Here is a 55,765-nt window from a genome sequence, read left to right on the forward strand (position 1 = left end):
TTCCCCCACCGATACTGCCGTCTCATTCCACTCCAAACCAGTTTCTCTATATCAGAACGGAGTTCCGCGGGTGGCTCCAGTAGAGATTACACTCGTAGATGTGTAATTTCTAGTCGCAGTCACACGCAGAGAGCTATGTTAACACGGCTCTACATCGAGAATTCGAGGGGTTCGCGCCCTGTTCCGAGATAGCGAACGGAGAGCGTCAGTAGTTGATGTTGAGTTCGACGACGTTCGCCGCGCTCAGGACGCGTTCGGGGAGCGCCCCGTGGAGGTCTTCGTCGCTGACCCGGCTGGCGGGAGCGGAGACGCTGATGGCACCGAGCACCTCACCGGAGGACGACTTGATGGGTGCCGCGAGACAGCGCAGGCCTTCGAGACGCTCGCCGTCGTCGATGGCGTAGCCGCGCTCCCGGACCGCTTCGAGCACCTGGAACAGTTCCTGTCGCGTGCCGATGCTCTTCGGCGTCTTCTGTTCGAGGCCGTGACGCTCGATTATCTCGTCCACCCGAGACTCCGGGAGGTTCGCGAGAATCGCTTTCCCGAGCGCCGTCGTGTGCAGGTGCGTCCGCAGACCCGCGTAGGTGTCGAGGTCCACGGCGTCGTCGCCTTTCGCCCGCATCAGGTAGACCCCCATCCCCTGTTCTTCGACGAGGAGGTTGGCGAGTTCGCCCGTGTCGGCGGCGAGCGATTTGACCTCGGGTTCGGCGATTTGATACACCTCCATCGACTTCCGACTGTGGCCGCCGACTTCGAGGAACTTCAAACCGACGCGATAGTCGTCGCCGTCCTTGAGGACGTACCCGTGTTTCTGGAGCGTCGTCAGGTGGTTATGCACCGCGCTCTTTCCCATCTGGAGGTCGCTGGCTAACTCCGTGACTCCACAGGGGCCTTTCTCCATCAACTCCTCGACGAGTGCTAGTGTCTTCTCGGTGGTTCGAACCGGGTGTTTGGCGTCCATGATTATTCGTTATTAAGTATCTGAATAAGTGTTCTGGTCCCGAGAACGGTGATGCCGCGTGGCAGAACCGCTCCCTCGGCTCGAAAAATCGCTTTCGGTGGTTGATGCTGAGCGTGACGCGGGAACCGGAGCAGGCGTTCATGAGTTGGACTTGTCACGGCGTCCCCCACCGGCTCGCGCGAACTGGTATGACTGACACGTCACACGGTCGGATTGCTCACGCCGACCAAACGTGGTATCGTGCCGGGCTATGATAGTTCTTGCCATGGGTGTAGAGCTTGCCCGCGAGAAGTTCCTCTGGTCCGGTCGAGTCCTCGGACATGACTCGTTCTGTTTTCTCTGCTACCACCGCCGGAACTAATACAAACATATCGTAATTGATGTACTAAATATACGAATTCATACATGTATATTTGGTCTATATTTTCTATTTCTTTGGCTTGACTAATAAACTTTCAATAAGCCTTAAAATGTGTAATACGACATTTTCTATATACGATCTACCTCTCACTTACTCAGCTCACTCTTGCACAAATTATCATATAGTTGTTGTTAGAAATAACCTATTAGTGTTATTTTGTCGTCGCCTAACGAATCGTCTCTTGGCGACATCGAAGCACCGGTTTCCGCTGGCCGTGCTCACTCACGCCGATTCGAGCGCACCGCTCGGGTGGTACGACGAAACGGGGAAAAGCGGGGCCGGGTCGCTCGGGTCGAACTACAGGTTGCCGTTGACGATGTCGCTGACGCGCTGGGCGTCGAACAGGCGCTCGTCGGCGTCGTACAGGGTCTGTGCGAGGCGGTCCGTCACGACGAGGTTCGTGATGGGGCCCTGGTAGAGCGCGCCGGCGCGGTAGACGTCGCCGTTCTGGACGGCGGTGAGTTCGCTCGCCACTTCGTGGTTCTCCATGAACGAGATAACCGTGTTCTGGAACTCCTCGCGGTTTTTAGCTTCCTGTCCGCGCAGGAGGAGCACTTCGGGGTCGACCTCAAGGAGCGTCTCGAAGTCGACCGCGCCGCGGTTGCTGTAGAAGTCCTTCACCTCGGTCGTCGCGAGCGCGTCGTTGACCTTCAGGTCGTTGAGGTGCTTGAAGCTCGTCCCCTCGTCGATGATGTAGGGGTAGAACTCCTCGGGCTCGTCGCCGCCGCCCCAGACGACGGCGGCCGAGGGCCGCTCGCCCTGTGCGGGAACGACCGGCGCGAGGTTCGCCTGGAACTCCTCGTGGACCTGCTCGAACGCCTCGAAGCGGTCCTCGCGCTGGAACACCTGCGCGAGCTTTTCGAACGCCTCGTAGAGGCTGTAGTAGCGGTAGTCCTCGTGCCACGCGTAGCCGCGCGAGAAGATGCTGTTACCGAAGAACGGGCCGACCTGCGTGCTAATCTCCTCGACGTCGTCCTCGCTCCACTGGCCGCGGTTCAGGAGGAAGTTCGGGTCGGCGACGTGCACGTCCGCGTTCAGCTCGTAGAACTGTTCCTTGCCGACGCCGCTGTCGCCCCACAGCTGGCGGATGGACGACTTGTCGACGCTCACGTCCGGAATCTCGTCGTAGTACTGCGTGTGGTACCGACCGGGGAGCCAGACGCCCATCGGCGCGTCGAGGCCGAGCGCGACGCCCATGTCGGCCCAACTGCCGTTGTTCGCGACCCACGTCTCCGGGACCGAGTCGAACGTGACCTCGCCGACCGGCTCTATCGACACCGAGTAGGACTCCGACGCCTCGGTCGTCGTCTCGGTCTCGGTCTCCGTCGCTGTCTCGGTCGTCGCCGTGGTCGTCTCGGCCTCGGACTCCGTCGTCGTCTCCGACCCGCCACCGCCGGTACAGCCGGCGAGCAGGCCGCCCGCGATAACTGCACCGCCGTACTGCAGGTACTCACGCCGCGTCGATTCTCGACCGCTGTGTCCGTCGTTTGCCATGTCTTTTAGGCTTACCTAAACGGTTAAAACGTCTTCGAAATTTAGGCGAGCCTAACTACCGCCGTGCGAGGCGACTCAGTCGGTCACCTCGACGGGCGCTCTGACGGCGAGGACCGAGAGGTCCGAGTACGGCGTCGAGTCGGGGCCGCTCCCGCCGGCCGAGTCGCGCAGGTCGCCGAGCGTCGTTCGAGTGATTCGCTCGTCGGCGTGGGTCAGGCGTTCGAGCACGAGCGCGTCTAGTGACGCGTCCGCGCCCGAGTCAAGGAGGAACTCGGCGATGTCGCCGGGCATCCAGTCGAACGGTCGCGGCAGGACGAGCAGGTGGCGCTCGCCGACCGCCTCGGCCAGTCGGTCGAGGTCGGCGTCGAGCGACCCGCTCTTGTGGAGCGTGACGAACCGCGTGTCCTCTATCGGCGTCCGGGCGCGACTCGCGGCTATCTGGAGCGACGAGATGCCCGGAATCACTCGCACCGGTCGCTCGACGGCCCGCTGAACCTTCCCGAGGAACTGGTAGCCCGAGTGGTTCGGGTCGCCCATGAGGACCGCGGCTCCCCGGTCGCCGGCCGCGACGCGCCGCCCGAACTCGGTCAGCGCGTCGGCCTCGTCGGCGTAGCCGCAGGTGAGCAGGTCGGCGTCGGTCTCGTCGGCCACGAAGTCGACGACCGTCTCGAAGCCGACGACTACGTCGGTCTCCCGAATCGCCCGCCGTCCGCGGGGCGTGAGGTACTCCGGGTTACCGGGGCCGACGCCGACCGCGTAGACCGGTGTGTCGGCGGCCTTGCCGTTCCCGTCGATTTTATCGATGCTCGGTTCGGGCGCGGCCGCGGCGAACGTCGCCGGGTCCGGCCCCGAATCGAGGTCGTACGGGTCGTCACTCATGGCCTGAAAGGTCTACGTCGCCGTTGCGAACGTCGCTCGCGACGTGAATCAACTCGTTCGTGAGCGCGGCCGCGAGGCCGCTCCCGCCCCGCTTTCCGACGTTCGTCACCGCGGGCACGTCGTACTTGTCGGCGATGTCGCGGACGCGTTTTCGGCTCTCTTCTGCCTTCACGAAGCCGACGGGCGTCGCCAGGACGGCCGCCGGTCGGGTGCCGTTCTCGATGCAGTCGCAGAGCGCTAACGCGGCGGTCGGCGCGTTGCCGACGACCGCGATTGCGCCGTCGTAGACGCCCTCCTTGTCGAGTTCGAGCACCGCGGCCGCGGTCCGGGTCATGCCCGTTTCGGCGGCGAGTTCGGCTCCGTTGCCGATTGCTTTCCGCACCGGGCAGTCGTGGCCGCGGCCCGTGATGCCGGCTTTCGCCATCGTGATGTCTGTCACGATGGGTCGCTCGTCGAGGACCGCCCTCGCGCCCGCGACGACCGGGTCGTTCTGGCACCGGACGAGGTGCTGGAACTCGATATCGCCGGTCGAGTGGACCGCCTTCTGTCGGAGTCTGTCGGTCAGCGTCTCGTCGGGGACGAACGTCCGGACGATGTCCATGCTCGTCTCCGCGATGTCCATCGCTTCCTGCGTCGTCGCGCCGAGGTCGGCGTAGGCGTCTCGTTCAGTCATCGGATTGGGTCTGCGTCATCGCGTTCGTCGTGTTCGCTTCGAGGTCGCCCTCCACGGAGAGGTTGATGTCCTGCAGTCGCTCTCTCTCGTCGTCGTCGGCGTCCCACAGGTCGCGGTCGATGGCTTCGAGGAACGTCGCGGTGATGCTTTCGAGCGCCCACGGGTTCACGTCGCGCAGCCACTCCTGTCGGTCCTCGTCGAAGGCGTAGGCGTCGGCGAGACTCTCCCAGAGGGTGTCGCTGACGACGCCCGTCGTCGCGTCCCAGCCGAGCGCGACGTCGACCGTGGTCGAGAGGTCGCCCGCGCCCTTGTAGCCGTGTTCCTCCATGCTGTCGAGCCAGTCGGGGTTGAGGACGCGCGCCCGCATCGCCTTGCGGACCTTCTCCTCGTTCGTGTAGACGCTGACGTTGTCGGGGTCGCTGGAGTCGCCGACGTACGAGGCCGGGTCGCTCCCCGAAATCTCGCCGACTGCGGAGACGAACCCGCCGTGGAAGGCGTACCAGTCGGAGGAGTCGAACTCGTCCTGTTCGGCGGTGTCTTCGATTTTCACCGTGGCTTCGACCCCGCTCAAACGGCGCTCGAAGGCGTCGCGGGCCTCGGTCACCTTGCCGCGACTCCCGAGGGCGTAGCCGCCCCACTGGACGAACACGTCCGCGAGGTCGCTCCGGTCGTCCCATTCGCCCTCGTCGACGGCCTTGTTCGTCCCCGCGCCGTAGCCGCCGGGCGTCGTCGTGAACACGCGGTGTTTGGCCAGTCTCTCGGCCTCGTCGGCGTCGACGCCCCCCGATTCGAACTCGGCGGCGTCCTCCTCGACGTGCTTTTTCACGTAGTTCAGCTCGTGGGGTTCGTCGAGTTCGACCACCGCGTCGACGGCGTCGTTGACGACGCTCGCGGCCTGCGGGAACGCGTCGCGGAACAGCCCCGAGACGCGGGTCGTCACGTCGATTCGCGGGCGGTCGAGTTCCTCCAGCGGAATCGGCTCCACGTCGTCGACGCGGCCCGCGTCGGTCCACACCGGTTCGACGCCCATAAACGCGAGCACTTGCGCGATGGTCTCGCCGCGGGTCCGAACCGTCGGCGTCCCCCACGCGACGACCCCGAACTCCTCGGGGTACTCGCCGTGGTCGTCGTAGTGGCGGTCGAGGACGCCCTCGGCGACGCGCTCGCCGACGCTCCACGCCGGCTTGGCCGGGACTTTCCGCGGGTCGAGCGTGTAGAAGTTCCGCCCGGTCGGAAGCAGGTCCACTCCGCCGCGGGTCGGCGCGCCGGAGCCGCCGGGCCGGACGTACTCGCCGTCGAGGGCGTCGGCGGTCTGCGGAATCTCGGCTTCCGCGGCCGCGACCCGCGGGGCCGCCTCGTCGCAGATGAACGCGAGCACCTCGCGGAGGTCGTCGTGCGCGCCGCGTTTCGCCCGTGCATCGCCGAGTTGGTCGATATCGACCACGAGCAGGTTCATGTTCACTTCGTCGTCGGGGCCGGCGTCGACTTCCGACTCGGGCACGTCGAAGTCGCGTTCGGCGAGTGCCAACACCAGTTCGACGCATTGGTCGTAGACGCGGTCTGCGGCCTCCGAGAGGTACATCCCGAGGTCGTCGTCGTACGTCCCCGGCTCGTCTCGCATCCGGTCGTAGTCGACGCCCATGACGCCCGCGACGCTCTCGCGGAGGCTCGGCGTGTCGGCGTTCGGGAGGCGGGTGAGCGCGACGAGGTACTCCACGAGTCGGTCGCGCTCGGGCGGTTCGCCCATCGTGTGGAGGCCCATCCGAATCTGCGTCGTCTTCACGTCGGTCAGGTACTCGTGGACGCGCTCGACCAACTCGTCGAAATCGACCTGTTCGGTATCGACACCGGAGCCGGAACCGTCGTCGCCGATGGCGTCGGCGTCTTCGAACCCGAGTTCGACCGCGAGGTCGAGGTCGTCGATTGCGTCAACGAGGAGTTCGCGGAGCTGGTCGCCGCGTTCGGGACGGGCCTCGTCCATGCCCGCCTCGCGGTACTCGCGGGCGAGTTCTTCGAGGTCCGCGAGGTCGTCGTACGTCCCCGCGGTGCGCATGACCGGCGTGAGGTAGTCCACGATGGCCGCGTACGACCGGCGCTTTGCCTGCGTCCCCTCGCCGGGGTTGTTGATGATGTACGGGTAGACGTTCGGGAGGTCGGAGACCAGTTGGTCCGGCGCGCTCTCGCCGTTCAGGCCGACGGTCTTGCCGGGGAGCCATTCGAGGCTTCCGTGGGTGCCGAGGTGGACCACGGCGTCGGCCTCGAACGCCTCGCGGAGCCACGCGTAGAACGCCACGTAGTCGTGCGGCGGCTGGAGGTCCGAATCGTGGTACACCTTCGAGGGGTCCATCCCGAACCCGCGCGGGGGCTGGACGGTCACGAGGACGTTCTCGAACTCGACGCCCGGAATCGCAAACGGGCGCTCGGGCGGTTCGCCCCACTCCTCGACGACGTTGTCGCGGAAGCGGTCGTCGGCGTCGGCGAACCAGTCGGCGTACTGGTCGGGAGACACCACGTCGACGCTCAGGTCCCGCACGTCCTCGGGTGCGACCCAGCGGTCGTCCAGCGTCAACTGCGAGGTGAGGTCGTCGATGAGCGCCTGTCCGTCCGCGGGGAGGTCGCCGACGGCGTAGCCCCGACGCCGGAGTTCGGACAGGAGGTTGACCGTGCTCTCGGGGCTGTCCATCCCGAAGGCCGTCCCGATGCCGTCGTCGCTCGGCGGGTAGTTGTGGAGGACGACCGCGACGTTCTTCTCGTCGTTCGGCAGGTGGCGGAGTCGCGCCCAGTTGACCGCGAGGCGGGCGACGTGGTCCACGCGGTCATCGATGGGGAAGTGCTGCTTCGGCGCGCTCCCGACGCCGGCTTCGTCTTCCATCCGCTCTTTCCCGCTTATCGGGTGAGTGATGACGTTGCCGTCGAACTCCGGGAGCGCGACCGACAGCGCGAGTTCGAAGCCCATCACGCCCGTGTCGCTCGACTCGTACCGGCTTCGAGAGCGCATGGTCGTAATCGCCTGCAACACGGGGACGCCGAGTTCGGTGAGGAACACGTCCTCGGCGTCAGCGCCCTCGTCGTCGGCGTCGCGGCCGCGCTCGCTCATCGACAGCGAGAACATGAAGGAGCTGACGACGGCGTCGACGACGGGGCCGTCGTCGTCCGAAAACCAGTTGCGGGCGACCCACTCGGCGTTCTCTTGGCCCTCTTCGTCGGTCGCGGGATTGCAGAACGCGGGTAAGACGTTCGCGCCGAGCGATTCCAGTCGCTCCACGAGCGCGTCCACGTACCGGGTGTTCGCGTGCGTCCAGTGAGACTCGTAGAACCAGACGCCGATGGTCGGCTTGTCGGAGTCGTGCGTATCGAGCAGTTCGTCGTACTCGACGCCGGGGTAGTCGGGATGGTAGACGCCCTCGGTCGGAAGTTCGACAGGGTCGTCAACCGCCGTCTCGACGCCGGCGTACTCGGCCGCGAGGAACCGGCAGAGGTTCTCGACGTTCACCGCGCCGCCGCGGTCGAGATACTCGCAGACGCGCTCACGGTCCGCGTCGGCGACGGTCGTGTCCCGGCGCGCGAAGGCGTCGCCGGTGGCCTTGACGACGAGCGGCACCCCCGCCGATTCGAGTCGTTCGACGGCGTGGTCGTAGCCGGGCATGCTGTCTTCGGCCCCGTGGAGCCAGAAGACGGCCGCCGTCGCCGACTCCAACTCGTCGACGAAGGCGTCCGCGTCGGTCACGTCGTCCAAATCGCTCGCGGAGCGGACGACGAGGTCGATTCCGTCGAGTCGGCGCGCGGCCCGCTGGACCGCGCCCAATTCGTTTTCGGTCGCTGTGTACAGTCCGATTGTCGGTGTCATTGATAAAGTGTTATTGTCTTACTGCAAGTACGATTTCTCATTCGATGACGACTCAGACGCTGCCGTTCTCGGCTATCGTCGGGCAAGACGAACTGAAACGGGCGTTGTTGGCCGTCGGAGCCAACGACGACCTCGACGGACTCCTCGTTCGCGGCGAGAAGGGAACCGCGAAGTCGACCGCGGTCCGCGCCCTCGCCGACCTCCTGCCCGAACAGGAAGTCGTCGCTGGCTGTCCGTACGGCTGTCCGCCGGACCCGGACGCCCCGGCCCGCCAGTGCGACTCGTGTCGCGCCCGCGACGACCCCGCGGTCGAGCGCCGGTCGGTCCCGCTCGTGACGCTCCCGCTCGGCGCGACCCGCGACCGGGTCGCGGGCACGCTCTCGGTCGCCGACGCGCTCGACGGCGAGGCGTCGTTCGACCCCGGGCTCTTGGCCCGCGCGAACCGCGGCATCCTCTACGTGGACGAGGTGAACCTCCTCGACGACCACCTCGTCGACCTGCTTTTGGACGCGGCCGCGAGCGGCGTCAACCGCGTCGAGCGCGACGGAGTGAGCGTCGAACACCCCGCCGAGTTCACCCTCGTCGGGACGATGAACCCCGAGGAGGGCGACCTCCGCCCCCAACTCCGCGACCGCTTCGCCCTCCAGGCGACCGTCGTCGGCAGCCGCGACATCGACGACCGCGTGGAGATTATCGACCGGGCGCTGGCGGGCGACGACGACCCGGAAACGGTCGCCGACGCCCACCGCGAGGAGACCGCGGCACTCGAAGTCACGCTTCGCGAGGCGACGGACCGCCTCGACTCGGTTGCCCTCCCGGTCGAGTTCAAGCGCGATATCGCCGAACTCTGCGTCGACGCCGGCGTCGAGGGCCACCGCGCCGACATCGCCATCGCCCGCACGGCCCGCACCCTCGCTGCGCTCGACGGCCGGACGAAGGTGCTCGAAGGCGATGTGCGCGAGGCGGCCGCGCTCGCGCTCCCCCACCGACTGCAGAGTCGCCCGTTCGACGACGACCCGGACGTCGATGACGTGCTCGACGACCACTTCGACGGGGAAGACGACCGGGACGACGCCGGCGACGGCGAAGAGGGTGAGAGCGGAAACGGTGGAGATGGCGGAAACGGTGAAGACGGCGAAGAACGCGGCGAGGGAGCCGGTTCCGACGCCGACGAGGACGGCGATGCCGCGGGAGAGGCTCCTGGCCCCGATACCGGAGATGATGACGGCGGGGATGACGATACTGACGGCGACGACCGAGGTGGAGAAGTTGGCGGAGCCGACGAGAGTGCCCCCGAAGACGGCGACTCGGAAGACGGAGCGTCCGAAGACGGCGATACCGATGACTCCGGAGACGCCGACCCCGCCGACCCCGACGAAGCAACGCCGCTCCTCCCCGGACAGAGCCGGGCCGCCATCGGCGACGCCGAGCGACCGCCGGTCGAGGACGCGACCCTCGACGCGGAGACGCCCGGTGACGGGAGCCGTGCCGCAGTTCGGGAGTCGCGGCAGGGGCGAGGCTCGCGGGTGCGGACCGAATCGGCGACCGAGACCGACGACATCGACGTTCCCGCCTCGGTCCGGGCCGCGGCCTCGGCTGGCCGGTCCCGCGTCACCCGGTCGGACCTTAAAACCGCGGTCGCCCGCGGGTCGGCCGCGACGCTCGTCGTGTTCGTCGTGGACGCGAGCGCGTCGATGCGCGCCGCCATGCGACGGGCGAAAGGCACCGTGCTGTCGCTTCTCGAAGACGCCTACGAACAGCGCGACGAGGTCGCCTTCGTCGCGGTCGCGGGCGACGACGCCGAGGTGTTGCTCCCGCCGACCGACAGCGTGACGCTGGCGGCGCGGCACCTGAAGGAACTCCCGACGGGCGACAGGACGCCGCTTCCGTCCGGGTTGGACGCCGCTCGCCGGGTTATCGACCGTTCGGACGCCGACGCCGCGCTCGTCGTCGTCGTGACCGACGGCCGGACCAACGTCGCGGACGGCAGCCCCACCGGGCAGACCCGCTCGGCGGCGCGGAACCTCGCCACCACAGACGCCTCGGTCGTCGTCGTCGACGCCGGCGACGACGGTATCGGCGTGACCGACATCCTCGTCTCCGAGACGGGCGCGCGGCGCATCCCGCTGTCCGACCTGTCGGCCGAGCGGGTCGCCGAGGCCGCGCGCTCGGCGGACGGGCAGTAGCCGGGGGTCGGTCGTCTCTTTTAGCATGGTGTGTTCCTATCGAATCGGTCGCGTGCGGAGTCGGTACGCCCCGCGCGTGACGCTCTCGTCGTGGTACTCGACCGGTTCTTCGACCACCGCGAGGACGCTCCCGCCCGCGGCGATGGCGGTCGGGATGCCGGGGAGTCCCATCGTTTCGACGTGCCCCGCGTCGGGGGCGAAAACGTGGACGCCGTGGCGCTCGGCCTCCCGCTCCCGGAAGTGCTGGGCGGACGGCACGAATACCCGCGACTCGGCCGCGACGGTAGCGCGTGCGAATCCACCGGTGTCGCGGGTCCACAGACGGTCACCCCCGTCGACCGAGACGCCGACCGCGGTGTGTTCGTCGGGGTGTCGCGCGTCCGGGTCGCGGGTCGATTCGGCGAACGTGTTCCCCGTGACGAAGACGGCGGTTTCGTCGGCGACGCAGACGTGGTTCGGGTAGGCGTAGACTGTCTCGTCGCCGACGCGGCGCTTGGTCGCGAGGTCGAGTTGCCACTGCGGCTCCCCGGCGAAATCGAGGAGGTAGCCGCGTTTGTCGCCGTGGCTGGCGACGGCCAACGCATCGCCCGCGAAGGCCACGTCGCCGACGCGTCGGTCCCCGTCGGTGCCGGGGTCCCACGACGCGACTCGACCCCCGGTGTGGGCGTCGAGGAGAACGAGGCCGTCCTGTTCGGGGTTCGGGCAGCGGTTGTACGCGACGGCGACGCGGTCCCCTTCGGCGGCGACCGCGATGGGCGACGCGTAGACGTGTCTGCGCCACGCGAGCCGACCTCCCCGGTCGAACCCGAGGACGACGCTCCGCCAGACTCGCGCTTCGCCGTCCCGTTCGTAGCGCCGGGCGACGACGACGACCCTGTCGCCCGTCACCGCGAGGTCGACGACGTACGGTCGGAAGAACAGCGAGTCCTTCGTCGCCGTGCCCACGTCGTCGGCCGTCGCGTACGTCCAGCGGGCGACGCCCGTCTCGGCGTCGAGGACGCGAACCAGCCCGTCGCCGCCGCGCTCGCCGACGACGAGGAACTCGTCGGTGGCGGATATCGACACCACGGAGTGCTCGCCGCGCGCCTGCCAGCGTTCGCTGGCGTCGGGCGTGGAATCGGTAGCAGTCTCCAGCGCGACGACGCGACCGTCCGCGGTCCCGACGAAGACGGCGTCGTCGGTCGCTTCGACCGCGGAGCGAGCCCAGTTGTGGCGGCTGCTCGCGGCCTCGACTTCCCCGAGGTCGCGGCGGGCCGTGAGTGGGGACGGTGCCATCGGGAGTCAGTCCTCGACGGGGAAGGCGTCGTGGAGCGTGTGGTGCGCCTCTCCGAGGTCGTCGAGGAACCCATCGGCTCCCTCGCGGATGCGGCGAAGCGACCGCTCTGCGTCGCGGACGGCGACGAGCCGTCCCCGAAGGTAGCCCGATTGCGGGTCGTCGTCGTCGATTCGCGTCGCCTCCGCTTCGAGGTCGACGAGCGCGGCGTCGAGGTGCCGCTGGGCCTCGTCGAGGCTGGTCGCGTTCGCGAGCGCCTGAATCGGGCCGGGGTCGGCGTCGCCGAGGTAGTCTTCGAGTTCGGCTTCGGCGTGTCGCTTCGCGTGTTCGTCGGTCGTTCCGGTGATGTTCAGGAGCGCCAGTCGGAGCGCTTCGAGTTCTGCACAGGCCATGATTAGAGTGATTGGTGGACGAGGTTCGAGACGATGCGGTCCCGCTCGAGATGGGACGAGACGATGCGGTCGGTGTCGTCGGGCGTCACGCCGCCGTACCAGACGCTGTCGGGGTAGACGGCGACGATTGGGCCGTCGCCGCACTGGCCGAGACACGAGCTTCGAGAGACGTGGACATCGCAGTCGTCGGCGTCGCGCACGCCCTGTCTGAGTCGTTCGAGGACGGTCGCCGCGCCGCTCGCGGCGCAGGTCTGGTTCGTGCAGACCGCGACGTGTTTCTCGGGGGCGTCGTGGATGTGCGGGTCGTCGTCCACGTCGCTCCGGTCGGCGTGTTCGGCCTGATGGACGAGCGAGCGGAGCATCGCGCGAGCGCCGCCCTCGTCGTCCTCGTAACCGGCGAGTTCGACCTTGTACTTGCAGGTGTCGCAGGACATCTCGACGCTCCCGGAGCGCGCTTCTCGGTAGCGGTCAGCGAGGGTCTCGACCACCCGATCGTCCACGCCGAGCGGTCCGGACGCGCCGGCGTCGACGTATGGGTACTCCTCGTCGAACGTCTCGGCTTTGTCCACGATTCGCCCCGTCAGCACGCCGTCGCCGAGCATGTACGGGAGGACGACGACCGCGTCCGGGCGGTCCTTGGCGACGGTGTGGAGCGTCTCCTCCAACCGCGGCGTCGTGACGCCGATGAACGCCGATTCGACGCGGGTGAACCCGCGGCCCTCGTACAGCAGGCGGGCCAGTTTGTGCACGTCCCCGTTCGAGTCGGGGTCGCTCGACCCGCGAGCGCAGAGCACGACCGCCACGTCGTCGTCCTCGCGGTCGGCGCCGAGGTCGGACTCCACCGCCCGCGCCCGCTCGTCTAACAGGTCCACGAGCGAGGGGTGGATGCCGAGGTGCGAGCCGAACCGGAACTCGGTGTCGTCGTGGGTCGCGCGGGCCCGCTGGACCGCCAGCGGCACGTCGTTTTTGACGTGGCTCGCGGCGAAAAGCGAGAGGGGGACGACGGTCATCGTCCGGCAGGTCGGTGCCATCGACTCGATTGCGTCGTCTATCGAGGGCTCGGCGAGTTCGATGTACGCCGCGTCAACTGGGACCGACAGCCGGGACTCCAACTTCGCGGCGAGCGTCCGAACCTGCTCGTTGGACTCCTCGCGGCGCGAACCGTGGCCGACGAGGAGCACCGCGTCGTCGTCGAGCGTCGGGTCGGGCCGTTCGAGACTCATGCGTTCTCCGCCTCTTCGAGGCTGCGGACGAGCTTTCGACGCCGCGTCGGCGCGAACAGGTTCGTCTCGTCGCTCCCCTCGTAGACCCACTCGCCGAAGCCGGCGGCCGCGTCGTCGTCGATGCCGAACCAGTAGCCGCCCGACGAGGTCTCGCCAATCTCGCCGGTCGGTGCGTCCACCGGGCAGGCGTCGAGCAGTCGGTCCACGGTTTCGAGGAGCGCCCGGTCGTCGTGGACGAACGAGATGCCGACCGTCCCCGACGAGGACTTGAAACAGACCGTCCCGCAGGATTCGAGGAGTCCCCGAAGGAGCTGTTTTCGCCGGGCGTCGAACACGTCGAAGCGGTAGCCACCGGCGTCGTCGCCGACCGGGAGGCCGAACGCGGCGCTCGCGCTTCTGACCACGTCGCCTTCGACCATGACGTGGTACTCGTCTTTGACGCGGGTGACGGCGGTGTTGTGGGCGTACTCTCGCTCCGTCTCCCGGCGGTCGATTTCGCCGCCGCCGGCGATGACCGCGAGGCGGTTCGCACAGGTCTCGTCGTTCGTCAGCGCCGTGAACTGTCCCGGCTCGACCGCTCCGCCGCCGGCGACGTGACCCCAGAGATAGGCCGTCTCGGGCGTGCTTTTCAGGAGGTCGTCCGCGGAGGCGACGCGGGTGTCGCTCACGCGTCCACCTCCCGGACCGAAATCGCGCCCGGCGGACAGGCTCGCGCCGCGAGCGTCGCGTCGTCGCCGTCTGCTTCGGCATCTCCTTCGAGGAGGGCGACGACGCGCTCGCCCGTCTGCTCGACGCTCACGACGCCGGCCGCGTCGGGGTCGATTGTGGCGAGTCCGTCGTCGTCCTCGACGAACCGGCCGTCGCGGGCGAGGCAGGCGAAGATGCCGTCGCAGGCGTCTCGGTCGATTTCGATTTCGAACATCTCAGTACTCGTACTTCTGCTCGTAGCCCCGGGGCGTCACCATCCGGTCGTCCCAGACGTACGTCTCCTCGTTGCCGACCAGCAGCGTCGTCGTCATGTCCACGAGGTCGGTCTCGCCGAGGTCGGGCAGGTCGCCGAGTTCGACGATTTCGACTTCCTCGTCGTCGCGGCCCGCGCCGTGGACGACGCCGACCGGCGTGTCGGGCGCGCGGTGTTCGAGGAGAATCTCGCAGCACTTCTCGTAGTTCGACCGGCGCTTGCGGCTCCACGGGTTGTAGATTGCGATGGTGAAGCCCTCCTTGGCGGCCGCGTGAAGCCGCGACTCGATGGTCGGCATCGAGGTCAGGTGGTCCGAGAGGCTGATGGTCACGGTGTCGTTGACGAGCGGCGCGCCCAGCCGGGCCGCACAGGACTGCGCCGCCGGGACGCCCGCGACCACGTCGAAATCGACCATGCTCGCGGTCGAGCCCTTCGATTCGAGGATTTCGAGCGCGAGGCCGGCCAGCGCGTACACGTTGGGGTCGCCGCTCCCGACGATGGCCACGTCGTTGCCGGCGAGCGTTCGGTCGACTGCCTCCTCGGTCCGAGAGACCTCGCCGCACATCGGCGTCGAGTAGATGTCCTCGGCGTCCTCGACGATGTCGTCGGGGAGGAGTTCGATGTAGGTCGTGTAACCGACGATGTGGTCGGCCTCGCGGAGCGTGTCTTTCGCCAGCGTGGTCATCTCGCTCGCACGACCGGGACCGAGGCCGACGGCGACGAGTTGCCCCGGTTCGCCGTCGAAGTCCTCGATAGTCGCTTCGACCTTCTCGGCGGTCTGTTCTTTCTTCGACCCGCCCGAACTGCCGCCGCACTTCGAAGCCGAGTCGTCGCCGGGCTTCGAGGACGACGCGCCGCACTCCGATTCTGCGTCGGCCGAGTCGGTCGATTCCGCCGTCGCTCCGCCGCACTTCGATTCGGTTGTCGTGTCTGATTCGCTCATGGGTTAGAAGTCGTCGACGTCGCGCCCGCCGCGGGGCGTGACGAGGTACGTTTCGTAGTCGTTGCTCCAGGGTTCGGTCTCGTGGGTGCCGATGAGAATCGACGTGCCCATCCCGCCGACGTCTTCATCGTGGGCCGTCGCGTCACCGAGGGTCGTAATCGAGAACGTCTCGTCGTCCAGATTTCGGCCCGCTTCGCCCCGGCCGGCGTCGTTGAAGATGCCGACCGGCACGTCGTCGGCCCGCTCCTCGCGGACCACGTCGATGGCGCGTTCGTAGTTCCGCCAGCAGTTGTACAGGACGACGACGAAGCCGCTGATGGCCGCCGCGCGCAGTTTCTCCTCGATTTCGTCCCAGCCGCGCCACTTGTCGGACAGCGAGACCGTACAGAAGTCGTTCGACAGCGGCGCGCCCATCATGGCCGCGCCGCCGAGCGCCGCGGTGACGCCGGGGACGATTTCGACCGGCACGTCGGTCGCTTCGTCCGTCTCCGCCATCGTGAACACGAGGTCGGACTTCCCGTAGACGTTCGGGTCGCCGCCGGAGACGTGGACTACGTCCTCGCCGTCGCGGACGCGCTCGAACGCCTCGCGGGTCAGTTCGACCTGTTTTCCCATCGACGAGCGGACGACCTCCGGCCCCTCGTCGCTTCCTTCCGGGGGGAGCGTTCCGTCGTCTCGGAGGAACTCCTGATAGAGGTTCGAGGCGACCACGCAGTCCGAAGTCGAGACGAGTTCCGTCGCTCGCTTCGTCATGTGGTCGGGGAGACCGGGACCGATGCCGACGACGTAGAGGGTTCCGTAGTCGTCCGGGACCTCGTCACGGTCGCGGTTGCGGTCGCTGGAGCCGGACGCCGGTTCGGTCTGCTCGCCGCCGTCGCTCATCGTCCCACCGCCACAGTCACGGCGTCGTCGTAGCGTCGCTTTTCGACGACCAGTTCGTGGTCGCGGCCGCCGGCGATGGCGCTCGCCTCGGCGATGCCGGGCCAGCCGATGAGTTCCTTCGACCGCGAGGGCGTCGGCCCCTCGAACTCGGTGAGGGTCTCCTTTTCGAAGTAGACGACGCCCGCGTCGATTTCCTCGGCGGCGTCGAGCATGCCGGGTTCGTCCGCCTTTCGCGTGCCGGTCGCGACGAACTCCACGTCGTCCCAGTCCCAGTCGGCGTCGTCGAGCGCGCGCTCCCACGCCGTCAGGAACTGCGCTTTCTTCGCGCCGGAGACGCTCCCGGTTCCGAGGACGACGCCGTCGTCGCCGTTGCGCTTCAGGACCGTCACGTCGTCGCCGACGAGAACCGCCTTCGGGCCGTCGAGTCGGGCGACGGGACCGAGTTCGTCGTTGAGGACGGCGAGGTTCGTCGCCACGGTCGAATCGCCGTTGACGACGTGGGAGTCGAGCGCCTTCGCCTTGCTCTCGACGCCCTGCTTGCCCGCGGCCTCCGAAGCGGTCGTCATCGCCGGGACGGCCCCGAGTTTCGAGAGGTCGTGGGCGACCTGATTCGCGCCGTGGTGGCCGCCGGTGAGTGGAATCGCCCACGTCAGTTCCTCGTCGACGACGACGACCGCCGGGTCCTCCCACTTGTCGTCGAGGAGGCCGGCGGTCTTCCGCATGGCGATGCCGCTGGCCATGAGGCCGACGAAGCAGTCGTACTCGCCCCAGTGGTCGGCGAACACGTCGCCGTGGTAGGTGAGTACGTCTATCCGGTCGTAGTCGTCCGCGAGGTCGCGTTTGATTTCCTCCGCCGTGTCGAGCTTTCGTTCGAAGGTGACGATGGCGATTTCGTCCGCCACCTCGCCATCGCTGTCGGGAGTGCTACAGTGGCCGCTTCCGGAGTCGGTTTCGGAGTTAGCGTCTGCGTCGCTCATTTCGCATCACGCTCCTGCGGGTCGGAATCGGAATCAGAATCGGGTTCGTCGTTCGGCGCGTCGCCGCCGCGGGCCCAATCGCCGTAGAGGAACGACCGCTCGTAGTCCGAGCCGTTCACCGCCTCGCCGATGATGACGAGCGCCGAGGCGCGGTAGCCGGCGTCTTCGACCCGCTCACCCATGGTTTCGATGGTGCCCTCGATGACGTCTTCGTCCGGCCACGAGGCGTGGTAGACGACTGCGACGGGCGTGTCGGGGTCGTGGCCCTCGTCCAGCAGTCGGTCCATCGTCTCGGCGACGGCGTGGGTCCCGAGGTAGATGCAGACCGTGGTGTCGCCGAAGCCGACGAAGTCGCTGATGTGGTCCTCCTCGGCCGAGAGTGTCCGGCCCTGCGGCCGGGTGAAGACGACGTGGTTCGAGACCTCGTTCAGCGTCAACTGAGTTCGGAGCGTCGCGCTCGCGGCGAACGCCGAGGTGACGCCGGGGACGAGGTAGCTCGGAACGCCCGCCTCGGCCAGCGCGTCCATCTGCTCTAAGGCGGCCCCGTAAATCGCCGGGTCGCCGCTGTGGAGTCGGACGACGGTCCGACCCGACTCGTAGGCGTCCGCCATCAGCGGAATCAGCTCTTCGAGGTCCTTGCCGACGCTGTTGACCTGCTCGGCGTCGGCGCAGAACTCGTCTAGGAGTTCGCTGTTGACGAGCGACCCCGCGTGAACCACGAGGTCGGCGTCCTCGACGAGTTTTCTCCCGGCGACGGTGAGCAGGTCCGGGTCGCCCGGTCCCGCGCCGACGAAGGGGATTCCCTCGTCGTCGGTGAAGCCGGTGTCGGCCTCGCCGTCTGCGCTCACGCCGACCCCCCCGATTCGACGCCGTCGAACGCGGCGGTCGCCACGTCGCGCTCGACGCCCTCGCGCTCCGCGTAGGCCAGCGTGTAGTAGTCGCGCTCCGCGAGTTCGTCGGGGTCGTCGGTGACGACTGTCTCGCCTTGCTCCATGAACAGGCGGCGGCCGAACCGAACGTCGTAGCCCGCCTCGGTCAGTTTCTCGTGGGTCGCGGGCGCGTCGGTGACCTTGAACAGCACCATTCGGTCGGGACCGGTCGGCGCGGAGCCGTTCGCGGCCTCGCGGAGCGCGAGTCCGGTTCCAGACTCGATTTCGACGCCGAGCGCGGTCGTGAAGGCCGTCATCGCGCTCACGCCGGGGACGACTTCGAGGTCGACCTCGGGGTGGAACGCGTCGAGGGTGCGGCGGAGATGTCCGAACGTCGAGTAGACGTTGGGGTCGCCGAGGGTCACGAACGCCACGTCCTCGGACTCGGCGCGGGCGGCCACCTCGGCGGCGGCCTCCTTCCACGCGCGGCGGAGTTCGTCGGGGTCGCGCGTCATCGGGAAGTCGAGGTCGCCGATGCGCTCCTCGGGGACGTGGTTCAGCGCGACCGTCCGCGAGAGCCGACCGGGCGAGTAGACTACCGCCGCAGATTCGAGCAGGCGTTTCCCTTTGACGGTCACGAGGTCGGCGTCGCCGGGGCCGAGGCCGATGCCGTAGACGGTCATAGCCCCTCCGCGTCGCGTCGACCGACGACGACGAACACCGGGTTGTTCGACCGGAAACTCGTCGCGCCGGCGAGTTCGTAGCCGTGGCTCACCTGTAACTGAACGACCTCCGAGAGCAGGTCGCGCTCGCGGAACGCCTCGATTGCGTCGCCGGCGGGTTCGACCCGCGAGACGTTCATGACGACTCGGTCCACGCCGGTCTCGACGGCGTGGTCGAGGACGGCCTCGAAGTTCCGACTCCCGCCGACGAACATCGCGTCGGCGTCGGTCGGAAGGCCGTCGGGAGCCTCCGCCTCGCGGAGCGTCACGTCAGCGTCGTACTCGTTCGCCGCGAGGTTCTTTCGCGTCACGTCCAGCCGCTTCGGTTTGCGCTCGACGGCGGTCACGCGCTCGACCCGCCGGGCCGCCTCGATGGTGACGGAGCCGGTACAGGAGCCGACGTCGACGAAGTGGTCCGTCGGCCGCAAGCCGAGTTTGTCGAGCGTGACCGCTCTCACCTCCGGTTTCGTTGGTCCCGCCTTGGCGTCGTGCGGGAGCGTTACCTGTGACATTCGACTCGACAATCCCGGCGCGGTTTGAAAACAATTGTGCTTGTAGTACAACAATCTAACTTTCATAAAATACGCCCGCCGAGTTATTAAATCGAAATTGGTAAAACACAATCTCACTTGTCTTCGAAAGTTTTACAAACAGACTTGGTTTTCATCAATTTGAATTTACCATGGCTACGGCGAACACCGTCAACGGTCGTATCGAACGCGCTCGCACCGAGTTGTCTCCCACGCAGATGGCCGCGGGAGCCCTCTTTATCGCCGCACTGGGATTTACGCTCCTGTTCGTGCAGGACCCGCTCGTCCACGACTCACTCCATAACTTCCGCCACGCGGCCGGCATCGCCTGCCACTGACGATGTTCGCCGAGTACCTGACGCGGGGGGTGAAGGCGGGGTTGGTCGCCGGACTGGTGTTCGGTCTGTTCATGGCCGTCGTCGCCAACCCCCTCGTCGCCTACGCGGACGAACTGAACCACGCCGCCGTCGAGGAAAGCGGTCACAGTCACGAGGCGGAGAGCGCCCACAGCCACGACTCCGAGGGGACTCACAGCCACGACTCCGAGGAGACTCACAGCCACGACTCCGAGGAGACTCACAGCCACGACTCCGAGGAGACTCACAGCCACGACTCCGGTGACTCCCACGCCGGCGAAGGCGGCGGTCATCACGACTCCGCGGTATCGATGGCGGTTACGAAGGCCGTGAGCGTCGCGGCCGGCGGACTCTGGGGCGTCGTGCTCGGCGGCGCGTTCTTCGGGGTCGCGTTCTTCTTCCTCGAACCGGCGATTCCGGCCCCCGACGCCGCGAAGAGCTACCTGATGGGACTCGCGGGATTCGTCACCGTCTCGGGCGCGCCGTGGCTGGTCCTCCCGCCTGTCGCGCCGGGCGCGGAACAGTCGCTTTCGGCGGCGACGCGCCTCCCGCTCTACGCCGGGATGATGCTCGCCGGCGCACTCGCTTGCCTCTCGGCGGGGTACGCCTACACCCGCTTGCGCGAATCGAGCGGCCCCGTCCCGGCCGTCATCGGCGCGGCCGTTCCGTTCGCTCTGCTCGCGGTGCTCGCCGTCTTCGCTCCCGAAAACGCGGTTCACGGTGCGCTGTCGCCGACGCTCGAAACCGGACTCACCGGACTGTTCGCGTTCGGGCAGGTCCTCCTGTGGCTGGTCCTCGCGGCGGCGCACGCGCGGTTCCGGCCGTCGAGTGAGTCCGAGTCCGAATCGGCGATTCCGACCGCAGGCCGGGACTCGGCCCCCATGGCCGACTGATGCGCGACCGAACCGACGAGGTCCGCGAGCACGGCTTTACGGACCACGTGTTGGTCTGTACGAACGGCCGAGAGTCCGAGTACGCCGACTGCGCCGAGGCCGACGGCCCGGCGGTGTACGACGCGGTGACCTCGTGGTTGCGCGACCGTGGCGTCTTCTGGTCGCGGGTTCAGGTCGCCGAAACGAGCTGTCTCGGGCTCTGTAGCGCCGACGGGGCCGCGGTCGCCATCCACCCGCGAAACCGGTGGTACTCGGACGTTCGCCCCGAGGACGTGCCGGCGCTGTTGGCCGACGAGTTCGGTCCCGACGCGTCGAACCTCGGCGTTCGACCCACTCGCTGACCCCCGACTCACCGACGCCGGCGTCTGCGCCGCGCCCGTCTCACCACCGTTTTGCCGGTTTCTCCCCGACGCAGACGGGGTTGGACACAGAACAATAATATCGTTGCACTTCTGATTACGGTTCATGGACGAGAAGGACCTTCGAATCCTCAAAGCCATCGGGACGCTCGAATCGGGGAGCCCCGACCGGATAACCGAGGAGACCGGCATCCCGAAGTCGACCGTTCACTACCGCCTCGAACGGCTCCAAGAACAGGGCATCATCAAAAACGACATCTTCGACATCGACTTCGAGAAGGCCGGGCTGAACCTCACGCTCATCACCGAAGTCTGGGCGGAGTACGGTTCAGAGTACCACAAAGAGGTCGGCGACAAACTCGGCGAGGTGCCCGGCGTCAATCAGGTGTACTTCACGCTCGGCGACACCGACTTCGTCCTGATTTCGCACCTCGCCTCGCGCGCGATGGTCGAGGACCTCATCTCCGAGTTCGAGGAGATTGACGAGATTTCGCGGACGAGTTCGACGTTCGTCATCACGACCATCAAAGACGAGCCGAACCCGCTGAACGACTACGAACTCGAAGAACTGAAAGACGCCCTCCTCCCCGACGTGTCGTAACGCGGCCCGCGCCGCATCCGAACGCTATCGCACCCGCACCGCGCTTCGACCGCCGGAAGCGGCTCAGTCTTCGAGTTGCTGGGCGCTCAGGTGCGCTTTGGCCTCCGTCCGAGTCGGAAGCCCGCCGGCGACGGCCAGCAGGACGACGCCGAGCAGGCACCAGCCGCCGACCATCGCCCACTCGTAGGGCCACGCCAGCGCCGAGGGCGAGCCGGGGAGGTAGAGGCCGACGAAGAACACGGTCAACAGCAGGCCGAGCGCGCCGACCGCGTAGCCCGCGGGGAGCTTGAACGGCCGGTCGAAGTCGGGGTCGCGGTAGCGGAGCACGAGGAACGAGACGACGACGAGGAGCCACGCCGTCACCATCCCGAGGCCGCCGGCGTTGACGACCCACACGAGCATCTGCTCGCCGAACAGGGGCGCGAGCGCGGCGAGTCCGCCGACGAGCACGATTGCGGTCGAGGGCGTGTCGTGGTCGTCGTGAATCGTCGCGAGCCTCTCGGGGAGCATGTTCGAGTCGGCCATCGCGTAGATGGCGCGGCTGGCACCGAGGACGAAACCGTTCCAACTCGTGAGGATGCCCGCGAGGCCGGCCAGCGCCATGATGCGGCCGATGGTCACGCTGTCGAACGCGATTTCCATCGCCGTCGCGGCGGGGAGCGAACTCTCGACGAGCGTCGCGCCCGTGGCGACCTGTCCGGCCGCCCAGATGACGGCGATGTAGAACGCGGCGGCGCAGGCGACAGAGAGCCCGATGAGTCCGCCGAGGAGCTTCGGCGACACGTCGGCCTCGCCCGCGGCCTGCGGAATCACGTCGAAGCCGACGAACATGAACGGCGTCATGATGGCGACCGTGAACACGCCGCCGATGCCGGCCCCCGCGAGCGGCGGCGAGGACGGCGACGTGCCGTTGAACAGCGCGCCGAGGAGGAGCGTCAAGCCGGCCAGCGTGATGACGAGCGCGAGAATCGCCTGGAACTGCGCGGCCGGGCGGACCCCCCGGTAATTGAGGTACGTGATAACCACGGAGCCGATGACGCCCGTCGCGACCCACGTGCCGTAGACCGGTTGGCCGGCGACCGTCCAGAGTTCGAACACGTTGAAGCCGGGGACGATGTACGCGAGGGCGCTCGGGAGCGCAACCGCCTCGAACGCGACGACGCTGATGTAGCCGAAGATTATCGCCCACGTGCAGACGAACGAGCCGGCCGGCCCCAACGCCCGCATGCTGTAGACGTGCTCGCCGCCGACGAAGGGCATCGCCGAGGCGAGTTCGCCGTAGATGAGCGAGACGACGCTCACCATGAACCCGCCGAGGACGAACGCCGAGATAGCGCCGGTGACGCCGCTTTGGTCGATGAAGTACCCCGTCTGTACGATCCAACCCCATCCGATCATCGCCCCGAGCGCGAGCACGAACACGTCGCGCTTCGAGAGGACGCGTGAGAGTTCTCCTGTCATGGTTGTGATTGACATCATCACATTCTAACTTACCCACTATATATCTTACTGTGTTCAATTTTTGGTGGCTAATAGGAACACAGTCCAATAGAGAATGATGGTATGGAACGACAAACTGGCCGACGATTCACCGGAAAATCGCCAAACGGGCGGCGGTTCGAATGGTAGTCAACTCGTCGAAAAGAAAGAAAGGACGTGAACGTTCGATTCACCTTCCGGGCGTCGCTCCGGGAGTCGGAGCGCTTACTCGTCGGCGGGCGCGTCCTCGACCCAGACCGTCTTCGTGTTGACGAACTCCCGAATCCCGTGCCGGGAGAGTTCGGTCCCGTAGCCCGAGTCTTTCGTCCCGCTGAAGGGGACTCGCGGGTCCGACGCGACGATGTGGTTGACGGCGACGTTGCCCGCGGTGAGTTTCGTCGTGAGCGCCTCGCCGCGCTCGGCGTCGGCCGTCCAGACGCTCGCGCCGAGGCCGTAGGGCGTGTCGTTCGCCACGCGGACCGCCTCCGTCTCGTCTTCGACCTCGATGACGGTGGCGACGGGGCCGAACAGTTCCTCGGTCCTCGCGGGCGCGTCTTCGGGCACGTCGGTCAGCACCGTCGGCGGGTAGTAGTGGCCCGGTCGGTCCAGCGGTTCGCCGCCGAGGCGGAGCGTCGCGCCGGCCTCGACGGACGCCGTGACCTGCTCGTGGAGCGTCTCCATGAGGTCCGCCCGCGCCTGCGGCCCCACGTCAGTCTCGGGGTCGGTGGGGTCGCCGACGGTCAGCGACCGCATCTCCTCGGTGAAGCGCTCGACGAACTCGTCGTAGACGGCCTCGTGGACGAGGAAGCGCTTCGCGGCGATACACGACTGGCCGTTGTTCTGCGTTCGCGCCCGCGCGGCCTGCTTCGCGGTCGCTTCGAGCGGCGCGTCGTCGAGGACGACAAAGGGGTCGCTCCCGCCGAGTTCGAGCACCGTCGGCTTGAGTTCGCGGCCGCTCGTCTCCGCGACGGCCCGCCCGGCGCGGGTGCTTCCGGTCAGGCTGACGCCGCGGACCCGGTCGTCTTCGATGACGCCGGCGACGCGCTCGGCTGGAATCTGCAGCGAGGTGAACACGTCGTCCGGATAGCCCGCCCGCTCGAAGACGGAGGCGATGGCGTCGGCGCACCCGAAGACGTTCGGCGCGTGCTTGAGCACCGCGACGTTCCCGGCGGTGATGTGCGGGGCCGCGAACCGGAACACCTGCCAGAACGGGAAGTTCCACGGCATCACCGCGAGCACCGGGCCGATGGGTTCGTAGGAGACGTACGTTTTCGACCCCGGCACGGTGCCGATGTGCTCGTCTTGCAGGAACTCGGAGGCGTGTTCGGCGTAGTAGTCACAGACCCACGCGCACTTTTCGACCTCGGAGACCGCCTGTTCGACGGGTTTGCCCATCTCCTCGGTCATCAGCGTCGCGTACTCCTCGCTGTTCTCGCGCAGCACGTCGGCCGCGGCCGCGAGCAACTTCTCGCGCCGCGAAATCGGCGTCTCGCGCCACGATTCGAACCGGTCCCACGCGGCGTCCAAGCGCGCGTCGACCGTCGCTTCGTCGTGTTCCTCGTGCGTCTCGATGACCTCCTCGGTCGCGGGGTTGATGGATTTCATGGTCGGCTCTCGGGAGCGCGGCGGTCGCTCGTGGCTCCCGCTTGGCTCCACCGTCGCCCCATATGTTGATAAATGTTCCAGTAGACGACGATTATTCGGACTGTGTTCAAAAAACGCCGGTGGCGAACGCAGCCGAGTACGGGGTCACTAGCTACGTTCGAGTCTGAAGCGACCGTTTATGTCTCGACACACCCGGTTAATTCTGGACTTTGTCCCACACAGAACAATTTATTAGGATTCAGTTTAGAACTTGTGTCTATGAGAGAACGGAAGACGAATTCGTCGGTCGAGGCGGCGTACGACGACTACCTCATGCCGATTTGGAAATCGCTGAACGTCCCGGTCGAGCGGGCGTCGGGATGCACGCTCGAAGACTTCGACGGCAACGAGTACCTCGACGTGTTCTCGGGTATCTCGGTGACCAACGTCGGACACAACAACGAGGCCGTCGTCGAGGCCGCGACCGAGCAGTTAGAGGAGTTCGTCCACGGCTGTTCGTACGTCCATCCGAACCGGCCGGTGGCCGACCTCGCAGAAACCATCGCCGAGGTGACGCCCGGCGACCTCCAGAAGACGTTCTTCTGTAACTCCGGCACCGAAGCCGTCGAGGGCGCTATCAAACTCGCCCGGAAGTACACCGGCTCGAAGGAGGTCATCTCGCTGGAGATGGGCTTCCACGGCCGCACGCTCGGCAGCCTCGCGCTCACCGGCAACAGGGCCTACAAGCAGGACATGGCCCCGACGATTAACGACGTGGCTCACACCGCGCCGCCGTACGCCTACCGGTGTCCCCGCTGTGACGGCGACACCTGCGGCGCGGACTGCGCCGACGCGCTCGAACGAGTCATCGGCTCGCACACCAGCGGCGACCTCGCGGCGGTCGTCGTCGAACCCGTCATGGGAGAGGCCGGCATCGTCGTCCCCTCGGAGGCGTGGCTCAAGCGCGTTCGGGACATCGCCCACGACCACGGCGCGCTCCTCATCGCCGACGAGGTCCAGACCGGCTACGGCCGCACCGGCGAACTGTTCGCCAGCGAGCACTTCGGGGTCGAACCCGACATCCTGACGCAGGCGAAGGGCATCGCCAACGGCCTGCCCCTCGGCGCGTTCACGGCCCCCGCGGAAATCGCGGACGCGTTCGGCTCCGGCGACCACCTCTCGACGTTCGGCGGCAACCCCGTCGCCTGCGCTGCCGCGCTGGCGACCATCGAGGAACTGCAGAACGGTATCATCGACAACGCCCGCGAGAACGGCGAATGGCTCTCCGACGAACTCGCCACGCTCGAATCCGACTACGACGCGGTCGGCGAGGCCCGCGGCCTCGGACTGATGCAGGGCATCGAACTCGTCGACCCGGAAAAGCCGGGCCCGCAACACGTCGCGCCCGCCCCGGACAAGGAACTCGCGGCCGCGGTCGGCGAGCACCTCCGCGAGGAGTCCAACGTCGTCATGGGCGTCGGCGGCTACTACAAGAACGTCATGCGCTTCCAGCCCCCGCTGACGATTTCGCAGGCGCAACTCGGCGAGGCCGTCGACGCGCTCAGGGTCGCGCTGGACGACCTGGCCTGATTCGCCTGCTTCGACCGCGGCACCCGCTCACGCCCCCGTTTCGGTTTCCCTCAGTCTCCCGGCTTACTCGTGGCCCGCGCCCGGGAGCGGTTCGTTGGGTCCTTCGAAAGAGTCGGATTCCGACTCGGAGCGGTCGATAGCTCGCTCGATGATTTCGCGGCTGTCGCCCTCGTCGAGAATCCAGTCGTGCATCTCGTTTTCGACGCCGAAACTCGTACAGCCGAGGCAGATGCGGCTGACCTCCATTCCGGTCGAACCGAGTGTCGTGTATTCCACGGTCGTACTCGGTCAGAAAGACGACGGTCACTCCCTTGGGTGTGACACTACTTGGAGAGCGTATTTATGTACCCGCGCGAGTCGAGCGTGGCCGTCAGCAGTTGGCGTTCGCCCCGTCGAAGGAGGTCCGACATCGAGGGCTGTGAGATATCCAACTCCTCGGCGAGTTCGGCCGCGGTGACCCGTCGCGGTCGCTCGTAGTAGCCGCGCGAGAGCGCGAGCGTCAGCGCCTCGTGCTGGCGCTTGGTCAGCCCGTACGGGGAATCGTCTTCGAACGACGTCCGGTCGTGGTTGAGCGAGATAATCTCGACGTCGATATCGCCTCCCTGGCACGCCGTCTGGAACTCGCTGAGCGCGGCGTAGTCCTTGAACAGCTTCTCTTCGTACCACCCCGCGGGCGTGACGAGTATCGAGTCCATCAACGCCGCGTCCGTACTCCCGTCGAAGGCGTCGGACACCGCCTCGTCGAGTTCGACGGTGAGCTTGAAAATCGTCTTCCCGCTCGACCGACCGAGCGCCGTCGCCTCCACCACTTCGTCGAACGCCGAGAGGCGCGCTTCGGACACGTCCTCGTCGGCGTCGATGCCGACGATGAACAGTTGGAGCCCCGGCTGTAGGCTGAGCCCGTGTATGCACTCTATCTCGCCCGCTCGGGTCGATTCGGCAATGCTAACGAGGGGGAGCGACGGGGATCTGAGGTGCAGGTTCGTGATGATGGTCATGGTGGTGGCGTGTCTCTCGGCGGGTGCGGCGGTGCGGTTAGCTGTCGTACTCGATCTCGCTCGGTTGTCTCACCATCTCCGGGCCGCGGTGACTGAAGAACTGGCTCTCGTCTCCGTCGAGGTCGTCTGTCTGGCACGTGCCGAATCCGAGACTCGGCATCTCCACGCCGTTGTTGAGGTCGGTTGTTTTCATCGTTCGAGAGTCGGGTGTCGCGTTCGGTGCCGTGTTGCGTCCGTCTTGGGTCGTCGTTTGGGTCTTGCCTCGTTTGGTCGTGATGCTGTTCACAAAGCCCATTTAAGCCGGACCCGGCGGCGGGCCCCTGCTGTACGACGACAGCGGTGTCCGTCACTCCCCGGCGACTGCGCGTCGAACGTCCGAACAGTACCTCCGAAAAGGGGAGCGAGACCCAGTTGGCGTGCCTCTGACAGCGTGGTGGTGATGGTGGTGGATTGGATTTGGGGAGGTGGGGGATAGGCCCCGCTGGAACGGACGCCTATCCGGGCGCGTCCCGGATTCGGTGTGGAGTGTGGCTTACTCGCCGACTTTCACCATGACCTTGATGGCCTCTCGGTCGTCCATCGCCTGATAGCCTTCCGGGACGCCGTCGAGGTCGACGGTCTTCGTCAGGATGGGCGACGGGTCGAGGGTCCCCTGCAGCACGTCGTCCATGAGTTCCTCGATGTAGTTCCGGACGGGAGCGCCGCCGGCGGAGAACGAGAGGTTCTTGAAGAATATCGGCTGGAGGAAGTCGGCGGACTCGACGTGCGGGACGCCGACCGCGCCGATGGAGCCGCCGGGGCGGGCGACCTGTGCGGCGGTTTCGAGCGCCGACGCCGCGCCGACGCATTCGAGGACGTGGTTCGCGCCGCCGTTGGTGAGTTCGAGGACTTCCTCGACGGCCTCCTGCCCGCGGGACGAGACGGTGTCGGTCGCGCCGAGTTCCCGGGCGACTTCCAGGCGGTCTTCGTGGTGGCCGACCGCGATGATGCGCTCTGCGCCGATGCGCTTCGCCGCGAGGACGCCGCACAGTCCGACCGCGCCGTCGCCGATGACGACCGCGGTGTCACCGGCTTCGAGGTCCGCCAAGACGGCGGCGTGGTGGCCGGTCGACATCACGTCCGTGAGCGGGAGGAGCGATTTGAGCGTTTCTTCGTCGTCGGCGTATCGCTCGGGAACCCGAACGGCCGTCCCGTCGGCGTGGGGGACGCGGACCTTCTCGGCCTGCGCGCCGTTGTCGTCGCCGCCGTGCGGACCGAAGAACCCGCCGTCTACACACGCGGTGTGGATGCCTTTGCGACAGAACTCGCACTCCCCGCAACTGTACGCGAAGGGGACGAGTACGCGGTCGCCCGGCTGGACGCTCGTGACGTCCTCGCCGACTTCCTCGACGATTCCCATCGGCTCGTGCCCGACGGCGGAGCCCTCCTCGTGTTCCTCGTGGCCGCGGTAGAACCAGAGGTCGGACCCGCAGATGGCGGTGTGGGTGACGCGGATGACCGCGTCGGTCGGTTCTTGAATCTCGGGTTCGGGTTTCTCCTCGATTCGAATGTCGCCCGGACCTCGATAGACTGCTGTTTTCATGAGTGAGCTACGATGTACACTGCGGGCGCTACCACCATGGGCTCGATGCTATCTTGATAGTGCACTTAAGTACCTCCGCGGCGAGCGAAGCGAGTTGTCACCTTCCTCAGCGGTGCAAGTCGCCTTCGAATCTCGTCGGGTCAGCCTGACCGGCTGAGCCACAGCGTCGCCGAGAGGGCGAGCAGCGGTACGACGTACACGGTGCTCATCGCGACGCCCAACTGGAGGGGGTGTTCCGGCGGGAGCGCCATTCGCGCGACACCGATGAGCGTCAGTATCAGGACGGCTTCTGCCGTCATCCGTCTCCACGGGGTGGTTCGCGTTGCTCCCGGTCGTTCGCCCGCTCGCCCGTCGAGGCACGTTGACCGCGATTCGATTCTGCCGACCAGTTCGCACGGCCCGTCTCCTGAATCTGCTGCCACTAGTCTGAACGACGGGACCGAACGGGTTCGCTTCGACGCTATACCCAAAGCGCAGTTAAGTACTCGAACCAGTCAGGCCCGTGTCTGTGTCCGGGTGGCGAGTGAGGTCCGCGCCGCTCTGTGGCTACCGAGTGGGGGTTTGGGCCCGCGCTTGCGTGTCGAGCGTGGACGTAATCAGTTGCCGCTCGCCGCGCCGGAGCAGGCTCGACAGCGACGGTTGCGAGATGCCGAGTTCGGCCGCCAGCTCCTCGGCCGTGACCTGCCGCGGACTCTCGTAGTAGCCGCGCTCGGCGGCGAGCGTGAGGGCCTCCCGCTGGCGGTCGGTGAGGCTGTCCGACGACCCGCCGGACGGGGACCCCTCCGAGGTGATGGACACGAGGTCGAGCGAGATACCGTGGTTCTCACAGCTCTGTCGGAACTCGTTGAACCCCTCGTACTGCTTGAACACCTTCGTCTCGTACCAGCCGTCGGCGGTGACGACCGTCGGTTCGAGCTGTGCGCCCTCGAAGTCGGGCTCGAACGCCTTCGAGACTGACTCCGCCAGTTCGACGGTGAGCTTGTAGACGTCCTTGTCGGCGGTCTCTCCGATTGCGTCGGCCGCGGCAATCTCGTCGAGCGACAGGAGGTCCGCCTTAGTGACGCCGTCTTCTCTCTCGAACTGCACGGTGAATATCTGCACGTCCGGCTGTAGACAGAGGGCGTGAACGCACTCGACCTCGTCCGGCTGTAGCGCGGTCGGAATACTGACCAGCGGAAGCGAGGTCGACCGAAGGACGAATTCCGTGGTGATAGCCATTGTGAGGTATCACGCCGTCCGGCGAGTTAACGTTCTGGGTCTCTCCGGAGCGGGGGCGACTCGACCCCTCGAATCAGGGGCGGTCCAGCTCTTTGTCCCACGCTTTCCACGTCTTCAGAAGCGGGATGATGGTGTAGTCATCGACGATTTCCTCGCCGTCGAAGAGGTCCCAGACGTACTCCTTCAGCGCGTTCAGGTCGGTGTGCCACGCGCTGAAGATGAGGTCGTACTCGCCGAGACAGGAACTCGTGTTGTAGACGAGCCCCTCGTCGATGAGCATCGTGATGAACTCGGTCCGCACCTCGGAGGAGACGTGCTGGTTGAACGAGACGAGTATCTGCGCGTCGGCGAGGTCGGCCTCTTGGAGGACGATGACCGCGAGGATTTCGAGCACGTCGCTCTCTTGGAGTTTCTCGCGTCGGCGACGGACCGCGGTCCGGGAGAGGCCGACGCGCTCGGCGAGTTCGGTGTCGGAGATGCGGCCGTTCTCGTTGAGCGCGCGGAATATCTCGTAGTCGTGCTCGTCGAGGTAGTTTTCGAGGACCGCCTCCGGCGTGTTCGGGTCGGACGGGGTGTCGGCGGACGTGAGTTCGGGGTTTTCCATGGTCGGTTATATTTGCGGGGTTCGATTTGAAACTGCTGGTGGCGCAAACGAATCAAAACGACACATGAGTTGTGTCGAATCGGCTAGTTCACGCGTCGGGGACTGGGTGGTGGTACGAGTTGGTTCTGGTTCGGTCGCGGGACGCCGCGCGAAACGCGGCTTCGAGGGCGATTCAGCGGTTAGGACGGCGGTGGGACTGCGGCGACCGCGGCGTCACCACCCGGTCTCGTCCCGCGGAAGCGGGTCGTAGGGGACGTCGTACCCGAACGCCTCGGGACCGATGACGTCGAGCGCTTCGGGCGTCGTGAGCAGTTCGGGCGCGGGCACGCCGAGGACGCGGACGCGCTGGCCGTACCGCAGGGCGTCGGTCATGACCGGCGCGCCGGTGTCGGTGTCGACGAGGCAGATGAGGTCGGGGACGGTCGTGAGAAGGTCGCCGTCGTCGTCCCGCGCGACGAGGAACTCGTTTTGGAACTCGATTTCGAGGGTCGCGTCCTCGTCTAACCCGGTGAGGGTGACGCTCCCGAGCGCGAAGCCGTCGCGGTTGCGGCGGTGCACGTCAACGATTTTCCCGGCGAATAACTCCTCGCCGCCGAGGAGTTCGCGGCCGGCGTCGACGGGGTCGGTGCCGGCGTCGCGGGCGCGTTCGACCGCCCGACCGAGTTCGGTGGCGAGCGAGACGGTGTGGGGAACCGCGTACTCCGAGACGAACTCACCGGTCATGAGCGGGAAGGCGTAGCCCGAGCGGCCGCCCATCTGGACGGTGATGGCCCGCGCGAGGTCTTCGAGGCGCTTGGCCGAGTCGATGTCCCGGTAGACGACCTGATTGCCGCGCTCGTCGGTCGTCGCCGCGTAGTTCACGGGCGTCCCGTAGATGAAGAACGTGTCCATCTGGAGTTCGGGGAACGCCCGGCCCATGCCGTCGGCGTCGACCACGGGGAGGTCGGTCATCGCCGCCACGCACAGCGGGGCCATGCTGTTCGCGCCGCCGATTTCGCCGGGGATGAGCGCGTCGACCGTCTCGCCGGAGAGGTCCTCGATGGCCCGAAGCGACTGCACCTCCTCGTCGCCGCCGGCGAACTTCTCGACGCTGATGGTGGGCGCGCCCATGCCGCCGACGCTCGCCACGGTGGCGTCGGCCGGCAGGTCCCGCGGGTCGACCAGTTCGACCGAGTCGGGGTAGGCGTCGTCTTCGAGGAGCGTCTGCAGGCGCAGTCGGCCGAGGCGGGGGTTGCCCCCGCCGCCGGTGCCGAGGATGCCCGCGCCGATGCCGAGCGCTTCGAGGTCGTCGAGCGTTACCTCCGTCAGGTGTGGGATGTCGAAACTCATGGGTGGTCCGCGAGTGGTTCGTAGGTCGCGTCGAGGCCGAACGACCCCGGCCCCCACACGTCGAGCGCGGCGGGCGTCCGCATTATCTCGGGCGTTCGGATACCGAGCACGCGGACTCGCGCCCCGTACCGGAGGCTCTCGGTCGGAATCGGGCCGCCCGTCTCGCGGTCGAGGACGGTGATGAGGTCGGGGACGGTCGCCACGTAGCTTCCGTCGACGGCCGCGCCGAGGTTCTCGTTTTGGAACTCGATGCGCATCGCCGCCCCCTCGTCGGCGTCGAGGCCGTCGATATCGACGTGGCCGAAGACGAACCCGCGCTCGGTGCGGCGCTGGACGTCAACGATTTTCCCCTCGAACAGCGACCGCGCCTCGCCGTAAATCGACTCGCGGGTCACTTCGCGAATGGCGTCCATCGCGTCGTCCTCGGCGAGTCGGAGCGCGCGGCCGAGGTCTCGGGCGAGCGACATCGTGCCGGGGATGGCCGTCTCTTTGACCTGCGCCCCGGTCATCGGGTAGTCGGAGACGTAGGCGACGCCGCCCATCCTGACCGTGACGCCGCGGGCCAGCCACTCCAACTGGTCGTTGTCGTCCGTCTCGATGAGACAGGAGTTCCCCCGCTCGTCGCTGACGGCGGCGGGCGTCCCGCTGACGCCGTAGATGTTGAACGTCTCGTGTTGGAGTTCGGGGAACGCCCGACCCATGCCGTCGGCGTCGACCACGGGGAGCCCGCGGCGGGCCGCGACGGCGAAGGGGAACGTCGAGTTGATGCCGCCGCACTCGATTGGCATCGTCGCGTCGGCGGTCTTCCCGAGTTCGCGCTCGATGCGCTCCATCGAGGCGACGGCCTCCTGCCCGCCCGGAAGCTTCTCGACCGAGACGGTCGGTGCGCCCATCTGGGCGGTCGGGATGACGAAGTCGTCCGCGTCCAGGTCGTCCGGGGGAAGGAGTTCGACGGGCCCGAACTCCTCGATGGCCTGCTTCGCGACGAGTTTGCCGACGTGGGGGTCGCCCCCGCCGCCCGTGCCGAGGACGGTCGCCCCGAGCGCGATGTCTTCTATCTCCTCGACGCCGATTTCGACCGTCATTAGTGGTCGAGCGCCCCGGCGGCTTTCACCTTGATTCGCACCGCGTTGCCGGGCAGGTACGAAAGCGGGACCTCCTCGACGTCGACGATGTCCACGCTGTCGGCGTCCGCCCCGGCGGCGAGCGCGTTGTCCGTGGCCTCGTCTTTCGCGTGTTGGATGGCTTCCTCGCGGTCCATCTCGTCGAGGCTGTAGATGCGGTCGACCTCGCCGGAGACCTGCGCGATGGCGACGCCGACGGCGTTTGCGACCTCGTAGTGGTCGGGCTTGTGGACCTCGCTCGCGCCCGCGATGTCGTCGGGGACGAGGATGCTCCCGCCGCCGACGATGACCACGGGGACGGGTTCGGCGCTGGTCTTCATGCGGTCGACCTCGCGCTCGACGCGCTCTCTGACGTACTCGCGGGCGGCCTCGACGATTTCCGCGTCCACGTCCGGCGTCTCGGAGCCGATGTCGATGGTGCCCGCGGCGACTTCGAGGTCGGTCGCGGTCAGCGTCTCGCCGCCGAAACACCTCGCCTCCTCGGTCAGTTTGTAGCCGACGCTCTGGGGGCCGACGGTGACGCCGTCGTCGGTCGAGACGATGGAGCCGCCGCCGATGCCGATGGCGATGATGTCGGGCATGCGGAAGTTGGTCTTCACCTCGCCGATTTCGACGGCGACACTGCTCTCGCGGGGGAATCCCTCGGTGACCGCGCCCACGTCGGTCGTCGTGCCGCCGACGTCGACGATGATGCCGTTTTCGACCGCAGAGAGGTACGCCGCGCCCCGGACCGAGTTCGAGGGGCCGCTGGCGACGGTGAAGATGGGGTAGCGGATGGCGTAGTCGACGCTCATCAGCGTCCCGTCGTTCTGGCCGAAGTAGAGGTTCGCGTCGATACCGCGTTCGTCCATCGCCTCGACGAAGGCGTTCGCGGCCTCCGAGGCGACGCTGGTGAGCGCGGCGTTGAGCGCCGTCGCGTTCTCGCGTTCGAGCAGGCCGACGCTCCCGATTTCGTTCGAGACGGAGATGGGTACGTCGTCGCCGACCTCCTCGCGGATGAGTTCGGCGACCCGCGTCTCGTGGTCGTCGCGGACGGGCGAGAAGACGCTCGTCACGGCGAAGGCGTCCACGTCAGCGAACTCGCGAATCTGCGCTCTGACCTGCTCCTCGTTGAGGTCGTTGAGGAGGCGGCCGTCGAACTCGTGGCCGCCGTCGAGGATGGCGACGTTGTTGCCGATTGCCTCGGCGAGGTCGTCGGGCCATTCGAGAAGCGGGCGGATGCTCTGGGTCGCGGGCGCGCCGATGCGGATGACGCCGACCTCGTTGAGGCCGCGCCGCTCCGTGATGGCGTTCGTCGCGTGGGTCGTGCCGAGCATCACGTAGTCCAGTTCGTCCTCGGAGACGCCGCTGTCGTCGAGGACCACGTCGAGGGCGCTGAGGATGCCCGAGGTGATGTCTTCGGTCGTGGGGGTCTTCGTCTTCGCGAGGAGGTTGTCGTCGCCGTCCATGACGACGGCGTCCGTGTTGGTGCCGCCGACGTCGATTCCGATTCGGTAGTCAGTCATTCGTGGGTTGCTGGAGAGTTTCGATTGGTTCGTAGTCGATGCTGTAGTCGAAGTACGCCGGGCCGACGAGGTCGAGTCCCTCGTCCGTCCGCCACTTCGGCGAACACGGCATCCCGATGACCCGCACCCGGTGGCCGTAGGCGAGTCGCTCGGTGGTGACGGGGTCGCCCGTCTCGGCGTCCACGACCGTAATCAGGTCGGGGGTGCTCGCCACGACGCCGCGCTCGGAGTCGCGGGCGACGAGGTTCTCGTTCTGGAAGTCGAGGGTGAACGTCCGTCCCTCGCAGTCGTCGATGCCGTCGAGGGTCGCCTCGCCGACCGCGAAGCCGCCTTCGGTCCGGCGCTCCACGTCGGTTATCTTCCCCGCGAACAGCTCGTAGCCGTCCGTGAGTTCGAGGACCGACTCGACAGGGTCCCGCGAGTGGTGCTTCGCGGTGCGAATCGCCTCGCCGATGTCGTGGGCGAGGGACATCGAGTCGAGAATCGCGTGCTCGCGGACCTCCGCGCCGGAGAGCGCGTAGGTACCGATCATGCACGCGCCGCCCATCTCGATGCTCGTCACGCGGGCGAACGCCTCGGCGTACTCGTTGCTGACGGTGTTCACGAGAAGCGAGTTGCCCTTCTCGTCGGCGATGCTCATCGGGGTGGCGCTGACGCCGCCCATCGTGAGCGTCACCATCTGCACCTCGGGGAACGCCCGGCCCATGCCGTCGGCGTCCACGAGGGGAAGTCCGAGCGCGGCGGCGACGGCGATGGGGACGGTGCTGTTCAGCCCGCCCGCCTCGATACTCATCGTCGCGTAGGCCTCCTGTCCGAGGTGCGTTTCGAGCGCCTCGAACGCGGAGAGCGCCTCGGTTCCCTTCGGCATCTTTTCGACCATCACGGTCGGCGCGCCGAGCATCGCGCTCGGGATGACGAGCGCGTCGTCGGGCACGTCTCGCGGGTCGATGAGGTCGACGGGACCGTGCTCTTCGATTGCCTGCTGTGCCATCAGCTTCCCGATGTAGGGGTCGCCCCCGCCGCCCGTCCCGAGGACGGTCGCGCCGGTTGCGAAGTCGTCGATGTTGTCTGTGGTTATCTTCATGGCTCGTTGGTGTTCGATGCGACCCTCTCGTCGGCTACCGCCGCGACGGCCACCTCGGGCACGTCGTCGAACGTGTCGGCGTACGCCTCGTCGTAGATGTGACACCGGACGCTGGGGCCGGCGTCGACCGCGACGAACTGCGGTTCGTCGGCCGAACACGCGTCGGTCGCGTAGGGACACCGCGTGTGGAACCGACAGCCCGTGGGCACGTCCCGCGGGCTGGGGATTTCGCCCCGGAGCGGTTCGTGCCGCGGCTTGTACGCCTCTTCCTCGTCGGTGGTGACCGGAATCGCGGAGAGGAGCGCCCGGGAGTAGGGGTGTCGCGGCCGCTGGAAGACCTCCTCCGTGGGGCCGCGTTCCTGAATCTCGCCGAGGTACATCACGGCCGTCTCGTCGGCGAAGTTGCGGACCAAAGAGAGGTCGTGGGTGATGAACAGGTAGGTGAGTCCGAACTCCTCCTGTAAGTCCTCGAGGAGCGCGATAATCTTCGCCTGCACGCTCACGTCGAGGGCGCTCGTCGGCTCGTCGAGCAAGAGCAGTTCCGGCTCGACCGCGAGCGCGCGGGCGATGTTCACCCGCTGTTTCTGCCCGCCCGAGAGCTCGTGGGGGTACTTGTTCCAGTACTCGTCGTTCAACTCGACGCGTTCGAGCAGTTCGACCACGCGCTCCCGGAGGTCGGACGTCGGCACGCCGCGGGCCTTCAGCGGGACCGCGAGCGACTTGCCGATGGTCCGCCGGGGATTCAGACTCGACGTGGGGTCCTGAAACACCATCTGGACGCGCGACCGGAGGCGAGCCAGTTGCTCGTCGGTCGCGTTCGTGATATCTTCGCCGTCGAATCTGACGGTCCCGCCGGTCGCGCCGGTCAGGCCGATAATCGTCCGGGCGACCGTACTCTTTCCGGACCCGGACTCGCCGATGAGCGCGAGGGTCTCCCCGCGGTCGATGTCGAACGAGACGCCGTCGACCGCTTTCACGTAGTCGGACGTGCGCTTGATGATGCCGCTTTTGACGGGGAAGTACTTCTCGAGGTCGTCGACGTCGAGCAGGGGTTCGGACACGTCAGTCACCCCCCGTTTGCTTGCCCGGTCGCCGGGTCATGTGACTCCGGGTCTCCTCGACGGTCGGCCGCTCGGACGCCGGGACGGCCTCGTCGTAGAGGACGCACTCGACGCCGGTCTGGGGGCCGCGCTCGTACATCTCCGGGCGGGCCTCCTCGCACTCGGCGGTGGCGTAGGGACACCGCGGCGCGAACCGACAGCCCGGCGGCGGGTCGAGGTACTCGGGAATCGAGCCGTCGATACCGGTCGCCATCTCGTCGCCCGTCAGGCGCGGAATCGACGCGATGAGCCCCTGCGTGTAGGGGTGTTTCGGGTTCTCGAACAGCTCTTCTGTCGGTGCGGTCTCGACGATGCGGCCGCCGTACATGACGTACACGCGGTCGCTCACCTGTCGGGCGACGCCGAGGTTGTGGGTGATCATCAGGACGCTCAGGTCGTGGTTCTCGATGAGGTCCTTCAGCAGGTCGAGAATCTGGTCGTGAATCGTCACGTCCAGCGCGGTGCCGATTTCGTCGGCGATGAGCAGGTCCGGCTCGTTCAGCAGGGCCTGCGCGATGAGCGCGCGCTGGCGCATCCCGCCGGACAGCTGGGTGGGATACGAGTCCATGATGTTCTCGGGGTCCGGCATCTGGACCTCGCGGAGCATCTCCAAGACGCGCTCGCGCGCCTCGTCGCGCTCGCCGCTGAAGCGGCGGCGGAAGAACTCCACGACGCCCGTGTCGCTGTCGCCGCCGAACTGCGCGGTGTCGGTGAGCTGTTCCCCGATGGTGAACGTCGGGTTCAGACTCGACATCGGGTCCTGGAAGACGAGGCTCATCCGCTGGCCCTTGACGCGCTCGAACTCGCGGTCCGAAAGCGACAGCAGTTCCGTCCCGTCGAACGTGATTTCGCCGTTCACGCGGGCCGGTGGCTGATTCAGCAGGCGGAGGATGGACTTCATCGTCACCGACTTGCCGCAGCCGGTCTCGCCGGCGATGGTGACGACCTCGCCTTTCCCGATAGAGAGGTTGACGCCGTCGATGACCTCCGCGAGGCCGTCGAACGACTCGAACCCGACTTCGAGGTCTTCGACGGTCAAAAGCGGGTTCTCGGCGACCGGCTCGTCGAGTTTCATCGGTTCACCTCCACGTCGAAGAGGTCACGCAGGCCGTCGCCGAGCATGTTGAACCCCATCACGAGGACGAAGATGGCGAGCCCGGAGAAGACGCTCACCCACCACGAATCGGGCAGGTAGGAGGTCCCCTGACTGACCATCGTCCCGAGGCCGGGCTGGGGCGGTTGGACGCCGACGCCGATGAACGACAGGCCCGCGCCGATGAGGATGACGAAGCCCGCGTCGAGGGTCACCTTGACCAGAATCGGCGACAGCGTGTTCGGGAGAATCTCCCGAAAGAGGATGTGCGGCGTGCTCGCGCCGGCGAGCTTGGCGGCCTGCACGTACTCCTCGCTGCGCTCGCTGGCGACGATGCTCTGGACGAGGCGGGCGTGCCACGTCCACCACAGCGCCGCGATGGCTATCATCGCGTTCGTCAGCGTCGGCTCCAAGGCCGACGTGATTGCCAACGCCATCACGAGCGGCGGTAAGGCGAGCGCCGTGTCGGTCGCCCGCATGATAATCGTCTCAGTCCAGCCGCCGTAGTAGCCGGCGACGAGGCCGAGGAGCACGCCCACGGGGACGCCGAAGCCGAGGACGACGGCCACGAGCATGAGCGACAGCCGGTAGCCGAAGAGGATGCGCGAGAGCACGTCGCGGCCGACGTGGTCGGTCCCCAGCGGGTGGTCGAGGCTCGGCGGCTGGAGCGTGTTCGAGAAGTCGGTGAACTTCCCGGCGTGTTCGGGGTACGGCGCGACGACGGGCGCGAAGACGGCGAGCAGGACGATGGCGACGATGATGCCGAGACCGACGACGCTCATCGGCCTGCTGGTAAAGCGCTTCCACGACCGCTGCCAGAGTTCGCGGCGCTCGGCCGAGACGACCCGGTCGAGGACGCTCGCTGACTCGGCGCTCATGTCGCCTCCTCCATCGCCAGTCTGATGCGGGGGTCAACGCGACCCAGCAGCACGTCGACGAGGAAGTTGATGCTCACGAACGCGACGCCGATGGTCATCGTGACGCCGACGACGGCGTTGAAGTCGTTGTTCAGCACCGCGGTGACGCCGTAGGACGCCAGTCCGGGCCACGAGTAGACGAGTTCGATGAGGAACGCGTTCCCCAGAAGCGAGGCGTACAGGAGTCCCAGAATCGTGAGCGTCGGGATGAACGCGTTCTTGAGCGTGTACTTGTACGTGACGAGCCACGAGGGGAGGCCGAAGCCGCGTTCGGCCTCGACGTAGTCCTGGTCTTTCACGTCTATCATGCTCGACCGAGTGATGCGCATCACCTGTCCGATGCCGGCGAGCGAGAGCGCGAGCGCCGGGAGGATGATGTGCGCCCACGCGTCGACGTGGGCCGCGAGGTTCCCCGACAGCAGGGTGTCCACGAGCAGGAAGCCCGTGAACCGCGACACGCCCGAGCCGAACTCCGAGCCGAGCCGCCCCGTGATGGGGAGCCATTCGAGGAGGTAGCCGAATATCAGCTGGAACATGATCGCGATGAAGAAGCCGGGCACGCTCACGCTGAAGAACGCGACGAGCCGCGTCGCGTTGTCCGCGAACCCGTCTTTGTTCTGCGCGGCGATGACGCCGAGCGGAATCCCGATGACGATGGTGAGGAACATCGACACCGTGATGAGTTCGAGCGTCGCCGGCAGGTAGTAGACGATGTCGGTGCTGACCGCGCGCTTCGTCTCGAGGCTCGTCCCGAGGTCGCCGACGAGCAGGCCCCGCATGTAGTCGAGGTACTGGATGGGAATCGGCTCGTTCAGCCCCATCTCGGCGGCGAGTGCCTGCACCTGTTCTTCCGACGCGAGCGCGCCGAGGGCCATTCGCGCGGGGTTCCCGGGGAGCACTCGTGACGTGGTGAAGATGATTATCGACAGGCCGATGAGACTCACGAGGATGCCCGCGAGCCGGCGCACGAGATACTGCCAGTACTTCATTCTTGGTAGAAGTCGGGGAACCAGTAGTCGAAGCTCATCGACGGCCGGAAGGTGTAGCCCCGCACGTCGTCGGCGAAGGCGTGCTTCTTCGACTGGACGAAGATGAACAGGTCGGGGTACTGGTTCGCGATGCGCGCTTGCACCTCGGCGTACAGTTCGGCGCGGGTGTCGGCGTCGACCGTCGAGCGCGCCTCGTCGATGAGGGCGTCGACGTTCTCGTCTTCGAGGTGTTCCATGCTCATCCACGTCGAGGCCGCCTCGGAGTGGTACTGGTTGTAGAACACCGTGTCGGGCGAGGGATACACCGGCCCGTAGAACACCTGGTTGATGTGGGGCGTCCCCTCGACGCTCGTCGCGAGTTCGGTCATCGTCCCCCACGTCTGCGGGTTCAACTCGACGTTGATGCCGATTTCGTCCATGTTCTGCTGGAACAGCAGGCCCATCTTCTCTTCGAGGCCGTAGTCCTTCACGTAGGTGTTCTGGACGGTGATGTCACCTTCCTCGTACCCGGCGTCGGCGAGAATCTGCCGCGCGCGCTCCGGGTCGTAGGTCGGCTGGACGATGTCGTCGTTGTGGACGCCGAACGACGTCGGGAGCGGCCCCTGCGCGGGGAGCGACCCCGGCGCGATTTCGTTGCGCGCCGTCTCGTAGTCGAAGCCGTAGGCCATCGCCTCGCGGACGGCGGGGTCGTCGGTCGGGGCTTTCTGGGTGTTGATTTTGAAGTAGAACGTCGTCACCGTCGGCACCGACTCGACGCGGATGTCGTCTTCGGCCGCGAGCGCCTCGTAGGTCTCCTCGCTTTGGTACTGGCTCGACATGTCGAGTTCGCCCGTTTTCATCAGCGAGCGAACCGTCGGGTCGTTGGTGATGATTTGGACGACGACGTTGTCGTACGCGCCGTCTTTGAACGACCCCCAGTAGTCGGCGTAGCGGCTGAACGAAATCTGCGCCTGCCGCTCGAAGCCCGCGAGTTCGTACGGGCCGGAGCCGGCGTCGTTGTCGTTGAGGAACGACTGGCCGTAGTCGCCGCGGTCGCCGAAGTCGCCGTCCTCGGCGTTGTCGAGGACCAACTGCTTGTCGACGACGAACAGGAGCACGAGCGTCGCGAGGAACGGCGAGTGGACGCGGTCGAGCGTGAACGACACCGTCCGCTCGTCTTCGACGGTCACGTTCTCCTTCGAGAGCACGTTCCCGAGCAGCGACGAGTAGCCCTGGTTGATATCGAGGAAGCGCTCGGCCGAGAACTGCACGTCCTCCGCCGTGACGGGGTTGCCGCTGTGGAACGTCGCGCCCTCGCGGAGCGTGAACGTGTAGGTCTGGTTGTCGTCCGAGACGGTCCAGTCCTCGGCGAGGTGTCCCTGTAGGTTCCCCTCCGTGTCGGGGAACACGAGCGGGTCGTAGAGGTTGACCAACGCGAGCACCTGCGTGTAGTCGGTCCCCTTCGCGGGGTCGACGGTCCCGAAGCGCTGGGTCGCGCTCATGCGGAGCGTCGAACTGCCCGAGTCGCCGCCGGACGACGTCTCCGTCTCCGTGCTCTCGTCGTCCCCACCCGAGGCCGTGGTCTGTTCTTGGCCGTCATAGCTCTCGCCGCCGCCGGAACAACCGGCGAGACCTGCGATTCCGGCCGTCCCGAGGGCCTTGAGGAAGTTCCGCCGACTCGCCGCGTCTCCGAACCGTGCGCGGACAGATTCCGACCCCACCTGCGACCGCATCTGTGTGATGTCTTTTCTCGACATACGTTACTCATTCTCACAGAGGTGCAATGGAACATAAAGGTACCGTATAGTAACCTAAAACAATATTCTCGGTTCAAATCGGAATACTCTGTGAACAATATGGAACAATGTGGTTGTCTGTCGTCTGCCACACGACCGGTCGCGGCTCCGCAATCGATAGACTGCACGACCTTCCGCAGCACTTCGCCGGCTGTCGTAGACGACTGGCGGATTAGTTTCCCGCCCGCTGGCGCTCGTTCGCCGCTCTCGACCGCACTTCCCCCGTTACTGCGACGAGAGCCCGTTCCCGGCTATACAGTTGTCGGTCGCTCAAACACGAACTACTCTCAGAAAACAACTGTATATTGAGATTTGATGAGTTTTAATCACGGCATCTCGATACACTCTATTTGTGTTCACAAAAAAGAATTTAAACTCCGACAGCGGGCAATTATTTGAAAATCACTCTATACGAGAGCTATTTGTTGGGTATTGTAGTTTAGCAATCGGTCACTCAAAAATACTTGATAGTTTATATTTTTCTAAAGCTATCTTTCAATTGATATTCTGATTTCCCACTGTTCCGACCCGTGTCTCCGGCGTAGCTTCGACCGAGCTGTTCGCCCCGTTCCATCTCACAGAAGTGATTCTAAAATCGGAAATTCAGTTGACAATTTGGCACGTGAACTGAGTCGGACGACGTTTAAGCCCCCGTGGGAAGAACGACCAGTCGATGGCATGGGAGTTCGAGCGAGTCGCGGGTCCGTTCCGGGCGACCGAGGGTCCGATTTGGACCGGCGACGCGGTTCGATTCACGGAAATCAAGGAGCATCAGGTTCTCGAATACGACCCCGAGACGGGAGAGACGAGCGTCTACATCGACTCGACCGCCGGCGCGGTCGGCCTCCACGAGGGACTCGACGGCGAACTGTACGCCTGCGAGGCCGAGGGCCACCGAATCGCCGTGCTGGCCCCGGACGAACCCGCGTCGGTCGTCGTCGACGAGTTCGAGGGGACGCCGCTCAACGGGCCGAACGACCTCGAAATCGACCGCGCCGGCGACGTCTGGTTCACCGACCCCGACGACAAGGACCGTGGACTGCTCGGCCACACCTCCGTCTTCCGCGCCGAGCGGGTGGATGCGGACGCGGGCGACGACTGGCGACTCGTCCACCTCACCGACGAGATGGACCGCCCGAACGGCATCCTCCTCTCGCCGGACGAATCGCGACTGTACGTCGCAGAATGCACCTACGGCCCGGACCAAGAGACCGACCTGCGGGCCTACCCGATTCGGGACGACGGGTCGCTCGGCCCCCGCGAGATACTGCACGACTTCGGCGACCACCGCGGCATCGACGGCATGACGCTCGCGGAGTCGGGCGATATCGTCGCCTGCGCCGGCTGGGAAAAAAGCGGTCCGGGGCCATCGATTTACGTGTTCTCCCCGTCGGGCGAGGTGCTCGAACGTCACCCGTTCCCCGAGAACCGCCCGACGAACTGCACGCTCGGCGGGCCGGACGGCTCGACGCTCTACGTCGCGGACATGACGGGGTGCCTCTACGCGGCCGAGACCGACCGCTCGGCGTACGTTCGGTTCTGACCGAAAAGGGACCGTGAGGACAGATACGCTGGATTGGATGTCGTCGGAACCGAAACCGAAACCGAACTCGGCGACTCCGACGCGGTCGTCTCAGCGGAGCGGTTCGAACGCGTCGAGCCCCGCTTGGGACGCTTCCATGTCTTCGGACACCGCGCCGCCGCTCGCGCCGACCGCGCCGACGACGACGCCGTCGTGTTCGACCGGGAACCCGCCGCCGAAGACGACGACGCGACCGTTGTCGGTCGTGTGGAGGCCGTACACGTCGCCGCCGGGTTCGGCTCCTTCCTTCAGTTCGTGGGTCGGCTTCTTGACCGCGGCCGCGGTGTAGGCCTTGTTCTGTGCGATGTTGCTCGCGACGAGCTTCGCGCCGTCCATCCGGCGGAAGCCGAGGAGGTTGCCCTCGCTGTTCGTCACCGCGAGGTTCAGCGGGACGCCGAGTTCCTCGGCTTTCTCCTCCATCGCGTCGAGAATCGTCTTGGCTTCGGCTAGCGTCAGCTCTTGTACCATCGACTCGACCGTCGGCGGCTCGGAGCAAAAACCCACCGTTCACGGGGAGAAACGCCGCTGGAACGGCCACAGACGGCGATACGGCTATTCGAACCGAATCGAACGCCGCGGGCTCGACTGCGCGTTTTCGCGTTCGTCCGTCGTGGTCGCGTCGGCTTGAACGTACGGGTTATCGCGGGAGGGCGTTCCCCGACCGCTCGAACGACTCCACGTCGCCTGCGGCGTCCGCGTCGATGAGGTCGTTGTTCACGAACAGGCGTTCGCCGTCCGTGTTCGAAAGCGAGAGGAACGTCCCCGTTCCCTCGGTCGCCCGCGAGTTCCGAACCGTGATGTCCGTCGTGTCGGCGAGCGAAATCGCCGCCGCGTCGTCGCCGCGGTGGGCCTGTCGGCCGACGAAGCCGTCGACGAGCAGGCCGTCTACGTCTTCGCAGGCCAGCCCGCTCCGGTAGTAGTCGGGCAGGTCGTCGCCTTCGTTCCACTCGACGGTCACGTCGCGCATCGTCACGTCGCGGGCGTTCTCGACGTGGACGCCGGCGATGTCGTTGGCGAAGATTGGCGTGACGACCGAACTCGGCTGGAGGTCGAAGTTGCCGCCTACCTCGTCGGCGTGCTCGCTCCCGGTGAGTTCGATGCGGACGTTGTCGAACTCGATGGTCTCGATATCGGACTCCTCGGAACCGTAGACGAGCGCCCCGTTTTCGCTGCGCGCGACGATGTTCGAGAAGCGAACGTTCCGAATCCCGCCGAGGTCGGTGTCGTCGTCCCGCGGGACCGACGTGACGTAGATGGGCTCGCCCTTGCCCCACCACGGGCCGGGGAGCATGTTGGAGTTGACGACGATGTCGGTGAAAAGCACGTTCTCGACGACGCCCGAGTCGCGGTGCTGGATGCCGAGGCCGCGGTTCGACTCCTGCACGACGATGTTCTGGAACAGGCAGTCGCGAATCGTGTCGTCGGTGCCCGACCCGAACTTGATTGCGCAGGCGCTCGACCGGAGCGTGCAGTTCGTCACGACGATGCCCTCGCAGGTCACCGGCTCGTCGGGCCGCGCGCCGAAGGTGATGCTGTCGTCGCACGACTGGATGGTGCAGTCGGAGATGTGGACGTTCTTCGTGTCGCCGAGCGCGATGCCGTCGCAGTTCGGGATGAGCAGGTGGTTGAGGATGTCGACGCCGCGGATATCGACCTCCTCGGTCCCGTGGAACGACAGCGTCCACGCGGGCATGTCGCGGATGGTCACGTCGCGGATGCGGACGTTCGTGCAGTTGTTGAACCGGAACATCGGGCCGGGGCGGAAGTCGGGCTTGGCGACCGGCCAGCCGTCCGTTCCCTTCGTCCGCGAGAGGTAGGCGTCGCCCTGTCTCGCCTCGTGGGGGCCGTTCGAGATGAGCGGGTGGGACGCGCTCTCGTTGGAGTGGCCCTGAATAGGCGTGTCCATCCGCATGAACTCGGTCCCGAGGCCGTCGAACTCGCCCTCGCCGGCGATGGTGACGTTCTCAACGTCCTCGGCGAGGAAGAAGATGCGCTCGTTGTCGGGGCCGATGAACTTGTCCGTGTACTCGGCCTCGTCTTTCGCGGGGCTGACGACTGCGCCGGCTTCCAGATAGAGCGTCACGTCGCTTCGGAGGTGAACGGTTCCGACGGTGTACGTTCCGCTGGGGACGGTGACGGTTCCGCCGCCGGACTCCGAGCAGTCGTCGATGGCGGTCTGGAACGCCTCGGTCTGGAGGTCGTCCGTCTCGTCGGCGTAGGCTGTCACGTCGAAGGCACTCGCTGCGGGTGGCATGTACCCGTACCGTCGCGGTGGCCTATCTTTATACTACTGGTGGTCGGAGTTCGGCCGTGAGTGATGCTCGCCCAAACGTCCTGTTCGTGATGACTGACCAGCAACGGTCGGACACGATTCAGGCGCTCGGAAACAGTCGAATCCACACCCCGAACATCGACCGACTGGTCGACCGCGGCGTCTCCTTCACCAACGCCTACTCGCCGGACCCAATCTGCATCCCGGCGCGGCACACGATTCGAACCGGCTGTGAGGCCGTCTCGACGGGCTATCTCGGGAACGAAAAGCGCGACGCGCGACACCTCGAAGACCGGTGCGGCCCCTTCCTCGCCCGAAGCATGCGCGAGCGGGGCTACCGGACGTTCCTCGTCGGGAAGTACCACGCCCACCCGCGCGACATCGACCTCGGCTACGACCACCACCTGAGCTTCGAGGCGTTCCGCGAGGAGACCGGCCACGAGGTCAAGACGACTGCCCGACAGGGCGCGATGGTCCACCTCCCCCAACAGAACCGGCTCCCGCCGGACGACAACTACGAGGCCTGGATGACCGACCGCGCGGTCGACCTCATCGGCCGCGACACCGACGAGCCGTTTTTCGGCCTCGTCTCGTACGAACCGCCGCACCCGCCGTTCGCGCCGTCGCCGCCCTTCGACCGGATGTACGACCCCGAGCGGCTCGAAAACCCGGTGAAAGGCGACCTCGAAACCGACCACATGGACGAGAAGATACCCACCCAGAACCACCACTTCTGGACGACCCGCGAGGGCGGCATCGACGACACCACCGTCCGGGTCATCAAGGCGTACTACTACGGGATGATTTCGGAGGTCGACCGCCGAATCGGTCGCCTGCTTGACGCGGTCGAAGCCCGCGACGACGCGGACAACACGCTCATCTGTTTCTTCTCGGACCACGGCGAACTCCTCGGCGACCACCGCGGCTGGGAGAAGTCGTCGTTCTTCGAGTCGTCGTGTCGCGTCCCGTTCCTCGTGAGTTGGCCCGCGGAGCTACCGGAGGGCGACCGCCGCGACGACCTCGTGTCGCTCACCGACCTGTTCGGCATCGCGACGACCGCCGCGGGCGACCAGGAACTCCGCGACGGCGTGGACGTGCTCGGGACGATTCGGGGCGACGCGGAGCCGAGAGAGCGGCTGTTCGGCTACCATCGGACGCCGCGGCTCCCGCCGAACTTCACCGGGATGGTCCGCGAGGGTCGCTGGAAGTACGTGTTCATGCGCAACGGCGGCCGCGAACAGTTGTTCGACCTCGCGGCCGACCCGAACGAACTCGACGAATGCGCCGCCGACAACCCCGAGGTCGTCGCCGAACTCCGCGACGCGCTGGCGGCGAAACTGACCGACGCGGGCGCGGACGAGTTCGTCGAGAACGGGACGCTCCGACGCGCGCCGTACCAGGAAATCGACATGGGTCGGCTCGTCCGCGAGCCGTATCCCGAGCAGCCGGCGGACGTGCTGGACTGACGGACCGGTGTCTCCGGGTTCTCTTCCCACTCTTTCCGCCGTCCGGTCCCCGAAATCGCCGGTCCCGCCGTACTTTTATGACCGTTCCGCGTAACCGACTACCACGAATGGAGATCAGCGACATCCGTACCATCCGGTTCAGCTGTGAGTCCCACATCGACCCCGACGAGAAGGGCCACGGCCACCCCGGCGAGCCGAGGGAGTCGACGCGGACCATCACGCACGTCGTCGTCGACGGCGGCCCCGACGGCTACTGCCGCGGCGGCCACGAGGCGGCCAACGAGTTCGCCAAGAAGCACCTCGTCGGCGAGAACCCGCTGTACCGCGAGAAGCTCTGGCAACTGCTCTGCCGCGCCGAGCGACTGAACAAGGGAACGCTCACCGACAAGCGCGTCGCGCCCATCGACTGCGCGCTCTGGGACATCGCTGGCAAGGACGCCGGTCTCCCGGTCTACCAACTCATCGGCGCGGCCCGCGATTCGGTCCCGGCGTACGGCAGTACGATGGTCGGCGACGACGACCCCGACGGACTCGGCTCGCCCGAGGCGTACGCCGACTTCGCCGAGGAACTCGTCGAGGAGGGCTATCAGGCCGTCAAGCTCCACACGTGGATGCCGCCGTTCGGCGACGACCCCGAACAGGACATCGCCGCCTGTCGGGCGGTCCGCGAGCGCGTCGGCGACGACATCGACCTCATGCTCGACGCCCACCACTTCTACAGCCGGAGCGAGGCCAAGAAAATCGGGAAGGCGCTCGAAGACCTCGACTTCCGCTGGATCGAGGAGCCGATGGACGAACACTCGATGTCCTCCTACGAGTGGCTCTCGAACGAACTCGACATCGCCGTCGTCGGCCCCGAGACCGCCGAGGGTCGGATGCACACCCGCGCGGAGTGGATTAAGCGGGACATCGCCGATATCATCCGCGTCGGCGTCTACGACGTGGGCGGCATCACGCCGGCGCTGAAGGCGGTCGGCCTCTGTGAGTCGTTCAACATCGAGTGCGAGATTCACGGCCGCGACGCGCCCAACCTCCAACTGCTCGGGACGATGGCGTTCCCCGGCCGGTACTACGAGCGCGGCCTCCTGCACCCGAAACACGACTACGAGACGTACTTCCCCGGCCTCGAACACCCGCCGGACGAAATCGACGAGAACGGCGTGGTCGAACTGCCGCAGACGCCCGGCCTCGGCTACGCGTTCGACTGGGACTACATCGACGCCAACCGCGTCGAGTAACCGCGTCGGGCGGCGAGACGAGACGGGAGAGAAACGAGGCGCGACGGCGGTCGCTTGCGGGACGCTGCACGCTGTTTTTCGGGTCGGTGATTCAGTTCGACGGTCGGTGCTGGTGTCGGAACTCCGCGGTCAATTGTACGAGCCCCAGAGCCGGAGCAGCAGGAAGCCGCCGATGCCGACGCCGACGAGCGAGATGCCCCAGACGCCGAACATCCCCGCGAGCGTCCCGTCGAGGACGAACCGCGCGAGGAGGACCATGAAGACGCCGGAGAGCACAGTTATGATGAAGTTCCGGTTCGACGACGCGACCTTCCGGAGCGAAGGCACGCGCGATGCGTTGACTGACATACGTACTCACACGGTAGCTCTCCGCACACAAATAGATACTGTTCGTGCGGGCGTCGTTCGACCTGCTCGCACGGCTCTGCGGGGCGAAAACGGGGCGGTCGGAAAACGGGCTGAGCGGTTGCGGCGGTTGCGGACGGGTGTGGTTCAGTCGTCGACGATGCTCGGACTGTCCCAGTACTCGTGGGTGTCGTCGGCGCGGAAACACCGCGCGGCGTGGCCGTTCTCGTCTTCGAACGCGCCCGGGTCGTTCGTCTTGCAGACCTCGCGCGCCTTCGGACAGCGCGGGTGGAAGTGACAGCCGCTGGGCCGGTTCGTCGGGTCGGGGATGTCGATTTTCCGAATCGGGAGGTCGTCGTCCTCGTCGCCCTCGTAGAGGTTCGGCGTCGCCCACTTCAGCGCCTGCGTGTAGGGGTGTTGGGGGTCGCCGATGACCTGCTCTATCGGCCCGACTTCGACGATGCGGCCGAGGTACATGACGGCGATGCGGCCGCCGGACTTCTCGGCGATGTACCGTGCGTTCGAGAGGTCGTGGCTGATGAAGACGTAGGACGTGTTGAACAGGTCCTGCAGTTCGAGCATCAGGTCCATCATCTCCACCCGAAGGCTCACGTCGAGGGCGCTGATGGCCTCGTCGGCGAGGATGACGTCCGGGTTCAACAGCAGCGACCGAACCAGCACGACGCGCTGTTTCTCGCCGCCCGAAAGTTGGTGGGGGAACCGCTCGACGAAGTCCTCGGCGGGCGTGAGTCCGACGCGTTCGAGGAGCGCGTAGATGCGCTTTCGGCGCTCCTCCTCGCCGAGGTTCGGGTTCCACTTCTTCAGCGGGAGCATCAGCGAGGTGAGGATGCGCTGGTTCGGGTTCAGCGCGCTGCCGGGGTCCTGGTGGATAATCTGGAGCGACCGCCGAATCTCCGAGAACGGGATGTCGGGGTCGCGGCTGTTTTTCGCCTCCCAGATGTCCTGTCCGCGGTAGGTAATCGAGCCGTGGGTCGGCTCCTGCGCGCCGATGATGGTCTTCCCGAGCGTCGATTTGCCGCAGCCGGACTCGCCGATGAGCGTGACCACGTCGTTTTCGCCGATGTCGAGCGAGATACCGTCGACGGCGCGGACCGTCTGTCGCTCGCCGAATAGGCCGAGGAAGCCGCTGCTGTCGGTGAAGTGGACCGACACGTCGTCCACCGAGAGGATGGAGTTGTCGACGCTCATTCCGACTCACCGCCCTCTTCGGCCGCTTCCATCGCGGGAATCGGAATCTCGTCGGCCACGTCGTCGTGGTAGAAACACGCGGTTCGGTGGCCGCTTCCGCGGTCTGCCATCGGCGGCTCCGCCTCCGCGCAGGACTCGTCGGCCATCGGGCACCGCGGCCGGTACGAACAGCCCGGGATGTTGGTCACCGGGTCGGGCTTCGCCCCCGAGATGGACTGCATCTCCTCGATGGGCGCGTTCAGGTCCGGCGTCGCGTTGAGGAGCGACCGCGTGTAGGGGTGCGCCGCGTCGTAGAGAATCTCCTCCGTCGAGCCGATTTCGACGATGTCGAACGCGTACATCACGACGAGCCGGTCGGCGAGCTTGGTGAGAAGCGGCAGGTCGTGCGTGATGAAGATAATCGTCAGGTCGTACTCCTCTTTGAGCTCCTTGAGCAGCGAGACGATAGAGCGCTGCATCAGGAGGTCGAGCGCGGCGGTCGGCTCGTCCATCACGAGCACCTCCGGTTCGAGGATGAGCGCGAGCGCGACGAGCGCGCGCTGTTTCATCCCGCCCGAGAGCTCGTAGGGGTACGAGTCGAGGACGCGGTCGGGGTCTAAGTAGAGGTCGCCCAGAATCTGGTGGGCGCGTTCGAGCCCCGCTTCCACGTCGCGGTTGTGGTCTTCGAGGGTCTCCCGGAAGTGGCCGCGGACCTTCTTGACGGGGTTGAACGAGCTCATCGCGCCCTGGAACACCATGGCGACTTCGCCCCAGCGGAACTTCCGAAGCTCCTCTTCGTCGAGGTCGAGCACGGAAATCGGCTCGCCGCCGTCGGGCGGGTAGTAGGTGACCTCGCCGGAGGTCTCGCCCGGGCTGACGACCGCGTTCATCAACGCGGACGACGTCATCGACTTTCCGCTGCCGCTTTCGCCGACCATGCCGAGCGTCTCGTTTCGGTAGATATCGAAGTCGACGTTGCGGACGACTCTCGATTCGCCTCGGTTGGTCCCGAAGGTGACCTCCAGGTCGCGGACTTCGAACACGACGTCTTGGTCCGGGTCCGAGTCGTTCTGATTCGACGTTCGCATTGCTTGGTTGGTAGTCATCGTCTGGTAATAGGTGTTGGCACGGGGTCAGTCCCCGCCGGTCGCCTGCGATTGGTTGTTCTTCGAGGTGCCTTTCTTCGAGGTTTTCGCGTGGCGGGCCCGGAGGCGGACGTTGAACAGGCTGTCGAGCCCCTGCGACAGGAGCACGAGCCCGAACGACAGCAGGAAGATGCAGACCATGGGCGCGACCATCCACGGGAGCATGTCCGGGCGGGTGAGCGCGTTGCCCTCGTACGCGAGGTTCATCATCACGCCCCAGTTGAACGTGGTGAACGGCAGGATGCCGAGGAAGTACAGGCCCACGGACTCGAAGATGATGCGTCGAGAGGTGAGCGCCCCGTTTATCATCACGTACGGCATGAGCTGCGAGAGGATGTCCCGCCGGAGAATCGACGACAGCGGGATGCCCATGATTTCGGACGCCTCGACGTAGGACTCCTCGCGGATGCTCAGAACCTGGGAGCGGACGGTCCGCGCCAGTCCCGGCCAGTTGTCGATGCCGAGGAAGACCCCGACGATGTAGGGGTTCTCGGGCTGGAAGATGGCCGTGATGACGATGATGAGCGGCAGGCCCGGAATCGTGATGACCACGTCGGTGATGGTCATCAGGAACGAGTCGATACGCGTGCCGTGTTCGAAGCCGGCGACGACGCCCACGAGGGCGGCGAAGCCGACGCTCACGACCGCGCCCGCGAAGATCATCTTGAACATGCCCGGCGTCGCGTGGATGAGCTGGGCGTGAATCGGCTGGCCGAACACGTCGGTGCCGAGCGGGTACGCGAGCGATTCGAACGGCGCGGCGAGAACGGGAGCGTCACCGCTTGTCGGCCGCTCGACGAGCCAGACGCCGACGGTTCCCATGAGGAGGAAGAACGCGAGAATCGCGCCGCCGACGAGCGCGCGCCAGTCATCGACCGCGATGCGCGCGGGTGCGACGACGTTCATCTCGAGGAACCGCTTTGCGCGGTCGGCCCGCGATTCCGGGTCCGGGTCGATGTCTTCGTCGTAGAGGTCCTTCAGGTCGAACGAGTCGGAATGTGCTTCGCTCATGATTACTCTTCACCCACCGAGATGCGCGGGTCGATGAGCGTGTACGTGAGGTCGGCGATGAAGATGGCGGTCAGCGAAATCGCCGTGAACACGATGAGCGTGCCCATCAACAGCGGGTAGTCTTGCGTCTTGACCGCCTCGAACATCAGGAGGCCCATGCCCGGGTACGCGAAGACCTCCTCGACGATGACGGCGCTACTGAAGACGCCGGCGATGCCGATCATGAACTGCGTGTACATCGGGAGGATGGAGTTGTGCCCGAGGTACTGCGTGGCGATGCGGGTCTCGCGGAGCCCGCGGAGCTGTGCCACGCGGATGTAGTCCTCACCGAGGACGCGAATCGCGTTGCCGCGCATGGCGAGCGCCCCGGAGGTCGCGAGCGCGCCCATCGAAATCGCCGGGAGCGCCGCGTGCTTCACGAGGCTGAGCATGAACTCGGGGTTGTACCCCGCCGCGATTCCCGAGCCAATGCGGCCGCCCGTCGGGAAGTAGTTGTTCTGGATGGCGAGGAAGTAGATGAGCACGACGCCGACGATGTAGTACGGAATCGAGTTGAGTCCGATGATGAGAGATGACACCGTGGAGTCGAACCGCGACTTCTCTCGGTAGGCCGTCATCACGCCGAGGAAGATACTCAGCGAGTAGCCCAGCGCGAGCGCGTAGACGCTGATGAACATCGACCACGGGATGCGCTGCATGATGAGCGTCGTGACCTTCTCGTTTTTGAAGAACGAGGTGCCCAGGTCCTGCCGGAGAATCACGTCAGACGCGTAGTTGAAGTACTGTACGTGCATCGGCTGGTCCGGGTTCACGTTCGTGTAGAGCTGTATCATCCTGTTCAGTCGGTCGATGTCGACGCTCCCGCCGCTCTGCGAGAGAATCACGCTCCGCATCGCTTCCGTCGGGCCACCGGGCATGGCCTGGTACAGCAGAAACGAGACCGTCATCGTGACGAGAAACGTCAGTATCGCTTGCCCGAGACGCTTCAACAAATACTTTGGTGTCATTATTAATAGTTTGGCTTCTAGCGTGAGAGGGCTTAATTGTGGTGGTTAAGCCCGTTGGGGGTGCCGTCTCACCTTACTGCGAGTTCGAGCTAATCCATCCGTTCTTGAAGGAGAACTCGCCCGGCCGGTTCGTGTTGAGTTCGTAGTCGTCGCCCGTCGGCATGGAGAAGTCCTGCGTGTCGCCCCAGTAGCCGGAGTCTTCCTCGACGAAGACGAAGTCGGGAAGCGCGTAGTTGAACCACTGGACGAGGTCGCGGGTCCGTTCTCTGACCTGCTCTGCGGACTCGGAGTTCGGCAGGTCGTTCATCAGCTGTGCGGGCTGAATTTCCTTGCCGCTGCCCGAAATCTCGGTCGCGCCGACCTCGCTCGGGATGGTCGTCGTAAAGGGCTTGCCCGTCGGGCCGGTCTCGTTCCCGCTGGAGGGGTCGCCGACCTCGATGCCGTAGAAGTTGTTCGAGAAGTACGCCGTCGGGTGCCACAGCGCCTTCGCGACGTGCCATATCCAGAAGATGTCCGCCTCGTACGTTTGGAGGCGCTGGTAGTAGTCGGTCGAACTGACCGTGCTGATCTTCGTCTGGATGCCGAACGCGTTGAGCTGGTCGTTGAAGACCTTCGTCGCCTGCACCTGGGTGTTGTTGTTCTGCGTGAGGACGGTGAACGTGAACGACTCGCCGTCGGGGTCGACCCACGTGCCGTTCTCCTTGGTGTAGCCGGCGTCTTCGAGCAGTTGCGTCGCGGCTTCGAGGTCCTTGCCGACCGGGTAGTCGATGAGCTGGTCGACGAAGTCCGACCCGAGGTACTCCTCGTGAATCGTCGAGCGCAGGGCCGTCTGGTTCTCGGCGGGCTCGCCGACGGTTCCGGCCTGTCGCATCGCGGCGACCATCGACTCGAAGTCCACCGCGTTGACGATGGCGCGTCGGACGGGGAGCTTCGCGATGTGCTCGTTCTTGAAGTTGAACGTGAACTTCTGGGTGCGGAACCAGTTGAGCCGGTAGACGTTCTCGATGTTGTCCGGGTATCGGGACTGCTGGGACTCCGACATGAGCACGTCGGGGTTCATGTCGAGCTGGTCGTTCACCGACAGCGACTCCACGTCGGAGGTTGTCTCGGGGATGATGCGCACGTTCGGGATGTCCGTGCGGCTCGCGTACGGGTGGTCTTCGAACTTCTCGAGGATGGTCTCCGAGGAGTTGAAGCCGGTGACGCGGTACAGCGCGTTGCCGAGCCCCTCGTCGATGAGCTGTTGGGTGGTGATGCTCATGTCGAGGAGGTCGCTCGTCACGCTCTCGCGCTCGCTGTCACTCGATGCCTCCTCGTAGCGGGTGAGGTACTCGCGGTAGACCGACCGCGGGGTGTTGACGAACGTCTCTGCGACGTTCGCCTTCATGAGGTTGGGCGAGACGGCGGTCTTGAACGTCCGCTCGATGGTGTAGTCGTCCACGAGCGTGTTGCTCTCGATGGGCGACTGCTCGGGCGACTGCAGGCGGTCGATTTCGAGGCCGATGTAGTAGTCTTCGGCCGTCAGGTCGTCGCCGTTCCACCACTTGAACCCCTCGGGGAACGTCAGCGTGAGCGTCCGCCCGTCGACGCTCATGTCCTCGAGCAGGTCGGGTCGGACCGTCCCGTCGGCGTAGCCGCGCGCGACTTCCTCGAACAGTTGGTCCTGCAGGGTGTGCGCGTAGTTGCCGAGGCTGTATCGGTTGAACTGCACGTCTGTCGCGGGTCGGCCCGCGGGGTAGTCGAGCGTGTCGTCGGCGAGCGTCGGGCCGCCCTCGGTGCCCGTGCCGCCGTCCGTGCCGTCTTCGGTGCTGCCGTCTTCGGTCGTCTGCCCCGAGCTATCGAAGCAGCCCGCCAGTCCGGCCGTGCCAGCGACTGCCCCGTATTTGATAAGGTCTCGTCTACTCCAGTTGGTTGAACTCTTTCCAGCCATGCGGTATCATCTATCATGATACTCCCTGTTAATATAGATACTGGATTAGTCCATACTCACCATGATAGAGAAAATTACTATTATTGTTGTAGTTCCTGACTGTCAGGGTTTAACGCGCGTTTCTACGCCTTTCTCGCCGTCCACAAAAGCAGTCCCAGCATCGCGACCGCCAGCCCGCCGAACGTCGTCAGTTGGAGGTAGACGAGCGCGTGAGTCGTCGTCCCCGGTTCGATAGACGGGAGCGAGACGAGAAGCAGGGCGATAGAGGCCAGCGAGATGACGAGGACGAACTTCATCCGGGTCTCGTAATCGCGAAGCACGTCGGCGAGACTCGTTTCGGGCATGCCTACGTAGAGTACCGCGGTGTATTTCAGTGTACTGCCCCGCCCGTCGCCCTCGCGCCGTCCGTTCCTGCGGTAGACTTAGATAAGACGAGGCGAAATGCAGGGGCATGGACAGAGGATTAGTACTCATCGAGAACACCGACTCGCACGCCGACCTCCTCCGAGAGGCCAGAGAACACGCGCTCGGCGCGGACGCCGACCTCGTCCTCCTCGTCACGCTCACCGAAGACGAGTTCGAGGAGACCCAGGAGGTCCTCGACACCATCGGCGACGTCGAACACACGTCGTACACGGAACAGGACGCGTTCCAGGGCGCGATGAACGACGCCGAGGAGGTCGCCCGCGAGGTCTTCGGGACCGACGACGAGGTGTCCTACGACATCGTCCCGCGAATCGCCAGCGAGAAAGAGCGCGCTGAGACGGTCATCGAAGTCGCGGAAGAGGAGGGCGCAGACCACGTGTTCATCCTCGGCCGGAACCGCTCGCCGACCGGGAAGGCGCTGTTCGGCGACCTCGCGCAGTACGTGATTCTCAACTTCGACGGCTACGTCACGCTTCACACCGAGTGAGCGTCGTCGCGGCAGTCTGAACCGTCACCCTCGTTTTTTCGGACTCATCGACCGCGCAGTACGTACTACGTCAGTCACCAGCCGCCAACAGCGAGCCGACAGCAAGTCGCCGGTTCGACGCCCGCTTCAGCGCGTCTTGTCAACGACGTAGTCGAGCGTCACGTCGACGCCGGGGTCGGTGCGCCACTCGAAGACGAGGTCCCAACTCCCGGCGGAGCCGTTCCACTCCACGTAGCTCTCCCACGCGTACGTCTC

General features: G+C 66.1%; 53 protein-coding genes and 1 pseudogene (1 of these 54 running past the window's edge). 10 read left to right on the top strand and 44 right to left on the bottom strand.

The window, feature by feature from the left end:
- Window positions 1–205 precede the first annotated feature (205 nt).
- The 5 genes from xacR to cobN all read right to left on the bottom strand — a co-directional run bounded on the left by xacR (window position 206) and on the right by cobN (window position 8,275).
- Window positions 206–961, bottom strand: a complete 756-nt coding sequence (gene xacR / locus AUR65_RS15220; RefSeq protein ID WP_058567704.1) for an HTH-type transcriptional regulator XacR — start codon at window positions 959–961, stop codon at window positions 206–208.
- Between the two features lie 718 nt (window positions 962–1,679).
- On the bottom strand, window positions 1,680–2,876 hold the full coding sequence (locus tag AUR65_RS15225) for an ABC transporter substrate-binding protein (protein ID WP_058567705.1): 1,197 nt from the start codon (window positions 2,874–2,876) through the stop codon (window positions 1,680–1,682).
- 75 nt (window positions 2,877–2,951) lie between these two features.
- The gene (locus AUR65_RS15230; RefSeq protein ID WP_058567706.1) at window positions 2,952–3,755 is read right to left on the bottom strand and encodes a cobalt-precorrin-7 (C(5))-methyltransferase; all 804 of its coding nucleotides are present in this window, start codon (window positions 3,753–3,755) and stop codon (window positions 2,952–2,954) included.
- Window positions 3,748–4,428: a precorrin-8X methylmutase gene (locus AUR65_RS15235; RefSeq protein ID WP_058567707.1), complete on the bottom strand. Its 681-nt coding sequence runs from the start codon at window positions 4,426–4,428 to the stop codon at window positions 3,748–3,750. Before AUR65_RS15235 ends, AUR65_RS15230 begins: the two co-directional genes overlap by 8 nt.
- Entirely contained in the window at window positions 4,421–8,275 is a 3,855-nt protein-coding gene (cobN, locus tag AUR65_RS15240) for a cobaltochelatase subunit CobN (RefSeq protein WP_058567708.1), read from the bottom strand. Before cobN ends, AUR65_RS15235 begins: the two co-directional genes overlap by 8 nt.
- 44 nt (window positions 8,276–8,319) lie before the next feature.
- Here cobN and AUR65_RS15245 point away from each other — a divergent pair, with 44 nt between their 5' ends.
- A complete protein-coding gene (locus tag AUR65_RS15245; RefSeq protein ID WP_058567709.1) occupies window positions 8,320–10,461 on the top strand; it encodes a VWA domain-containing protein in 2,142 nt (713 codons plus the stop codon).
- Between the two features lie 36 nt (window positions 10,462–10,497).
- Here AUR65_RS15245 and AUR65_RS15250 read toward each other — a convergent pair whose 3' ends face one another.
- From AUR65_RS15250 to cbiT, 11 genes are read right to left on the bottom strand one after another with little or no spacing between them, the layout of a single operon-like run.
- Window positions 10,498–11,736 (bottom strand): outer membrane protein assembly factor BamB family protein, encoded by a 1,239-nt coding sequence (locus tag AUR65_RS15250; RefSeq protein WP_058567710.1) that lies wholly within the window; start codon window positions 11,734–11,736, stop codon window positions 10,498–10,500.
- A 6-nt stretch (window positions 11,737–11,742) separates the two neighbouring features.
- A complete protein-coding gene (locus AUR65_RS15255; RefSeq protein ID WP_058567711.1) occupies window positions 11,743–12,126 on the bottom strand; it encodes a DUF3209 family protein in 384 nt (127 codons plus the stop codon).
- A gap of 2 nt (window positions 12,127–12,128) precedes the next feature.
- The gene (locus AUR65_RS15260; protein ID WP_058567712.1) at window positions 12,129–13,349 is read right to left on the bottom strand and encodes a CbiX/SirB N-terminal domain-containing protein; all 1,221 of its coding nucleotides are present in this window, start codon (window positions 13,347–13,349) and stop codon (window positions 12,129–12,131) included.
- The gene (locus AUR65_RS15265; RefSeq protein WP_058567713.1) at window positions 13,346–14,017 is read right to left on the bottom strand and encodes a hypothetical protein; all 672 of its coding nucleotides are present in this window, start codon (window positions 14,015–14,017) and stop codon (window positions 13,346–13,348) included. Before AUR65_RS15265 ends, AUR65_RS15260 begins: the two co-directional genes overlap by 4 nt.
- Entirely contained in the window at window positions 14,014–14,271 is a 258-nt protein-coding gene (locus AUR65_RS15270; protein ID WP_058567714.1) for a ferredoxin, read from the bottom strand. Before AUR65_RS15270 ends, AUR65_RS15265 begins: the two co-directional genes overlap by 4 nt.
- 1 nt (window position 14,272) lies before the next feature.
- Window positions 14,273–15,253 (bottom strand): precorrin-3B C(17)-methyltransferase, encoded by a 981-nt coding sequence (gene cobJ / locus AUR65_RS15275; RefSeq protein WP_058567715.1) that lies wholly within the window; start codon window positions 15,251–15,253, stop codon window positions 14,273–14,275.
- A 3-nt stretch (window positions 15,254–15,256) separates the two neighbouring features.
- Window positions 15,257–16,135 carry a precorrin-3B C(17)-methyltransferase gene (locus tag AUR65_RS15280; RefSeq protein WP_058567716.1) on the bottom strand — a complete coding sequence of 293 codons (879 nt, stop codon included), beginning with the start codon at window positions 16,133–16,135 and terminating at the stop codon, window positions 15,257–15,259.
- Window positions 16,132–17,112, bottom strand: coding sequence for a cobalt-precorrin 5A hydrolase (cbiG, locus tag AUR65_RS15285; protein ID WP_058567717.1), 981 nt, complete (start codon window positions 17,110–17,112; stop codon window positions 16,132–16,134). Before cbiG ends, AUR65_RS15280 begins: the two co-directional genes overlap by 4 nt.
- Window positions 17,109–17,960, bottom strand: coding sequence for a precorrin-4 C(11)-methyltransferase (gene cobM, locus AUR65_RS15290; protein WP_058567718.1), 852 nt, complete (start codon window positions 17,958–17,960; stop codon window positions 17,109–17,111). Before cobM ends, cbiG begins: the two co-directional genes overlap by 4 nt.
- A complete protein-coding gene (locus AUR65_RS15295; RefSeq protein WP_058567719.1) occupies window positions 17,957–18,664 on the bottom strand; it encodes a cobalt-factor II C(20)-methyltransferase in 708 nt (235 codons plus the stop codon). Before AUR65_RS15295 ends, cobM begins: the two co-directional genes overlap by 4 nt.
- Window positions 18,661–19,215, bottom strand: a complete 555-nt coding sequence (gene cbiT / locus AUR65_RS15300; RefSeq protein ID WP_058567720.1) for a precorrin-6Y C5,15-methyltransferase (decarboxylating) subunit CbiT — start codon at window positions 19,213–19,215, stop codon at window positions 18,661–18,663. Before cbiT ends, AUR65_RS15295 begins: the two co-directional genes overlap by 4 nt.
- A 170-nt stretch (window positions 19,216–19,385) precedes the next feature.
- On the opposite strand from cbiT, the gene AUR65_RS15305 reads away from it, so the two are divergent.
- From AUR65_RS15305 to AUR65_RS15320, 4 genes are all read left to right on the top strand, one after another.
- Window positions 19,386–19,571, top strand: coding sequence for a CbtB domain-containing protein (locus AUR65_RS15305; RefSeq protein ID WP_042664716.1), 186 nt, complete (start codon window positions 19,386–19,388; stop codon window positions 19,569–19,571).
- Between the two features lie 2 nt (window positions 19,572–19,573).
- Complete coding sequence (locus AUR65_RS15310) at window positions 19,574–20,482, top strand: CbtA family protein (protein ID WP_058567721.1); 909 nt, start codon at window positions 19,574–19,576, stop codon at window positions 20,480–20,482.
- Entirely contained in the window at window positions 20,482–20,823 is a 342-nt protein-coding gene (locus tag AUR65_RS15315) for a (2Fe-2S) ferredoxin domain-containing protein (protein WP_058567722.1), read from the top strand. The genes AUR65_RS15310 and AUR65_RS15315 overlap by 1 nt, the downstream gene beginning before the upstream one ends.
- 124 nt (window positions 20,824–20,947) lie before the next feature.
- Window positions 20,948–21,442, top strand: coding sequence for an Lrp/AsnC family transcriptional regulator (locus AUR65_RS15320; RefSeq protein ID WP_008096998.1), 495 nt, complete (start codon window positions 20,948–20,950; stop codon window positions 21,440–21,442).
- Window positions 21,443–21,505: 63 nt separating this feature from the next.
- Here the strand turns inward: AUR65_RS15320 and AUR65_RS15325 are convergent, their stop codons facing one another.
- The gene (locus AUR65_RS15325; RefSeq protein ID WP_058567723.1) at window positions 21,506–22,918 is read right to left on the bottom strand and encodes an APC family permease; all 1,413 of its coding nucleotides are present in this window, start codon (window positions 22,916–22,918) and stop codon (window positions 21,506–21,508) included.
- Window positions 22,919–23,146: 228 nt separating this feature from the next.
- On the bottom strand, window positions 23,147–24,526 hold the full coding sequence (locus AUR65_RS15330) for an NAD-dependent succinate-semialdehyde dehydrogenase (protein WP_058567724.1): 1,380 nt from the start codon (window positions 24,524–24,526) through the stop codon (window positions 23,147–23,149).
- Window positions 24,527–24,784: 258 nt separating this feature from the next.
- Here AUR65_RS15330 and AUR65_RS15335 point away from each other — a divergent pair, with 258 nt between their 5' ends.
- Window positions 24,785–26,095 carry an aspartate aminotransferase family protein gene (locus AUR65_RS15335; RefSeq protein WP_058567725.1) on the top strand — a complete coding sequence of 437 codons (1,311 nt, stop codon included), beginning with the start codon at window positions 24,785–24,787 and terminating at the stop codon, window positions 26,093–26,095.
- Window positions 26,096–26,227: 132 nt separating this feature from the next.
- On the opposite strand, the pseudogene AUR65_RS15340 reads toward AUR65_RS15335, so the two are convergent.
- The 16 genes and pseudogenes from AUR65_RS15340 to AUR65_RS15410 form a co-directional block, all read right to left on the bottom strand.
- A pseudogene (locus tag AUR65_RS15340) lies at window positions 26,228–26,371 on the bottom strand (aldo/keto reductase); the annotation flags it as partial.
- Window positions 26,372–26,418: 47 nt separating this feature from the next.
- A complete protein-coding gene (locus AUR65_RS15345; RefSeq protein WP_199180620.1) occupies window positions 26,419–27,093 on the bottom strand; it encodes a helix-turn-helix domain-containing protein in 675 nt (224 codons plus the stop codon).
- A gap of 37 nt (window positions 27,094–27,130) precedes the next feature.
- Window positions 27,131–27,286, bottom strand: coding sequence for a hypothetical protein (locus tag AUR65_RS19760; protein ID WP_158250845.1), 156 nt, complete (start codon window positions 27,284–27,286; stop codon window positions 27,131–27,133).
- Window positions 27,287–27,625: 339 nt separating this feature from the next.
- A complete protein-coding gene (locus AUR65_RS15355) occupies window positions 27,626–28,675 on the bottom strand; it encodes a zinc-dependent alcohol dehydrogenase family protein (protein WP_058567728.1) in 1,050 nt (349 codons plus the stop codon).
- Between the two features lie 140 nt (window positions 28,676–28,815).
- On the bottom strand, window positions 28,816–28,974 hold the full coding sequence (locus AUR65_RS19765) for a hypothetical protein (RefSeq protein ID WP_158250846.1): 159 nt from the start codon (window positions 28,972–28,974) through the stop codon (window positions 28,816–28,818).
- A 247-nt stretch (window positions 28,975–29,221) separates the two neighbouring features.
- Window positions 29,222–29,893 (bottom strand): helix-turn-helix domain-containing protein, encoded by a 672-nt coding sequence (locus tag AUR65_RS15360; RefSeq protein WP_058567729.1) that lies wholly within the window; start codon window positions 29,891–29,893, stop codon window positions 29,222–29,224.
- Window positions 29,894–29,966: 73 nt separating this feature from the next.
- Window positions 29,967–30,497, bottom strand: a complete 531-nt coding sequence (locus AUR65_RS15365; RefSeq protein ID WP_058567730.1) for an Lrp/AsnC family transcriptional regulator — start codon at window positions 30,495–30,497, stop codon at window positions 29,967–29,969.
- A 213-nt stretch (window positions 30,498–30,710) separates the two neighbouring features.
- The gene (locus tag AUR65_RS15370; RefSeq protein ID WP_058567731.1) at window positions 30,711–31,826 is read right to left on the bottom strand and encodes a DUF917 domain-containing protein; all 1,116 of its coding nucleotides are present in this window, start codon (window positions 31,824–31,826) and stop codon (window positions 30,711–30,713) included.
- A complete protein-coding gene (locus tag AUR65_RS15375) occupies window positions 31,823–32,911 on the bottom strand; it encodes a DUF917 domain-containing protein (RefSeq protein ID WP_058567732.1) in 1,089 nt (362 codons plus the stop codon). The genes AUR65_RS15370 and AUR65_RS15375 overlap by 4 nt, the downstream gene beginning before the upstream one ends.
- A complete protein-coding gene (locus AUR65_RS15380) occupies window positions 32,911–34,455 on the bottom strand; it encodes a hydantoinase/oxoprolinase N-terminal domain-containing protein (protein WP_058567733.1) in 1,545 nt (514 codons plus the stop codon). Before AUR65_RS15380 ends, AUR65_RS15375 begins: the two co-directional genes overlap by 1 nt.
- Window positions 34,448–35,539 carry a DUF917 domain-containing protein gene (locus tag AUR65_RS15385; protein ID WP_058567734.1) on the bottom strand — a complete coding sequence of 364 codons (1,092 nt, stop codon included), beginning with the start codon at window positions 35,537–35,539 and terminating at the stop codon, window positions 34,448–34,450. The genes AUR65_RS15380 and AUR65_RS15385 overlap by 8 nt, the downstream gene beginning before the upstream one ends.
- Window positions 35,536–36,609 (bottom strand): ABC transporter ATP-binding protein, encoded by a 1,074-nt coding sequence (locus AUR65_RS15390; RefSeq protein ID WP_058567735.1) that lies wholly within the window; start codon window positions 36,607–36,609, stop codon window positions 35,536–35,538. The genes AUR65_RS15385 and AUR65_RS15390 overlap by 4 nt, the downstream gene beginning before the upstream one ends.
- Window positions 36,602–37,714 carry an ABC transporter ATP-binding protein gene (locus tag AUR65_RS15395; protein ID WP_058567736.1) on the bottom strand — a complete coding sequence of 371 codons (1,113 nt, stop codon included), beginning with the start codon at window positions 37,712–37,714 and terminating at the stop codon, window positions 36,602–36,604. The genes AUR65_RS15390 and AUR65_RS15395 overlap by 8 nt, the downstream gene beginning before the upstream one ends.
- A complete protein-coding gene (locus AUR65_RS15400) occupies window positions 37,711–38,610 on the bottom strand; it encodes an ABC transporter permease (protein WP_058567737.1) in 900 nt (299 codons plus the stop codon). The genes AUR65_RS15395 and AUR65_RS15400 overlap by 4 nt, the downstream gene beginning before the upstream one ends.
- Window positions 38,607–39,638, bottom strand: coding sequence for an ABC transporter permease (locus tag AUR65_RS15405; RefSeq protein ID WP_058567738.1), 1,032 nt, complete (start codon window positions 39,636–39,638; stop codon window positions 38,607–38,609). The genes AUR65_RS15400 and AUR65_RS15405 overlap by 4 nt, the downstream gene beginning before the upstream one ends.
- Entirely contained in the window at window positions 39,635–41,374 is a 1,740-nt protein-coding gene (locus AUR65_RS15410; protein WP_233194389.1) for an ABC transporter substrate-binding protein, read from the bottom strand. The genes AUR65_RS15405 and AUR65_RS15410 overlap by 4 nt, the downstream gene beginning before the upstream one ends.
- Window positions 41,375–42,086: 712 nt before the next feature.
- Here AUR65_RS15410 and AUR65_RS15415 point away from each other — a divergent pair.
- On the top strand, window positions 42,087–42,956 hold the full coding sequence (locus tag AUR65_RS15415) for an SMP-30/gluconolactonase/LRE family protein (RefSeq protein ID WP_058567739.1): 870 nt from the start codon (window positions 42,087–42,089) through the stop codon (window positions 42,954–42,956).
- A gap of 90 nt (window positions 42,957–43,046) precedes the next feature.
- Here the strand turns inward: AUR65_RS15415 and AUR65_RS15420 are convergent, their stop codons facing one another.
- Both AUR65_RS15420 and AUR65_RS15425 read right to left on the bottom strand, forming a co-directional pair.
- Window positions 43,047–43,463, bottom strand: coding sequence for a GlcG/HbpS family heme-binding protein (locus AUR65_RS15420; protein WP_004041071.1), 417 nt, complete (start codon window positions 43,461–43,463; stop codon window positions 43,047–43,049).
- A gap of 169 nt (window positions 43,464–43,632) precedes the next feature.
- Window positions 43,633–45,249, bottom strand: a complete 1,617-nt coding sequence (locus AUR65_RS15425; RefSeq protein ID WP_332888743.1) for a glycosyl hydrolase family 28 protein — start codon at window positions 45,247–45,249, stop codon at window positions 43,633–43,635.
- A 56-nt stretch (window positions 45,250–45,305) separates the two neighbouring features.
- Between AUR65_RS15425 and AUR65_RS15430 the strand changes: the two genes are divergently transcribed.
- Together AUR65_RS15430 and AUR65_RS15435 are read left to right on the top strand one after the other, a co-directional pair.
- Complete coding sequence (locus AUR65_RS15430; protein WP_084816470.1) at window positions 45,306–46,733, top strand: sulfatase family protein; 1,428 nt, start codon at window positions 45,306–45,308, stop codon at window positions 46,731–46,733.
- Window positions 46,734–46,840: 107 nt separating this feature from the next.
- A complete protein-coding gene (locus AUR65_RS15435; protein WP_058567741.1) occupies window positions 46,841–47,971 on the top strand; it encodes an enolase C-terminal domain-like protein in 1,131 nt (376 codons plus the stop codon).
- Between the two features lie 129 nt (window positions 47,972–48,100).
- On the opposite strand, the gene AUR65_RS15440 is transcribed toward AUR65_RS15435, so the two are convergent.
- The 7 genes from AUR65_RS15440 to AUR65_RS15470 all read right to left on the bottom strand — a co-directional run bounded on the left by AUR65_RS15440 (window position 48,101) and on the right by AUR65_RS15470 (window position 54,941).
- Window positions 48,101–48,319 carry a hypothetical protein gene (locus tag AUR65_RS15440; RefSeq protein ID WP_058567742.1) on the bottom strand — a complete coding sequence of 73 codons (219 nt, stop codon included), beginning with the start codon at window positions 48,317–48,319 and terminating at the stop codon, window positions 48,101–48,103.
- Window positions 48,320–48,463: 144 nt separating this feature from the next.
- Entirely contained in the window at window positions 48,464–49,525 is a 1,062-nt protein-coding gene (locus AUR65_RS15445; protein WP_058567743.1) for an ABC transporter ATP-binding protein, read from the bottom strand.
- Complete coding sequence (locus tag AUR65_RS15450) at window positions 49,522–50,592, bottom strand: ABC transporter ATP-binding protein (protein WP_058567744.1); 1,071 nt, start codon at window positions 50,590–50,592, stop codon at window positions 49,522–49,524. Before AUR65_RS15450 ends, AUR65_RS15445 begins: the two co-directional genes overlap by 4 nt.
- A 45-nt stretch (window positions 50,593–50,637) precedes the next feature.
- A complete protein-coding gene (locus tag AUR65_RS15455; RefSeq protein WP_058567745.1) occupies window positions 50,638–51,660 on the bottom strand; it encodes an ABC transporter permease in 1,023 nt (340 codons plus the stop codon).
- Between the two features lie 2 nt (window positions 51,661–51,662).
- Complete coding sequence (locus AUR65_RS15460; RefSeq protein WP_233194390.1) at window positions 51,663–52,667, bottom strand: ABC transporter permease; 1,005 nt, start codon at window positions 52,665–52,667, stop codon at window positions 51,663–51,665.
- Window positions 52,668–52,740: 73 nt separating this feature from the next.
- Window positions 52,741–54,597, bottom strand: a complete 1,857-nt coding sequence (locus tag AUR65_RS15465; protein WP_058567747.1) for an ABC transporter substrate-binding protein — start codon at window positions 54,595–54,597, stop codon at window positions 52,741–52,743.
- A 122-nt stretch (window positions 54,598–54,719) separates the two neighbouring features.
- On the bottom strand, window positions 54,720–54,941 hold the full coding sequence (locus AUR65_RS15470) for a hypothetical protein (protein WP_058567748.1): 222 nt from the start codon (window positions 54,939–54,941) through the stop codon (window positions 54,720–54,722).
- Window positions 54,942–55,048: 107 nt separating this feature from the next.
- Between AUR65_RS15470 and AUR65_RS15475 the strand changes: the two genes are divergently transcribed.
- Entirely contained in the window at window positions 55,049–55,510 is a 462-nt protein-coding gene (locus AUR65_RS15475) for a universal stress protein (RefSeq protein ID WP_058567749.1), read from the top strand.
- Between the two features lie 126 nt (window positions 55,511–55,636).
- Here the strand turns inward: AUR65_RS15475 and AUR65_RS15480 are convergent, their stop codons facing one another.
- Window positions 55,637–55,765, bottom strand: the 3' portion of a protein-coding gene (locus AUR65_RS15480; RefSeq protein ID WP_058567750.1) for a right-handed parallel beta-helix repeat-containing protein. 1,530 nt of this gene lie beyond the right edge of the window; the window shows 129 of its 1,659 coding nt (coding positions 1,531–1,659); its start codon lies beyond the right edge, outside the window; the stop codon is at window positions 55,637–55,639.

It is taken from the genome of Haloferax marisrubri, assembly GCF_001469875.2.
GTDB classification, from domain to species: domain Archaea; phylum Halobacteriota; class Halobacteria; order Halobacteriales; family Haloferacaceae; genus Haloferax; species Haloferax marisrubri.

Excerpts from the sequence above, each read along its gene's own strand:
- AUR65_RS15460 (WP_233194390.1), bottom strand. The coding sequence starts at position 52,667 with ATGACACCAAAGTATTTGTTGAAGCGTCTCGGGCAAGCGATACTGACG.
- AUR65_RS15235 (WP_058567707.1), bottom strand. The coding sequence starts at position 4,428 with ATGACTGAACGAGACGCCTACGCCGACCTCGGCGCGACGACGCAGGAA.
- AUR65_RS15250 (WP_058567710.1), bottom strand. The coding sequence starts at position 11,736 with ATGGCACCGTCCCCACTCACGGCCCGCCGCGACCTCGGGGAAGTCGAG.
- AUR65_RS15425 (WP_332888743.1), bottom strand. The coding sequence starts at position 45,249 with ATGCCACCCGCAGCGAGTGCCTTCGACGTGACAGCCTACGCCGACGAG.
- AUR65_RS15475 (WP_058567749.1), top strand. The coding sequence starts at position 55,049 with ATGGACAGAGGATTAGTACTCATCGAGAACACCGACTCGCACGCCGAC.
- AUR65_RS15360 (WP_058567729.1), bottom strand. The coding sequence starts at position 29,893 with ATGGCTATCACCACGGAATTCGTCCTTCGGTCGACCTCGCTTCCGCTG.
- AUR65_RS15465 (WP_058567747.1), bottom strand. The coding sequence starts at position 54,597 with ATGGCTGGAAAGAGTTCAACCAACTGGAGTAGACGAGACCTTATCAAA.
- AUR65_RS15405 (WP_058567738.1), bottom strand. The coding sequence starts at position 39,638 with ATGAAGTACTGGCAGTATCTCGTGCGCCGGCTCGCGGGCATCCTCGTG.
- AUR65_RS15225 (WP_058567705.1), bottom strand. The coding sequence starts at position 2,876 with ATGGCAAACGACGGACACAGCGGTCGAGAATCGACGCGGCGTGAGTAC.
- AUR65_RS19765 (WP_158250846.1), bottom strand. The coding sequence starts at position 28,974 with ATGACGGCAGAAGCCGTCCTGATACTGACGCTCATCGGTGTCGCGCGA.
- AUR65_RS15450 (WP_058567744.1), bottom strand. The coding sequence starts at position 50,592 with ATGCGAACGTCGAATCAGAACGACTCGGACCCGGACCAAGACGTCGTG.
- AUR65_RS15335 (WP_058567725.1), top strand. The coding sequence starts at position 24,785 with ATGAGAGAACGGAAGACGAATTCGTCGGTCGAGGCGGCGTACGACGAC.
- cbiG (WP_058567717.1), bottom strand. The coding sequence starts at position 17,112 with ATGAGCGACGCAGACGCTAACTCCGAAACCGACTCCGGAAGCGGCCAC.
- AUR65_RS15440 (WP_058567742.1), bottom strand. The coding sequence starts at position 48,319 with ATGTCAGTCAACGCATCGCGCGTGCCTTCGCTCCGGAAGGTCGCGTCG.
- AUR65_RS19760 (WP_158250845.1), bottom strand. The coding sequence starts at position 27,286 with ATGAAAACAACCGACCTCAACAACGGCGTGGAGATGCCGAGTCTCGGA.
- AUR65_RS15245 (WP_058567709.1), top strand. The coding sequence starts at position 8,320 with ATGACGACTCAGACGCTGCCGTTCTCGGCTATCGTCGGGCAAGACGAA.
- AUR65_RS15310 (WP_058567721.1), top strand. The coding sequence starts at position 19,574 with ATGTTCGCCGAGTACCTGACGCGGGGGGTGAAGGCGGGGTTGGTCGCC.
- AUR65_RS15375 (WP_058567732.1), bottom strand. The coding sequence starts at position 32,911 with ATGACGGTCGAAATCGGCGTCGAGGAGATAGAAGACATCGCGCTCGGG.
- AUR65_RS15435 (WP_058567741.1), top strand. The coding sequence starts at position 46,841 with ATGGAGATCAGCGACATCCGTACCATCCGGTTCAGCTGTGAGTCCCAC.
- AUR65_RS15410 (WP_233194389.1), bottom strand. The coding sequence starts at position 41,374 with ATGTCGAGAAAAGACATCACACAGATGCGGTCGCAGGTGGGGTCGGAA.
- AUR65_RS15255 (WP_058567711.1), bottom strand. The coding sequence starts at position 12,126 with ATGGCCTGTGCAGAACTCGAAGCGCTCCGACTGGCGCTCCTGAACATC.
- AUR65_RS15305 (WP_042664716.1), top strand. The coding sequence starts at position 19,386 with ATGGCTACGGCGAACACCGTCAACGGTCGTATCGAACGCGCTCGCACC.
- AUR65_RS15420 (WP_004041071.1), bottom strand. The coding sequence starts at position 43,463 with ATGGTACAAGAGCTGACGCTAGCCGAAGCCAAGACGATTCTCGACGCG.
- AUR65_RS15455 (WP_058567745.1), bottom strand. The coding sequence starts at position 51,660 with ATGAGCGAAGCACATTCCGACTCGTTCGACCTGAAGGACCTCTACGAC.
- AUR65_RS15445 (WP_058567743.1), bottom strand. The coding sequence starts at position 49,525 with ATGAGCGTCGACAACTCCATCCTCTCGGTGGACGACGTGTCGGTCCAC.
- AUR65_RS15345 (WP_199180620.1), bottom strand. The coding sequence starts at position 27,093 with ATGACCATCATCACGAACCTGCACCTCAGATCCCCGTCGCTCCCCCTC.
- AUR65_RS15400 (WP_058567737.1), bottom strand. The coding sequence starts at position 38,610 with ATGAGCGCCGAGTCAGCGAGCGTCCTCGACCGGGTCGTCTCGGCCGAG.
- cobN (WP_058567708.1), bottom strand. The coding sequence starts at position 8,275 with ATGACACCGACAATCGGACTGTACACAGCGACCGAAAACGAATTGGGC.
- AUR65_RS15260 (WP_058567712.1), bottom strand. The coding sequence starts at position 13,349 with ATGAGTCTCGAACGGCCCGACCCGACGCTCGACGACGACGCGGTGCTC.
- AUR65_RS15470 (WP_058567748.1), bottom strand. The coding sequence starts at position 54,941 with ATGCCCGAAACGAGTCTCGCCGACGTGCTTCGCGATTACGAGACCCGG.
- AUR65_RS15385 (WP_058567734.1), bottom strand. The coding sequence starts at position 35,539 with ATGAAGATAACCACAGACAACATCGACGACTTCGCAACCGGCGCGACC.
- AUR65_RS15415 (WP_058567739.1), top strand. The coding sequence starts at position 42,087 with ATGGCATGGGAGTTCGAGCGAGTCGCGGGTCCGTTCCGGGCGACCGAG.
- AUR65_RS15325 (WP_058567723.1), bottom strand. The coding sequence starts at position 22,918 with ATGTCAATCACAACCATGACAGGAGAACTCTCACGCGTCCTCTCGAAG.
- AUR65_RS15295 (WP_058567719.1), bottom strand. The coding sequence starts at position 18,664 with ATGACCGTCTACGGCATCGGCCTCGGCCCCGGCGACGCCGACCTCGTG.
- AUR65_RS15320 (WP_008096998.1), top strand. The coding sequence starts at position 20,948 with ATGGACGAGAAGGACCTTCGAATCCTCAAAGCCATCGGGACGCTCGAA.
- AUR65_RS15270 (WP_058567714.1), bottom strand. The coding sequence starts at position 14,271 with ATGTTCGAAATCGAAATCGACCGAGACGCCTGCGACGGCATCTTCGCC.
- AUR65_RS15280 (WP_058567716.1), bottom strand. The coding sequence starts at position 16,135 with ATGAGCGACGGCGGCGAGCAGACCGAACCGGCGTCCGGCTCCAGCGAC.
- AUR65_RS15330 (WP_058567724.1), bottom strand. The coding sequence starts at position 24,526 with ATGAAATCCATCAACCCCGCGACCGAGGAGGTCATCGAGACGCACGAG.
- cobJ (WP_058567715.1), bottom strand. The coding sequence starts at position 15,253 with ATGAGCGAATCAGACACGACAACCGAATCGAAGTGCGGCGGAGCGACG.
- AUR65_RS15380 (WP_058567733.1), bottom strand. The coding sequence starts at position 34,455 with ATGACTGACTACCGAATCGGAATCGACGTCGGCGGCACCAACACGGAC.
- AUR65_RS15370 (WP_058567731.1), bottom strand. The coding sequence starts at position 31,826 with ATGAGTTTCGACATCCCACACCTGACGGAGGTAACGCTCGACGACCTC.
- AUR65_RS15230 (WP_058567706.1), bottom strand. The coding sequence starts at position 3,755 with ATGAGTGACGACCCGTACGACCTCGATTCGGGGCCGGACCCGGCGACG.
- AUR65_RS15365 (WP_058567730.1), bottom strand. The coding sequence starts at position 30,497 with ATGGAAAACCCCGAACTCACGTCCGCCGACACCCCGTCCGACCCGAAC.
- AUR65_RS15355 (WP_058567728.1), bottom strand. The coding sequence starts at position 28,675 with ATGAAAACAGCAGTCTATCGAGGTCCGGGCGACATTCGAATCGAGGAG.
- AUR65_RS15315 (WP_058567722.1), top strand. The coding sequence starts at position 20,482 with ATGCGCGACCGAACCGACGAGGTCCGCGAGCACGGCTTTACGGACCAC.
- cbiT (WP_058567720.1), bottom strand. The coding sequence starts at position 19,215 with ATGTCACAGGTAACGCTCCCGCACGACGCCAAGGCGGGACCAACGAAA.
- xacR (WP_058567704.1), bottom strand. The coding sequence starts at position 961 with ATGGACGCCAAACACCCGGTTCGAACCACCGAGAAGACACTAGCACTC.
- AUR65_RS15395 (WP_058567736.1), bottom strand. The coding sequence starts at position 37,714 with ATGAAACTCGACGAGCCGGTCGCCGAGAACCCGCTTTTGACCGTCGAA.